Source organism: Agrococcus beijingensis (assembly GCF_030758955.1).
GTDB classification, from domain to species: Bacteria; Actinomycetota; Actinomycetes; order Actinomycetales; family Microbacteriaceae; genus Agrococcus; species Agrococcus beijingensis.
On the sequence record NZ_CP132360.1, the window covers coordinates 916,318 to 971,047 of the forward strand.

Consider the following 54,730-nt stretch of genomic DNA (forward strand, 5'->3'; position numbering starts at 1 on the left):
TGAGGTCGGGCACCCCGTCGGTGACGGTCACCTGCTCGCGGGCGTCGTCGAGCACCGAGACGGGCAGGCCCTCGAGCATCAGCAGCCGCTCGGCGAGCGAGGCGGCGAAGTCGAGCTCGCCGCGCATCGCGCGCTCGGTGACCGCGGCGACGTGGCGCTCGGCGTCGGGTCCGACAGCGCGCGCGAGCAGCTCGATGACCTCGTCGCGGATGAGCGTGGAGTCGACGTCGGTGACGACCAGCAGCGGCGTCTGGTTGACCGCAGCCGTCACTGCAGGATCTTCGAGCCCTTCGGCACCGTGACGATGCCGGAGGCCGAGATCGAGAAGCCGCGCGCGCGGTCGGCGTCGTGGTTCACGCCCACCTGCACGCCCGGGCCGAGCTCGACGTCCTTGTCGATGATCGCGCGGCGCACGACGGCGCCGGCGCCCACGTGCACGCCGTCGAAGAGGATCGCGTCGGAGACGGTCGCGCCCGCGTCGACGATGCACCAGGGCGCGACGACGCTGCGCACGATCGAGGCGCCCTGCACGACGGAGCCCGCGCCCACGATCGCCTCGTTGACGTCAGCGGCGCGGCCCCAGGCGTCGCGGGTGAACTTCGCCGGGGGAGCGTTGACGATCTGCGTGTAGATCGGCCATTCGCGGTTGTAGAGGTTGAAGATCGGCAGTGCCGAGATGAGGTCCATGTGCGCGTCGAAGAACGACTCGATCGTGCCCACGTCGCGCCAGTAGTACTTGTCGCGCTCGGTGGCGCCGGGCACGGTGTTGTGCTTGAGGTCGTACATCGCGGCCTCGCCGCGGCCCACGAACCACGGGATGATGTCGCCGCCCATGTCGTGGTCGGAGCCCTCGATCTCGGTGTCGGTGGTGACGGCCTCGATCAGCGCATCCGCGTCGAACACGTAGTTGCCCATCGATGCGAGCACCTCGCCCGGGGCCACGATGTACTCGGATGCGTCGGCGGGCTTCTCGTGGAAGGCGCGGATGAAGCCGGGCTTGTCGTCGTCCTCCTCGATCACGCCGAACTGGTCGGCGAGCTCGATGGGCTGGCGGATGCCGGCGATGGTGGCCTTCGCGCCCGAGGCGATGTGCGCCTCGATCATGTCGCGGAAGTCCATGCGGTAGACGTGGTCGGCGCCGACCACCACGACGATGTCGGGCTTCTCGTCGATGATCAGGTTGAGCGACTGGTAGATCGCGTCGGCGCTGCCTGCGAACCAGCTCTTGCCCGTGCGCTGCTGGGCGGGCACCGAGGTGACGTAGGAGTTCAGCATGTTCGACATGCGCCACACCTGCGAGATGTGCCGGTCGAGCGAGTGCGACTTGTACTGCGTGAGCACCACGATCTGGCGCAGCCGCGAGTTGATGAGGTTCGAGATGGCGAAGTCGATCAGTCGGTAGGCACCCCCGAACGGCACCGCTGGCTTGGCGCGATCTGCGGTGAGGGGCATGAGGCGCTTGCCCTCGCCGCCGGCGAGCACGATCCCGAAGACCTTCTTGTCCATGGCCTCACCCTATGGGCGCAGCATGAGCGCTGGCCAGGAATGCTCGGCTCGCCGCAGGAGTCGCTGGCCTACAGTGATGCCATGCGCGTCGATCTGCTCACGAAGGAGTACCCGCCCGAGGTCTACGGCGGTGCCGGCGTGCACGTGACCGAGCTCGTGAAGGCGCTGCGGCGCTCGATCGAGGTGCAGGTGCGGGCGTTCGGCAAGCCCAGGACAGAGGCGGATGCGTCGTCGTACGACGTGCCGGCGGAGCTCGCGGGCGCGAACGGGGCGCTGCAGACGCTGGCCGTCGACCTGCAGATCGCCGAGGCGGTCGCCGGCACCGACCTGGTGCACTCGCACACCTGGTACGCCAACGAGGCGGGCAGGCTCGCCCAGGAGCTGCACGGCGTGCCGCATGTCGTGACCGCCCACTCGCTCGAGCCGCTGCGCCCCTGGAAGGCCGAGCAGCTCGCCGGCGGCTACCGCATCTCGAGCGACATCGAGCGGCGCGCCTACGAGGCGGCCGACCGGGTGATCGCCGTCTCGAACGGCATGCGCGCCGACATCCTGCGCTCCTACCCGGCGCTCGACCCGGAGCGCGTCGTCACCATCTACAACGGCATCGACCTCGACGCGTGGTCGCCGAACCCCGACGAGGGCCGTGCCCGCGAGCTGGGCCTCGAGCCGTCGCGGCCGTCGGTCGTGTTCGTGGGGCGCATCACGCGGCAGAAGGGGCTGCCGCACCTGCTGCGCGCGGCGAGCGCCCTGCCCGACGACGTGCAGCTGATCCTGTGCGCCGGCGCGCCCGACACGCCCGAGATCCTCGCCGAGGTGCGCGGGCTCGTCGACGAGCTGCGGACGACCCGCGAGGGCGTGGTGTGGATCGACGACGTGCTGCCCCGCGACGACCTGCGGGTGCTGCTGACGCACGCCACCACCTTCGTCTGCCCGAGCGTCTACGAGCCGCTCGGCATCGTGAACCTCGAGGCGATGGCCTGCGGCGCACCGGTGGTCGGCAGCGCCACCGGCGGCATCCCCGAGGTCATCGACGACGGCGTCACCGGCTTCCTGGTGCCGATCGAGCAGGTGCAGGACGGCACGGGCACGCCCGTCGACCCCGACCGCTACGTGGCCGACCTCGCCGACGCGCTCACCCGCATGGTCGCCGACCCCGAGGCCGCGAGGCGCATGGGCGCGGCGGGTCGCGAGCGTGCCGCCGAGCACTTCGACTGGGGCAGCATCGCCGAGCAGACCGTCGGCGTCTACGAGACGGTGATCGCCGAGCGCGCCGAGCGGGCGCGGTAGCGCGGCAGGGGTCGCCGCGCTCGGTAGGCTCGCTCCTATGGCCAGCGTCCTCGAGCTCACCGACGTCTCGTTCGTCCGCAACGGCAACCGGATCCTCGATCGCGTCGACTGGACGGTCGACGAGACCGACCGATGGGTGGTCCTCGGACCGAACGGCGCCGGCAAGTCGACGATCCTGCAGCTGGCCGCGGCCAACCAGCACCCGTCGTCCGGCACGGTCGACGTGCTGGGGGAGCGGGTCGGCAAGGTCGACGTCTTCGAGCTGCGCACCCGCATCGGGCTCGCCGCGACGGGGCTCGCCCGACGCATCCCCGGTGCCGAGCGCGTCGGCGACGTCGTGCTCACCGCCGCCTATGCCGTCACCGGCCGCTGGCGCGAGCGCTACGAGTCGTTCGACCTCGACCGGGCCGCAGAGGTGATGGACGCCTGGGAGCTGTCGCACCTGTCGACGCGCACGTTCGGCACGCTCTCCGACGGCGAGCGCAAGCGCGTGCAGATCGCCCGCGCCGTGATGACCGACCCCGAGCTGATGCTGCTCGACGAGCCGGCGGGCAGCCTCGACCTGGGCGCGCGCGAGTCGCTGCTGCAGTCGCTCGAGGAGTACGCGTCGAGCCCGCTGGCGCCGGCGATCGTGATGGTGACGCACCACGTCGAGGAGATCCCGCCGGGCTTCACGCACGGCATGCTGCTGCGCAACGGCAAAGTCGTCGCCGCAGGACGGCTCACCGAGGTGCTCACCGACGCCCACCTGACCGACACCTTCGGCCTGCCGTTGCACGTCACGCACGAGGGCGGCCGCTGGTCGGCGCGCGCGACGCGCTGACGCCTGACTCGCCCACCGACCCGACCACCTGATACAATCGTCTGTCGGCCCGTCCGCTGGCCCAGACTCTTCCGCGCTCGAGCGACCAAGGAATATCCATGAAGACTGACATCCACCCCGAGTACCACGACATCGTGTTCCGCGACCTCGCCTCCGGCGAGACGTTCCTCACGCGTTCGACGGTGACGAGCCAGAAGACGATCGAGCTCGATGGCGAGACCTACCCGGTCATCGACGTCGAGATCTCGTCGGCGTCGCACCCGTTCTACACGGGCAAGCAGCGCATCATGGACTCGGCCGGCCGCGTCGAGAAGTTCAAGAACCGCTACAAGGGCTTCGGCGGCTGATCCAGGCCCCCGCCAGTCTCGGAGTGGCGGGTTGTTGCAGTTGTGGCTCGCCACGATCGCAACAACCCGCCATTCTGCATCTGTGGGTAGACCGGAAGGGCAGCCGTGCATGAGGTGGTGCTCCCGGGCGGCGACGCCAGCGGGAGCGTCGTGCGCGTCGCGTCGACCATCCGCAAGGCGTGGACGCCAGCGACCCCCTCTGTCCACGCGTTCATGGTTGCACTCGGCAATGCCGGAGTCGATGTACCCGAGCCGCTCGGACGCGACGATCGAGGCCGTCAGATCCTGGAGCTCGTGCCCGGTCGGCTTGCGCACGAAGCCGCGCCACTGACCCGCAGCGAGCTGCATCGAGTCGGGGCGATGGTGCGCCAGATCCACGACGCGAGCCAGCTGTGCGAACCATCAGCCGCCATGCGGTGGGAGGTGGCCATCGCCGCGCCGGGAGACGAGCTGATCTGCCACAACGACCTCGCGCCGTGGAACCTGGTGATCGGAGATCGGTGGGTGTTCATCGACTGGGATGGCGCTGGCCCGAGCACACGGCTGTGGGATCTGGCCTACGCGGCACAGTCGTTCACGCTCAACGACGTCACGCAGCCCCCGGAGGTCGCAGCACCCCGACTCGCTGCGTTCGCGGACGGCTACCGCGCAGACCGTGACCTCCGCGAAGGGCTGCCGAGCGCCATGACAACTCGGGTTGCGGCGATGCACGACCTGCTCGAAGCCTCACATCGAACGGGCACGCAACCGTGGGGCGCGATGTTCGCCGACGGGCACGGCGAGCAGTGGGGAGCGGTGCGCGACTACGTCGAACGGCACGAAGCGAGCTGGGCAGCGGCGCTCAGCTGACCTTAGGCTCAGCGGCGCACCGGCCACCCGCGTCCCGCGTCGAACGTCGGGTCGGTGCGCCGGCGGAACTCCTCGAACGAGGCGGCCTGCTCGTCGGCCCAGCCGGCCGTGAGCTCGTGCAGCGAGATCGGGTCGATGCGCAGCTCGGCGAACCGGCCCGCCATCGCCTGCGCCACGCGGCCGGCGGCGATCGCGTCGGCGCTCGCGTCGTGCGCGTCGAGCAGCTCGACCCCGTAGACCTCGGTCGCCACCGTGAGGGTGCGCTTGCCGCGACGGAACCGGTCGACCTGCCGATCGAGGATCATCGGGTCGATCACCGGCCGCGCCTCGTGCGGCTCGATGCCGTGCCTGCGGCACTCCGCGTCGAGCAGCGAGAAGTCGTAGGCGGCGTTGAAGGCGCACACCGCGAGGCCCTGCGCGAGGTGAGCGGCGATCGCGTCACGGATCTCTCGGACGGAGGTGGCGGCATCCGCCCCCTCTGCCTGCGCGCGCTCGGTGGTCACGCCGTGCACCGCCGTCGACGCGGCCGGGACCTCGACCCCCGGGTCGACCAGCCAGTAGCTGCCGTCGACGACGGCGCCGGTTGCGTCGATCACGCCGACGAACGCCGTGACGATGCGCGAGGAGGCCGGGTCGATGCCGGTGGTCTCGAGGTCGAAGACCACCAGTCGGTCGATCCAGCGGTTCGGGGCGTCGGGGCTCACCTCGAGGATCGGCCGGTGCAGGGTCGGCGCGGCCTGGGCCGTCGTCGCCGGAGCCGGCGACACGGGAGCCTGCGTCACCGGAGCCGGCATCGGCGTGGTCGCGATCGGCGCTTCGAGGGAGGTCTCTTGCATGGCTCCACGCTAGCCGCGGCCACCCACAGCCGCCGGTAGGCTCGGCGGGTGCCCGTGACCTCGCCCTACCGCGCCCTGCTCGCCGCGCTGCCGCAGCGGGAGCGCGTCGTGTGGGTCGGCCGGGTGCGCACCGCGGTCTTCGAGTACGGCCCCGAGGATGCGCCGCCGATCGTGTTCGTGCACGGCTTCCGCGGCGACCACCACGGCCTCGAGCCGATCGCGGCGCACCTGCCGGGCTTCCGGGTCATCGCGCCCGACCTGCCGGGCTTCGGCGACTCGGGCGCGCTCGACGAGGCGACGATCGAGGCCTACGCCGACTGGCTGCGCGCGTTCGTCGCGAGCACCGCCCCCGGCGCTGTGGTGCTCGGCCACTCCTTCGGCTCGATCGTCGTCGCGCACGCGGCCGCGCGAGGGCTCGACGCCCCGCGCATCGTGCTCATCAACCCGATCGCGAGCCCCGCGCTGGCCGGCGGCAACCGCGTCGGCTCGCTGCTGGCGCTGGGCTACTACCGCGCCGCCGCGGCGCTGCCCGAGCCCGCTGGGCTCGCGCTGCTGGGGGCGCCGCCGATCGTGCGCGGCATGAGCGTCTTCATGGCGAAGACCCGCGACCGCGACCTCAAGCGCTGGATCCACGACCAGCACGACCGCTACTTCTCGCGCTACGCGTCACGGCAGTCGGTGCTCGAGGCGTTCGACGCGTCGATCCGCCACACGGTCGGCGAGGTCGCGGGCCGGATCGACCAGCCCGTGCAGCTCATCGCCGCCGACCGCGACGACATCACGCCCATCGCCCACCAGCACCGGCTGCGCCAGCTGTTCCCGCAGGCGCACCTGGCCGTGCTGCACGGCGTCGGCCACCTGGTGCACTACGAGCAGCCGCGCGAGGCGGCCGCGATCATCCGACGCTTCCTGGGCGAGGCTGACGGCGCCGCCACCGGGCGCCACGCCGGCGCGCCGGGGGAGCGGTGAGGATCCTCGCCGACTGCCGCTATGTGCGCCTCGAGCGCCACGACGGCATCTCGCGCTTCACCGCAGAGCTGGTCGCCGAGCTGGCCGGTGAGCACGCGGTGACCATGCTCGTCAGCGACGCGCGCCAGCTGACGATGCTCCCGGCGCTGCCGCACGTGCTCGGCCCGTCGCCCACCGGCCCGCTCGAGCCGCTCACCGCCTGGCGGCTGCGCCACGTGCCGGTCGACGTGGCCTGGTCGCCCATGCAGACGATCGGCTCGACCGGCCGCGCCTGGCCGCTCGTCACCACCGTGCACGACCTCATCTACTACCGCCACCCGACGCCGCCGCGCAGCCTGCCCGCAGCCGTGCGCGCGCTCTGGCGCGCCTACCACCTCTCGTACGCGCCGCAGCGGATGCTGCTGAACGCCGTCGACGGGGTCGTCACGATCTCCGAGACGACGCGCGCGCTCATCGCCGAGCACCGGCTGACCCGCCGGCCGGTCGCGATCGTGCGGAACGCCGCGCCGCAGCTCGGCGAGCCCGTCGCGCACGACTCCCCGCCGACGAAGCGGCTGGTCTACATGGGCTCGTTCATGCCCTACAAGGACGTCGAGACGCTCGTGCGCGCCGTCGCCCTGCTGCCCGGGCACGAGCTGCACCTGTGCAGCCGCGTCGACCCCGCGACCCGGGCCCGCCTCACGGAGCTCGCGGCAGGCGCATCCGTCGTCTTCCACGACGGCGTCACCGACGCCGAGTACGCCGACCTGCTGCGCTCGGCCACGGCCTTCGTGCACGCCTCGCACGAGGAGGGCTGGGGCATCCCGGTGCTCGAGGCGATGAGCCTCGGCGTGCCCGCGGTGATCGCCGACACGACCATCTTCCGCGAGGTCGGGGGCGACGCCGCGGTGTACTTCCCGGTCGGCGATGCGGATGCGCTCGCTCGCGCCGTGCGCTCGCTCGAGGGCAGGTGGGCGGTCGTCTCGCGCGCCTCGAGGGAGCGGGCGGCGCAGTTCAGCTGGCGCGACTCGGCCCGCGAGCTGGGCAGGTTCCTGGCCGAGGTGGCTGCGGCCTCGCGCCGCTGATCGGGCGCGCCGCTGATCGGGCCGCGCCGCGGCTCGGCCGCCCCGCCCCCCGCGTCGCAGAACGCGGAGGGATCCCGTGAGCGTGACGAATCGCGGACCGATCGTCAGCGTCTCGCGATCCGTCCGCGGTTCGCGACGCTCACCGAGCCGCGGCCCCCTCAGAACGGCGCGATGAGCGCGTCGGCGATCGCTCTCAGCGACTCGCTCGTGCCGCCCTCGACGCGCACCGCCGAGCGGGAGTCCCACTTGGTCTCGCCGCGGTTGACGATCACGATGGGCACGCCGGCACGCCGCGCCACCTCGAGCAGGCGCGTGCCCGAGTTCACGACCAGCGACGTGCCGGCCACCAGCACGATCTCGCCCGCGGCGACGATGTCGCGCGCCTTCGCGAACACCTTGGGCGGCACGATCTCGCCGAAGAACACCACGTCGGGCTTCAGCATGCCCCCGCAGACCGGGCACGGCGGCACCTCGAAGCGCTGCGACGCGTCGATCTCGACGTCGCCGTCGGGCTGCAGCCGCACCTGCTCGGGCATCTGGATCCAGGGATTCAGCTGCTCGATGAGGTCGGCGATGCGGTGGCGGTCGAAGGTGGTCGAGCACTGCAGGCAGGTGACCGTGTGCAGCTGCCCGTGCACGTGCGTGACGTTCGCCGAACCTGCCCGCTCGTGCAGGTCGTCGACGTTCTGCGTGGCGATGCCGGTGACGAGCCCGGCCTCCTCGAGCAGGGCGAGCGCCCGGTGGCCGTCGTTGGGGTGCACCGAGGCGAAGCGCTGCCAGCCCAGGTGGCTGCCCGCCCAGTAGCGTCGGCGCGCATCCTCGCTGCCCAGGAACGTGTCGAAGACCATCGGCGTGCGCGCCGGCGCACCCGCTCCGCGATAGTCGGGGATGCCCGAGTCGGTCGAGATGCCCGCGCCCGTCAGCACCGCGATGCGGCGTCCGCGGAGCAGGTCGATGGCTGTGTCGAGCACCTTCGCAACCCTAGTCGCCGATAGGCTCGTTGACCGGCGGAGGAGGCGATCGGCGCGTGCAGCTCATCGAGATCGACTCGCTCGACGACCCTCGCCTCAACGACTACGTCGGCCTCACCGACGTCGCGCTGCGGCGCCGCACCGAGCCCGAGCGCGGCCTCTACATCGCCGAGTCGCAGACGGTGCTCGAGCGGGCGCTGCGCGCCGGCCACGAGCCGCGATCGGTGCTCGTCGCGCCGCGCTGGCTGCCGCAGGTGGTCGAGATCGTCGGCGACCGCGACGTGCCGGTCTTCGTCGGCGAGGAGCCGATCCTCGAGCAGCTCACCGGCTTCCACCTGCATCGCGGCGCGCTCGCCGCGATGCAGCGGCCGGTGCTGCCGGATGCGTCGGCGCTGCTCGCGCACGCCCGTCGCGTCGTCGTGCTCGACGGCCTCGTCGACCACACGAACGTGGGCGCCGCGTTCCGCTCGGTCGCGGGCATCGGCGCCGACGCGGTGCTCGTCACCAGCACGTGCGCCGACCCGCTCTACCGCCGCAGCGTGCGCGTCTCGATGGGCACGGTGCTGCAGGTGCCGTGGACTCGCATCGACTCGGTCGCCTCGGCGATCCCGGTCTTCCACGCGGCCGGCTTCGAGGTCGTCGCCATGGCGCTGCGCGACGACGCCGTCGACCTCGCCGACTACGCCGCCGCGCCCGCCGACCGCGTCGCGCTGGTGTTCGGCTCCGAGGGCCCGGGGCTCGGAGCCCGCGCCCTCGCGGCCGTCGACCGCGTCGTGCGGATCCCCATGCACCACGGCGTCGACTCGCTGAACGTGGCGGCGTCCGCCGCCGTCGCGATGTGGGCGCTGCGCGCGGCCGCGGGTGTCCGCGGTACGTCGCTGCCGCTGGAAGAGGCGGCGCGATGACCGTCACCGCCGCGACCCAGCGTCGGCGTCGACCGCATCCGCTCGTCGTGCTCCTGCGCATCGTGCTCGCGCTCGTGCTCGCGGTGCTGGTCACCGGGGGCTCCGCGGCACTGCTCGCGCCGGCGCCGGCCGTCGCGGCGACAGCGGTCGCACCGGAGGCCGCACCGTTGCCCGCCGCGACGATCGATTGGCCAACCACGCCGCGGGCAGCCGGCTACGGCGTCGTGGGCGTCGAGGGCGCGCCCGACATCTGGGCGACGACCGGCAGCGACGGCGCCCACCCGATGGCGAGCGTGACGAAGCTGGTGACGGTGCTGATCGTGCTGGAGGCGCATCCGATCACGGGCGCCGACCGCGGGGCGACCATCACCCTCGACGACGACGACCTCGCCGCGCAGGCGCGGGCGCTCAGCGAGAACGCGCCCATCGCCCCCGTCTACCGGGGCATGCAGGTGACGCAGCGCGACCTCATCGAGTGGTCGCTCGTCGACTCCGCCGGCAACGCGATCTGGTCGCTGGCGAACTGGGCGTTCGGCGACATCGACGGCTTCCTCTCGGCGGCCGAGGCATGGGCGGCCCGGCACGGGTTCTCGCAGACCGTCGTCGCCGATCCGGCAGGCCTCGATGCGGGCAGCGTCTCGAGCGCCGGCGACCTGACGCGCATCGCGCTGATGGCCGTGGAGGATCCGGTCGTGCTCTCCACGATCCAGCTCGAGTCGGTGCAGATCCCGGGCATCGGCTTCGCCCCGAACACCAACCGCATCCTGGGCGAAGCGGGGATCGACGGCGGCAAGACGGGCACGCTGAAGGTGTGGGGGCGCAACCTGTTCGTCACCGCCGTCCGCGAGGTCGACGGCGTCGAGCGTCGCGTCGTGGGCGTGGTGATGGGCACGATCGCCGCCGACGAGACCGACGCGGCGATGCTGCAGCTGCTCGAGAGCCTCTGGCCCAACTTCGGTGCGCGCACGATCCTGCCGGCGGGCACCGTCGTGGCGGAGTACCGGGCCCCGTGGGGCGCATCCGCCTCAGCCGAGACGACCGGCGACCTCGGGGCGCACGTCTTCGGCGACGCCGCTCCGGGCTGGACGGCTACCGCCGAGCCGCTCGAGGCCGGCTCGCTCGCGAGCGCCGTGGGCGAGGTGCGGCTGGAGGTGGGCGAGGCCACGGCAGCGGTGCGGACGACCGGGGCTCTGCCCGCGCCCGACGCCTGGTGGCGCCTCACCCACGCCCCGCAGGTGCTCGGCTGGTACTTCGACTAGTCGCGAGGCTCCTCGGGCAGCGGCACGTGCGGCAGCACCGGCCCGGCGGTGGGGCGCTTCGGCAGCACCGTGTCGCCCGAGGACTGGCCGCGCAGCCGGCGCACCACCCACGGCGCGAGGTGCTCGCGGGCCCACTGCAGATCCTCCATGCGCACCTGCCGCTGCGAGCGGTGGGGCAGCGGGACGGGCTCCATCGCGGTGAGCTCGTGCCGCACGCCCAGCGCGTCGAGCACGAGCATCGCGATCTCGTGGTGCCCGTAGGGCGAGAAGTGCAGGCGGTCGGGCGCCCACATCTGCGGCCGCTGCAGCTGCCTCGCCGACCACATGTCGGCGACCACCGCGCCGTGCTTGGCCGCCACGCCGTGCAGGTTGGCGTTGTAGATGCCCACCTTGCCGCGGATCGAGCGCAGCACCGGCGTCATCGCGATGTCGGGGCCGTTGAAGAGCACGACCTCGGCTCCCGTCGCGCGCATCCGCGCGACCACCTCATCGAGCTTCGCCGCCAGCAGGTCAGGGTCGCCGCCGGGTCGGATCAGGTCGTTGCCGCCGGCCGAGATGGTGAAGAGGTCGGGCTCGAGCGCGAGCGCCGGCTCGAGCTGCTCGTCGATGATCTGCTGCAGCAGGCGGCCCCGGATCGCGAGGTTGGCGTACTGGAAGTCAGGGCGCGTGCGGGCGAGCTCCTCGGCGACCCGGTCGGCCCAGCCGCGCAGCCCGTTGGGCACGTCTGGCTCCTCATCGCCCACCCCCTCGGTGAAGCTGTCGCCCAGGGCGACGTAGCGCGTGAAGGGATGCTCCATGCCGGGGTGCTGCGTGCTCGACTCCTGCATGCCTCCATCCTGCACCGTCGCGGCCGGATGTCGGCGATGCGTGGGACGATGGAGCCGTGAGCAAGCAGGACGGCTCGAACCGGCTCGTGTCGGGGCCGGAGGTCGATGATGCGACCGCGACCATCCTGCACGTCGACCTCGACGCCTTCTTCGCGTCGGCGTCGCTGCTGGCCCGGCCCGACCTGGTCGGCCTGCCCGTGGTGATCGGCCACGACTCGTCGAGGTCGGTCGTCACCGCCGCCACCTACGAGGCGCGCAAGTACGGCGTGCACTCGGCGATGCCGATGGCGCGCGCGCTGCGGCTCTGCCCGACGGCGGTGATCCTCGAGCCCGACTTCCAGCTCTACTCGCGGCTGTCGAAGCAGGTGATGGCGCTCCTCGACGACGTGTCGCCCGACGTCGAGCGACTCGGCGTCGACGAGGCGTTCGTGGGCATCGCCGGGCTGCGGCGGCTCTCGGGCGGCGCGAACCGCATCGGCCCGGCTCTGCGCGCCCGCATCCGCGCCGAGACGGGCCTGGTGGCCTCGATCGGCGCCGCCGGCACCAAGTACGTCGCGAAGCTGGCCTCCTCCCGCGCGAAGCCCGACGGCATGCTGGTGGTGCCCGACGACGAGGTGCTGGCGTTCCTCCACCCGCAACCCGTGGCGGCGCTGTGGGGCGTGGGCCCGGCGCAGCAGGAGCGACTGGCCCGCTACGGCCTGCACACGGTGGGCGAGGTGGCCGGCACGCCGCTCGAGCGGCTGCAGTCGTGGTTCGGCGAGGCGACCGGCCGCCACCTGCACGAGCTCTCCTGGGCGCGCGACCCGCGCGAGGTGCACGAGCGGCCGCACGAGAAGACCTTCGGCCACAACCACACGTTCTTCCGCGACGTCAGCGACCGCACCGAGCTGCAGAGCGAGATCCTGCGGCTCGCGACCGGCGTCGGCCGGCGGCTGCGCGACGCCGGCGTGCAGGCGCGCACAGTCACCCTCACCGTGCGGTTCCACGACTTCCGCACCATCACGCGGTCGAAGACGCTGCCCGAGGCGACCGACGTCACCCGCGTCATGGTCGAGACCGCGTGGGGCCTGCTGGATGCGCTGGGAGAGATCCCGCCCGTGCGGCTGCTGGGCGTGCGCGCCAGCTCGGTGCAGGGCGCCGCCGACCACGGGCTGCTGTGGGACGACACGGCCACCTGGGGGAGCGCGGAGCGCGCGATGGACGCCGTGCACGACCGCTTCGGCGCCGCTGCGGTCGCCCCTGCGAGCATGCTGCGGCGGGAGCGCAAGCGCGACGACACGGGCCCCTCCGGCGGTGACTGACGACGGCGTCGATCCTGCCGTGGACGGCCCGACCTCCCATGCCGGCGCGGCCGCGGTGGACGGCGCGCGCATCGACGTCGCGCTCGTGCGCGCGCTGCTGGCGGCGCAGTTCCCCGCCTGGGCCGACCTGCCGCTGCGCCCCGTCGAGCCCGGCGGCAACGACCACCGCACGTTCCGGCTCGGGCCCGCGCTGAGCGTGCGGCTCCCGAGCGCGTCGGGGTACGTGCCGCAGGTCGAGAAGGAGCAGGCGTGGCTGCCGCGGCTCGCGGCCTCCGCGCCCCTGCCGATCCCCGCCGTGCTCGGGCGTGGCCGCCCGTCGGCGCGCTTCCCGGCCCCGTGGACCGTGTGCGGCTGGATCGAGGGGGAGCCGGCGTCGACCGCCGCCGTCGACGACGTCGAGCGATTCGCGGCCGATCTCGCGCACTTCCTCGTCGGGCTGCGGGACGCGCCCACCGCAGGGGCACCGGCGCCCGGCCCGCACAGCGCGTTCCGCGGCGGCCCGCTGCGGCACTGGGACGGCGAGATGGGCGACCTGCTCGAGCGCGTGCACGGCCCGGAGCGCGACGGCGCGGCGGGCATCTGGCGGGATGCGCTCGACGCGGAGGAGCACCGCGCGCCCGCCTGGTTCCACGGCGACGTCGCCGCCGGCAACCTGCTCGTGCGGGACGGCAGGCTCGCGGCGGTGATCGACTTCGGCTGTGCGGGCGTGGGCGACACCGCGTGCGACACGGCCTTCGCCTGGACGCAGCTGGAGGGCGGCGCCCGTGCGCTCTACCGGCGCGAGCTCGCGCTCGACGACGCCGCCTGGGCGCGCGGCCGAGGCTGGGCCATCTGGAAGGCGCTGATCCTGATCGGCAACCGCCCGCCGGCGCAGGTGGCGCTCGGGCAGCGGGTGCTCAGCACGCTGCTGGCCGAGCGCTGAGGCGGCTCAGCGCCGCCCGAGCCAGCGCTCGACGGGGATCGAGCCCGACTGGTTCGGCGTGAGCACCCAGATCGCCAGGTACAGCACCCAGCCGACGACGGGCAGCAGCATGAGCAGCAGCATGGCGATGCGCACGATGAAGACATTGATGCCGGTCTTCTTCGCGATGCCACCGCCGATGCCGCCGAAGATGCGCTGGGGTCCGCGTCGGAAGCCGGTCGAGCGGATGGAGTCGAAGATGGATGCCATGCCGCAACGCTAGCCGCGCCGGCTGTGCGGCGCACTGGGGAAAACCCCGGCAGCGGGCCCGGAACCAGTCGAGGCCCGGAGCGTGAGCTCCGGGCCTCTCTTGTGCGCGAGGGGGGACTTGAACCCCCACGCCCTAATACGGGCACTAGCACCTCAAGCTAGCGCGTCTGCCATTTCCGCCACCCGCGCATGGTGTCTCCACCAGGTGTCGATCCGAACTGCAGGACCGAGAGACGACTCTAGCACGACGGCGGAGCGCCCGACGACGCCCGGCGCACGGCGCCCGCCGCACCATGCGCACACCGCACGGTGCCCGCCCCGGGGGCGGCTAGCCTGTCTGGGTGACCGACGACCTCTCTCGCACTGCGCAGATCGCCCGGGACCTCATCCGCTTCGACACCCAGAACTGGGGCGGCGGGCGCTCTTCCGGCGAGGCGGATGCGGCGGCCTACGTGACCGCGCTGCTCACCTCGATGGGCGTCGAGAGCGAGACCTTCGAGTCGGCGCCGGGCCGCACGAGCGTCATCGCCCGCATCGAGGGGGAGGACCCGTCGCTGCCGCTGCTCGTCGTGCACGGCCACCTCGACGTGGTGCCCGCCGACGCGAGCGAGTGGCAGGTCGACCCGTTCGCCGGCGAGGTGCGCGACGGCATGCTGTGGGGCCGCGGCGCGGTCGACATGAAGCAGATGGACGCGATGATCCTGACCGCGGTCGAGCGCATCCTGGCGAGCGGCCGGCGCCCGCGGCGCGGCCTGGTGCTGGCGTTCTTCGCCGACGAGGAGGCCGGCGGCGTGCACGGCTCGCAGTGGATGGTCGCGAACCACCCCGAGGTCTTCGAAGGCGCCACCGAGGCGATCAGCGAGGTCGGCGGCTACTCGATCGAGGTCGCGGGGCAGCGAGCCTACCTGCTGCAGACGGGCGAGAAGGCGCTGCAGTGGATCCTGCTGCGCGCGCGGGGCACCGCCGCCCATGGCTCGCAGCACATGCGCGACAACGCGGTGACGAAGCTCGCCGAGGCGGTCGCGAAGGTCGGCGCGCACGAGTTCCCGGTCGAGCTGACCGCCACCACCCGCGAGCTGATCGCGCGCATCGCCGCGATGCTCGGCGTCGACGACGACGACCCGGACGCGGTCGCCGCCCGCACCGGCACCGTCTCGCGCTTCCTGCGCTCGAGCCTGCGGCACACCGCCAACCCGACGATGCTCGAGGCCGGCTACAAGCACAACGTCATCCCGTCGGTGGCCGAGGCCCGCATCGACGTGCGACCGCTGCCCGGCCGCGAGCGCGAGGCGATCGACGCGATCCAGGCGCTCGTCGGCGACGAGATCGAGATCGAGCTGGTGCAGGGCGACATCGGCATGGAGCACCCCTTCGGCGGCTCGCTCGTCGAGGCGATGACCGCCTCGCTCGGCCGATTCGACCCGGACGCGCCGGTGCTGCCGTACATGCTCTCGGGCGGCACCGACAACAAGGCCCTGTCGCTGCTGGGCATCGCCGGCTACGGGTTCGCGCCGCTGCGGCTCGCCCCCGAGCTCGACTTCGCGGCGATGTTCCACGGGGTCGACGAGCGGGTGCCGCTCGACGCCCTCGACTTCGGCACCGACGTGCTCGAAGACCTGCTGCTGACCTACTGAGGAGCCCATGGACTGGCTGATCGCGATCTTCCTCGGCGCCCTCCAGGGGGCGACCGAGTTCCTGCCCATCTCGTCGAGCGCGCACCTGCGCATCGCCGGGCTCTTCCTGCCCGGGGCCGAGGATCCCGGCGCGACCTTCACAGCGATCACGCAGATCGGCACCGAGATCGCCGTCGTCGTCTTCTTCTGGCGCGACATCTGGCGCATCGTCACCAAGTGGTTCGGCTCGTTCTCGGGCAAGCACTCGAAGGACGACCCCGATGTGAAGATGGGCTGGCTGGTGATCATCGGCACGGTGCCGATCGTGCTCGCCGGCGTGCTCTTCCAGGACCTCATCCGCGACCAGTGGCGGAGCCTCTGGATCACCGCGGTCGTGCTCATCGTCTTCGGCATCATCCTGGGCCTGTGCGACATGCTCGGGCAGCGGGTGAAGACCCTCGAGACGACCACCTACCGCGACGGCATCCTCATCGGCCTCGCCCAGGTGCTCGCGCTGATCCCGGGCGTCTCGCGCTCGGGCGCCACCACCAGCATGGGCCGCGCCCTCGGCTACGAGCGCCCGGCGGCGGCGAAGTACGCGTTCTTCCTCGCCGTGCCGGCGGTCTTCGGCGCCGGCCTGTACGAGACCGCGCAGGCCATCTCGGAGCCCTCCTCGGTGGGCCTCGGCTGGGGCCCGACCATCGCCGCGACGGTCGTCGCGTTCGTGGTCGGCATCGCGGTGATCAGGTTCCTGATGGACTTCATCTCGCGCCGCAGCTTCCTGCCCTTCGTGGTCTACCGCATCGCGCTCGGCGTGGTGCTGCTCATCGCGCTGAGCGCCGGCTGGATCGAGGCGCAGTGAGGTCCTGGACCCGCCCCGCCGTGCCCTCGCTCGCCGCCCTCGGGCTCGGCGAGGGGGAGCGCCCGAGCGTGCACGACGTGCGCAGCGACGCGCGCGCCGTCGTGCCTGCCGGGCGCACCGCATCCATGTACACCTGCGGCATCACGCCGTACGACGCCACGCACCTCGGCCACGCGTTCACCTACCTCGCGTTCGACACGCTCACGCGCGTCTGGCTCGACGCCGGGCTCGACGTGCGCACCGCGATGAACTCGACCGACGTCGACGACCCGCTGCTCGAGCGGGCGGCGCGCGACGGGGTCGACTGGCGCGAGCTGGCCGAGCAGCAGCAGCGGCTCTTCCGCGCCGACATGGAGGCGCTGCGCATCCTGCCGCCCGACGCGTGGGTCGCGGTCACCGAGCGCATCCCGCAGATCGCCTACGGCGTGCGGCGGATGCTCGACACCGGTGACGCCTACACGCTGCCGGTCGAGGGCGACGAGACCGCGCACGACGTGCTGTTCGACACCACCCGGCAGCGGCGGTTCGCGGTCGGCGCGGGCAGCCGCACCGACCAGGCCGAGATGCTCGAGCTCACCCGCGAGTTCGGCGGCGAGCCCGACCGGCCGGGCAAGCGCTCGCCGCTCGATCCGCTGCTGTGGCGCGCGGAGCGGCCGGGGGAGCCCGCCTGGGACTCGCCGGTGGGCCGCGGCAGGCCCGGCTGGCACGTGGAGTGCACGGTGATCGCGATGGAGGAGCTCGGCTCGCCGTTCACGGTCGCCGCCGGCGGGCGCGACCTGCGGTTCCCGCACCAGGAGATGCAGGGCCATCACGCGATCGCGCTCGGCGCGACGCTGTTCAGCGACGCGCGGCTGAACGCGGGGCTGGTCGCCTTCGAGGGCGAGAAGATGTCGAAGTCGCTCGGCAACCTGGTGCTCGTCTCGCGGCTGCTCGAGCAGGGCGCCCGGCCCGCCGCGGTGCGGCTCGCGCTGCTCGCGCACCACTGGCGGCAGGACTTCGAGTGGCGGCCCGACGAGCTGGAGGCCGCCGAGCAGCGGCTCGACCGGTGGCTCGCCTGGGCCGAGGCGCCCGACGACGACCCGTCGCTCGCGGAGAGCGTCGTGCCGTGGCTGCGCGTGACGCTGCAGGACGACCTCAACACGCCGGCCGCCCTGCAGGCGGTCGACGCGTTCACCCGGCGCGCCCCGGCCGACGAGGGCAGCCTCGCGGCGATCGATGCGCTGCTGGGCATCGACCTGCTGGGCGTCGAGCGCCGCTAGGCCGACCGGTCACACCGGCGGCGCGTCGTCGCCCTCGTCGCGGGGCGGCTCCTGCCGCGGCCGGCCGTTCTGGTCGCGCAGGAAGCGCTCGAACTCGTGCGCGATCGCCTCGCCGGAGGCCTCGGGGCTCTCGACCGCGTCGCGCTGCTCCTCGAGCTTGCCGATGTAGGCGCGCATGTCGTCGTCGCGCTCGGTGAGCTCGTCGATGCCGCGCTCCCACTCGCCCGACTGCTCGACGAGGTCGCCGAGCGGGATGGTGACGTCGACCATCTCGGCGAGGCGGTCGAGCAGCGCGATGACGGCCTTGGGCGCGGGGGCGTTGTGCACGTAGTGGGGCACGGATGCCCACAGGGACGCGGTCTGGATGCCGGCGTCCTGCGCGGCGAGCGAGAGCACCGTCATGATGCCCGTGGGCCCCTCGTACTCGCTCTGCAGCACGCCCAGGCGCGCCTGCAGCTCGCGGCTGTCGCTCGAGATGGTGGTGCTGATCGGCCGCGTGTGCGGCACGTCGGCGAGCATCGAGCCGACGAACACGATGGCGTCGACCTCGCAGCCGCGCACGATCTCGAGGAACTCGGCGGCGTAGGTCGTCCAGTTGCGGCTCGGCTCGGCGCCCAGCATCGCGAACAGCTCGCCCTCGTTGCCGGAGCTCACGTCGAGGCCCGCGTCAGCGGCGAGCGGCTCGCGTGCCGACGGCTTGGTGGGGGCGTAGGCGACGGTCGCGGGCCACTGCAGGGCACGGGTGCCGTCCTCGAGGGTGCGCACGACCGGCCGGTGCATGGCGAAGTCGACGTACTCGTCGGGCTCGATCTCGTCGAACGCCTCGAGCTCGGCGGCCTCGACGAGCCGGCGCACGGCACCGCTCGCCGCATCGCCCGCATCGGTCCAGCCCTCGAAGGCGACGACCATGATGCGGCCCTCGATCGGTCCTCGCGCCACGCCGGGCACCTCCTCATGTCGAGCGCCCACTCTACGCTCGCCGCCGCTGATCACCGGGTCCCGCTCCGACTAGGCTTGCGCGGTGACCTCACCTGCCGCCGTACTGTTCGACATGGACGGCACGCTCGTCGACACGGAGCCGCTGTGGATGGCCGCCGAGGCCCGCCTCGCCGAGCAGCACGGCATCGCCTGGACGCGCGGCGACGCCGAGGCGCTGGTGGGCAGCGACCTCTGGGCGGGCGCGCAGTACTTCATCGACCGCGGCGTGCCGATGACCCCCGACGCGATCGTCGACCGGCTGGTCGGCGAGGTGCTCGATGGGCTCGGCGACACGCTGCCGACGCGGCCCGGCGCGCTCGAGCTGCTGGCGGCGCTGCGCGAGCAGGGCGTGCCGGTAGCGCTGGTGACCATGTCGACCCGCCTGCTGGTCGACCGGGTGGAGGCGGCCTTCGCGGTCGCGCTCGGCACCGCCCCGTTCGACGCCACGGTCGCCGGCGACGAGTGCACGCAGGGCAAGCCGCATCCCGAGCCCTACTTGCGCGGCCTCGAGCTGCTCGGCGCCGATGCGGCCGGCTCGGTGGCGATCGAGGACTCCCGCACCGGCGCGGCGAGCGCGCTCGCCGCCGGCCTCGTGACCATCGGGGTGCCGCACGCCGTCGACGTGTCGCACGTGCCCGGCATCATCCACTGGCCGACCCTGGCGGGGCGCACCCCCGCCCACCTGGCGGCCGCGATCAGAGAGGCCCGAGCATGATGGGCAGGACCGGCCCCTTCCAGTGGGGCGACGTGGTGCAGGTGACCGGCCCGAAGCAGCGCAAGAACACGATCGTGCTGACCGAGGGCAAGCAGCTGCACACCCAGCACGGGTCGAAGGCGCACGCCGACTTCATCGGCGTCGACGACGGCTCGCTCGTGCTCGTGGGCGAGGCTCCCCACCTGGCGATCCGGCCGCTGCTGCACGACTACGTGATGTCGATGCCGCGCGGCGCGGCGATCATCTACCCGAAGGACGCGGCGCACATCGTCGGCTTCGCCGACATCCATCCCGACCTCACGATCGTCGAGGCGGGCGTCGGCTCCGGCGCCCTCTCGCTGTGGCTGCTGCGCGCGCTGCACGGCACCGGCCGCCTCGTCTCGTTCGAGCGCCGCGAGGAGTTCAAGGAGGTCGCCGAGGCGAACGTCACCGGCTTCTTCGGCGAGCGGCCCCAGAACTGGCAGACGGTGCTCGGCGACCTGGTCGAGGAGCTGCCCGAGCACGTCGGCGACGGCGAGGCCGACCGCGTGCTGCTCGACATGCTGGCGCCCTGGGAGTGCATCGACGCGACCGCGCAGGCGCTGCGGCCCGGGGGTCTGGTGCTCGCCTACGTCGCGACCGTCACCCAGCTCTCCCGCACCGTCGAGGCGAGCCGCGCCGACGGCCGCTTCACGGCGCCGGCGTCGAGCGAGACGCTGGTGCGCGGCTGGCACGTCGAGGGACTCGCGGTGCGACCCGATCACCGCATGGTCGCGCACACCGGCTTCCTGATGACCGCCCGGCGGGTGGCGGACGGCGTCGACGTGCCCTCCTTCCGCCGCCGCGCGGCGAAGACGGAGTTCTCCGAGGCCGATGTCGAGGCCTGGACCCCCGGCGCCGTCGGCGACCGCACGCCGAGCGCGAAGCGGATGCGCCGCGCGGTGCGCGACGCCAAGCGGCAGTCCGACGCCATCACCGGTCAGGCGCCGGGCGCCGCGCAGGCCGCCGACGGCGCGCAGGCGCCCGACGCGCCGCAGGTAGACTGACCCCGTCACCCCGACCCCTCGAAAGGCATCGCCGTGCGCACTCGCTCCATCTCGATCGCCGCGCTGCTCGTCGCAGCCGCCGGCCTCACCGCGTGCCAGGCGCCCGCCGGCAGCCTGGACGGCTGCATGCCGCTGCTGCAGCCGGGCGACGCGACGTCGCAGGTGAGCGTCGAGACCGGCTCGGGCGCGCCGACCGCCGAGTTCGAGATCCCGCTGGTGGGCGAGGGCGACCAGGCGCAGGTGCAGGGCGGCGAGGGCGAGCGGGCCGGCAACGGCGACACCGTCGATGCCGACTACGTCGTCTACTCGGGCAAGACCGGCGACCTCATCTCGAGCTCGTACGGCGACCCGAGCCAGCCGAGCGCCGCTGCCAATCCGCTGCGCCTGAGCGTCGGCGGCGACTCCGTGCTGGCGCAGGCGATCGGCTGCGCGGCACCGGGCAGCCAGGTCGTGCTCACCACGACCATCGCCGAGCTCTTCGGCCCCAACGCCGCATCCGCCGAGATGGACATCGCGCCGGCCGACACCGCAGTCGTGGTGCTGGGCGTCAGCGACGTGCGTCCCGGCCGCGCCGAGGGCAACGCGAAGCCCGGCGTGCAGGGCATGCCCGCGATCGCGCTGGCCGAGAACGGCCAGCCGGGCGTCACCTTCCCCGGCTCGCCCGCACCGGCAGAGCTGACGGTCATGCAGAGCATCGAGGGCACCGGCGAGCCGGTCGCCGAGGGCGACACGGTGCTGCTGCACTACACCGGCATCATCTGGGAGACCGAGGAGGTCTTCGACTCGTCGTGGGAGAAGGGCAGCCCCACCGAGATGACGATCGACGACGCCAGCCTGATCCCCGGCTTCGTCGACGCGGTCGTCGGGCAGCCGATCGGCAGCCAGGTCGTGGTCTCGATCCCGCAGGAGCTCGGCTACAGCGACCCGACGACGCGACCCGCGTCGATCGGCGAGGGCCAGCACCTCCTGTTCGTGATCGACATCCTCGACCGGGTCGAGCCCGCAGCACCGTGATCGCCGCGCGCTAATGCCGAAGATCGAGGCCGAGGAGCGCCAGTTCTCGCTCCTGCTCGCGCTGGTCGACACGCGCTCGGGCTTCACCAAGCACGAGCTCTTCGCTCGCGTCGCCGGCTATCAGGGCCAGCCGATCGGCGACGCGCTCGAGCGCATGTTCGAGCGCGACAAGGAGGCGCTGCGCGACCACGGCATCGTGATCGACGTCGTGCAGCCGCCGGGCGACGACAGCAACCAGGAGGCCCGCTACCGCGTGCTCGACGGGGTGCTGGGCGATCCGACCGAGCTGCAGTTCGACGCGATCGAGCGCGACCTGCTCGACCTGGCGCTGCGCGTCTGGCACGAGGGCGGGCTCACCGAGGAGTCGCAGCGCGCGGCGCTGAAGCTGCGCGCCGACCCGGAGTTCCGCGGCGGCCTGCCGCTCGAGCGCACCCCCGGCCGCACCGCGGAGCCCGACCGGGCCCCCGCCACGGCCACGGTGCTGCAGCCGCGCCAGCGACCGCGCGAGCGCGCCTTCCAGGCGCTGAAGCGCGCGGCCGACAAGCGGCGCGAGGTCGTCTTCGAGTACCTGAAGCCGGGCGAGCGCACGCCCCGCGCCCGCACGGTGCAGCCGTGGGCGACGGTGCTGTTCCGCGGGCGCTGGCTGCTCGTGGGCCACGACCTCGGTGCAGAGGACACCCGCACCTTCCTCATGCAGCGCATCGTCTCGCCGGTGCGCGACCGTGCCGCGAAGCACCCGTTCGAGGTGCCCGAGCACGCCGCCACCGACGCGCTCGCCAAGCTCGAGGAGATCTGGCGCACCGCGACCGTCGGCGTGCTCGCGGTGCCCGGCAGCGACGCGGAGGTGCGCCTTCGCCACCGCCCCGGCACCTCCGAGGAGGACGGCCTGCTCGTCATCCACCACGCCGACCGTCACCTGATGGCCGACGAGCTCGCCGGTTTCGGCGCCGACGTCGCCGTGGTGTGGCCCGACGAGCAGCGCGCCCTGGTGCGCGCCCGGCTCGAGCGCATCCGCGATGCGCACGCCGACGCATCCGCCCCGCTCGCATCCGACGCAGAGACCTCCGCCGTCGGCGCCGCCGCCGCCTCCACCGATGGGAGCGCCGCATGACCGCCAGCCGCGTCGAGCGCGGCATCGGCCTGCTGCTCTCGCTCATCCAGTACGTCACCGCCTCCGGCTCCGTGAGCGTGCAGGACGCCGCCGAGCACTTCGGCGTCGACGAGCAGCGCATCCGCGAAGCGGTGCAGCGGCTGTTCATGGCCGGGGTGCCGGACGGCGCCGGCGACTTCATCCGCTTCGACATCGACTTCGACGCGTTCGAGCAGAGCGACCAGATCTCGGTGACCATGCGTCCCGCCTTCGACGACGAGACGGTGCGACTCTCGCCCCGCGAGGCGAGCGCGCTGATCGCCGGCCTCACGCTCGTCGCCGGCTACACCGACGCGGCGCCGGAGCGGGTCGATGCGCTGCGCGAGAAGCTGCGCCGCGCGGCCTCGCGAGGCGCCGACACCGTCGCCGTCGACCAGCTCGAGGTGCCGCAGACCGCGCAGCTCGTGCGCGATGCGATCCGAGAGCACCGCGTGCTGTCGATCGCGTACCGCAAGCCCGGCTCGGGCACCGCGCTCCGGCGCGTCGCACCGACCGGCCTGCGGGTGACCGAGGCCGCCGTGTTCGTGCTGGGCTTCGACCTCGACAAGCGCGACGGCCGCACCTTCCGACTCGACCGGATCGAGGCCGTCGAGCCCACCGACGATGCCTGGCCCGACGCGACGCCCGCGCAGGAGCGCCCCGTCTCGGGCGTCGCCCAGGTCGTCGCGACCCGCGCGGCCGCAGCGCTGCTGAGCGACTACGCGACCAGCGAGCCGGTGTCGGTCGACGGCGAGCGGGTGCGGCTCGACATCGAGCTCTGGAGCGAGGCGAGCGTGCTGCGCGCCGTCGCCTCCTGCGGCGGCGACGCCGAGATCGTCGCACCGGCGAGCCTGCGCCGGGCCATGCACCGCTTCGCCTCGGAGGCGCTGGGCGAGCCCCGGTCCGGAGACGTTCCCGCCTGAGCGCCACCCGCACGGGCGCGGTAGGATGGTCAGGCACTCACTTCAGCGGAGGACGATCATGCCCGGTTTTCTCAACAATGCCGCCTCGCATTGGTGGATCATCCTCATCATCGTCGTGCTCATCTTCGGCGCGACGAAGCTGCCCGCGCTGGCCCGCAGCATCGGCCAGTCGGTCAACATCCTGAAGAAGGAGGTCAAGCGCGACAGCACCGACGACGACGCCGCGACCTCTGAGACCGGCGACACGACCTCCACCACCGACCGGAAGTAGCCGATGGCCCGCTCCGGGCCGCCGGCGAATCCGCAGGCCCGCATGAGGCTGGCCGAGCACCTGCGCGAGTTCAAGCGCCGGTTCCTGATCTCGGGCCTCGCCTTCGTCGCCGCCGCGATCGGCGGCTTCTTCCTTGCCGCGCCGCTGCTGACGCTGCTGAGCGCGCCGCTCGAGCAGCTGCAGGCGACCGGGCTCGCCGTCGAGCTCAACATCACCAACGTCACGCAGGCCCTCGACGTGCAGATGCGCATCGCGTTCCTGCTCGGCATCATCATCTCGAGCCCCATCTGGATCTGGCAGCTGCTCGCCTTCGTCGTGCCGGCGCTGCGCACCATCGAGCGGCGCTACGTCCTCGGCTTCATCGCCTCGGCGGTGCCGCTGTTCGTCGGCGGCTGCGCCACCGGCTGGTTCATCCTGCCCCGCATCATCCGGCTCTTCGTCAGCTTCACCCCCAGCGGGTTCACGGCGTTCCTCGGCGCCTCCGACTACTGGGACTTCTCGCTCAAGCTCGTCTTCGCGGTCGGCGTCGCCTACGTGCTGCCGGTGATCGTGGTCTTCCTGAACCTCGCCGGCGTGCTCACGGGCAAGGACATCCTGAAGGGCTGGCGCTGGGCGGTGCTCGCCGCGACGCTGTTCGGCGCCTTCGTCACGCCCGCCGGCGAGGTGCTGAGCATGTTCATCATCGCCGTGCCGATGGTCGTCCTCTACTTCGCCGCAGCCGGCATCGCGCTGCTCGTCGACCGGCGCCGCGCGAAGCGCGCCAGGACCGAGGACGCGCTCGGCGACGGGGTCGCCGCATGAGCATCGCCACCGAGGCCTTCGCCCGCGCCATGCCCTTCGGCCTCGACCCGTTCCAGCGCGAGGCGTGCGAGGCGATCGAGGAGGGCTCGAGCGTGCTCGTCGCAGCGCCCACCGGCGCCGGCAAGACCGTGGTCGCCGAGTTCGCCATCCACCTGACGATGGAGGCGCCCACCGGCCGCGTCTTCTACACGACGCCGATGAAGGCGCTGTCGAACCAGAAGCACCGCGAGCTCACGGAGGTCTACGGCGCCGCATCCGTGGGCCTCCTCACGGGCGACACCAGCATCAACGGCGATGCCCGCATCGTGGTGATGACCACCGAGGTGCTGCGCAACATGCTCTACGAGGGCCGCGACCTGCGCGAGCTCGAGTACGTGGTGATGGACGAGGTGCACTACCTCGCCGACCGCTTCCGCGGACCGGTCTGGGAGGAGGTCATCATCCACCTCCCACGCCACGTGCGGCTGGTCTCGCTGTCGGCCACCGTCTCGAACGCCGAGGAGTTCGGCGCCTGGCTCGACGCGGTGCGCGGCGACACCCGCGTGATCGTCAGCGAGATCCGGCCCGTGCCGCTCGACGCGCACGTGCACATCCGCGGCCGGTTGGTCGAGCTGTTCGACTCGAAGGCGGGGGAGGAGTCGCACCGCCCGGGGCGCGAGCTCGTCGACCTGGCTCGCGGCACCGACCTCGCCGACTCCGCCACGCACGGCCACCGCGACCGCGGCGGGCACAGCCGCTACCGGTCGCGCAGGCCGCAGAAGGGCGGGCGGCGCGACGACGGCCCGCGACGCGGTGGGTTCGGCGAGCGCGTCGACCGCATCGCGCTGATCGAGCTGCTCGACCAGCACGAGATGCTGCCGGCCATCGACTTCATCTTCTCGAGGGCCGGATGCGACGCGGCCGTGCGGCAGGTCGTCTCCGGCGGGCTGCGCCTCACCACCCCGGAGGACCGCGCGGAGATCCGCGCGATCGTCGACGAGCGCACCCGCCTGCTCGACGACGCCGATCTGGGCGTGCTCGGCTACTTCGAGTGGATCGACGGGCTCGAGCGCGGCGTCGCCGCGCACCACGCGGGGCTCCTGCCGGTGTTCAAGGAGGTCGTGGAGGAGCTGTTCCGCGCCCGCCTGCTCAAGGTGGTCTTCGCCACCGAGACGCTCGCGCTCGGCATCAACATGCCTGCGCGCACGGTCGTGCTCGAGCAGCTCGAGAAGTTCAACGGCGAGGCGCGGGTGCGCATCACGCCGGGGGAGTACACGCAGCTCACCGGCCGCGCCGGTCGCCGCGGCATCGACACCGAGGGCCACGCGGTGGTCATCTGGAACGGCAAGCTGCAGCCGGTCGAGGTCGCCTCGCTCGCCTCGCGCCGCACCTACCCGCTGCACTCCAGCTTCAAGCCGACCTACAACATGGCGGTCAACCTGGTCGACCGGCTCGGCGTCGTCGGCACCCGCGAGGTGCTCGAGACCTCCTTCGCGCAGTTCCAGGCCGACCGCTCGGTGGTGCAGCTGGCGCGTCGCGTCGTCGACCAGCGCGCCAGCCTCGCCGGCTACGAGGAGTCGATGCGCTGCCACCTCGGCGACTTCAGCGAGTACGCGGCGCTGCGCCGCGAGCTCACCGAGCTCGAGCGCGACGACCAGCGGCAGGGCATCAGCCACGGCGACCACGAGCGGCTGCAGCGGCAGCTCAAGGGCGTGCGCACGCGCATGAAGGCGCACCCCTGCCACGCCTGCCCGGAGCGCGAGTCGCACGCGCGCTGGGGCGAGCGCTACTGGCGCCTGCGTCGCGACATCGAGAAGGCCGAGCGCCAGATCGACCGCCGCACGGGCCAGATCGCCGAGCAGTTCGACCGCATCACCGAGATCCTGCGCGAGCTCGGCTACCTCGAGCACCACGACGACGGCGAGCGCGTCACCGCGGCGGGCGACGTGCTGCGGCGCATCTACGGCGAGCGCGACCTGCTCACCGCCGAGAGCCTGCGGCTGGGCCTGTGGGACTCGCTCGACGCGCCCGGGCTCGCCGCGATGGCCTGCGCCCTGGTGTACGAGGGCCGCCGCGACGACGGCATGCTGCCCGAGCGGATGCTGCCCAAGGGTCCGTTCCTCGACGCGCTCGACGCGACCCAGACCCTCTGGGCGCGCCTCGACGACCTCGAGCAGTCGCACCGCCTGCCCGGCACCATCCCGCTGCAGACGGGTCTGACGCTCGCGATGCACCGCTGGGCTCGCGGCTACCCGCTCGAGGGCGTGCTGCAGGACACCGATCTGGCGGCGGGCGACTTCGTGCGCTGGACGAAGCAGACGATCGACGTGCTCGAGCAGCTGTCGCAGGTCGCGCCGAAGCGCCTGCGCCGCATCGCCGACGACGCGGTCGAGCGCATCCGCCGCGGTGTCGTGGAGGCCTCGGGGTCGGCACTGTGACGGCGACCGCCCGAGCGCCCAAGTCGGCGCCCGCTCGGCTGCGCACCCGCGCGCGCCAGCCGCTGCCGACCGCCTACGCGCTCGCCGCTGCGATCCTCGGCGGCGCGATCATGCCTTTCGCCTTCCAGCCCTTCGACCTCTGGCCCCTCATCGTGCCCGCGGTCGCGCTGTCGTTCGCGGCGCTGCGCGGCCGCACGCTCGGTGCGGCGTTCGGCATCGGGTTCCTCACGGGCGCGATCTTCTTCCTGCTGCACATCCAGTGGATCACCGTCTATCTCGGCGCCGTGCCGCTCGTCGCCCTGACCGCCTGGATGGCGGTCTGGTGGGGGCTCGGCGGCATGGCGATCGCGCTCGCGTGGCGCTGGGGCGAGCCCCGCATGCAGGGCCCGCTGGGCGCGTTCATCCTCATGCCGCTGCTGCTGGGCGGCCTCTGGACGCTGCGCGAGTCGCTCTCGTCGAGCGTGCCGTGGGGCGGCTTCGCCTGGGGCCGGCTCGCGCACTCGCAGGCGTCGAGCCCGCTCGCCGACACCACCAGCTGGGTGGGCTTCGCCGGCCTCACCTTCCTGCTCGCCGCGGTGTCGGCCCTGGTGACGCAGCTCGTGCTGCATCACCGCACGCTGCTGCGCCGCAGGCTCACGATCGGCGCCGCCGCGCTCATCGTGCTCGCCGCCATCCCCGCCTTCCCGGTCGAGACCACCGGCCAGCTGCGCGTGGGTGCCGTGCAGGGCGACAGCGAGGCCGGCCTGCTGGCGCCGCGCGTGCCCGGGCAGATCATCGATCAGCACGTCGACGCGACCCGCGAGCTCGCGGGGGAGGAGCTCGACCTGCTCGTCTGGCCCGAGAACGCGGCCGAGTTCTACGCCGACGAGACGCCCGCGACCCTCGCCGAGCTCGACCGGGTGACGACCGGCCTCGATGCGCCGCTCGTCGTCGGCACCGTGACCCGCGACGGCGACGACACCTACAACGCGCTGCTGCAGGTCGAGCCGGGCGAGGGTGCCGTGGCCGAGTACCGCAAGCGCCACCCGGTGCCCTTCGCCGAGTACCTGCCCGAGCGCGAGTTCTTCGGGCCGATCCTCGAGGCGCTCGGGCTGCTCCAGTACATCCCGCGCGACTTCTCCATCGACCCGACGAGCGCCAACGCGTTCGACGTCGCCGGGGTCTCGGCGGGCGTCGCGATCTGCTTCGACATCATCGACGACCGGCTGGCCCGCGAGATGGTGCTCGACCACGGCGCCGAGATCATCCTCGCTCCCACGAACAACGCCGACTTCGGTCGCGGCTCGGCCGAGAACGTGCAGCAGCTCGCGATCGCACAGCTGCGCGCCGCCGAGGCCGGTCGCGCCGTCGTCAACGTCTCGACCGTCGGCACGAGCGCCATGATCGGCCCCGACGGCACCGTCATCGACCGACTGCCGCAGTACGAGCCGGGCACCATGCTCGAGCAGCTGCCGCTGTCGACGACCGTGACCCCGGGCATCCGTCTGGGAGCATGGATCGACCTGGCGCTCTGCATCGGCGCCGCCCTGGCACTCGCGGGGCTCGGTGTCGCACGGTTCGCGGAGCAGAGGAGGGCGGATGCCTGACGTGATGATCGTCTTGCCGACCTACAACGAGGTCGAGGTGCTCGAGCGCACGGTCGGCAGGCTGCGCCAGTCGGTGCCCCACGCCGAGCTGGTGATCGTCGACGACGGCAGCCCCGACGGCACCGGCGACCTCGCCGATCGGCTCGCCAAGCGCGACGCCGGCACGCTCGTCGTCCACCGCACCGAGCGCGGCTACCGGTCGGCCGTGATCGAGGGCATGCGGTTCGCCATCTCGCGCGGCGCGACCCGGGTCGTCATCACCGACGCCGACGGCTCCTACGACGCCGACGACCTGCCCGAGCTGCTCGCCGTCTCGGCCGACGGCGTCGACCTGGTGATCGGCTCGCGCTTCGTCGAGGGCAGCGACGTGCGCAACATGGGCCTGCGCCGCCGACTGTCGTCGCGGCTCGGCAACGCGTACGCGCGCGGCATGCTGCAGACGGGTGTGCGCGACCTGACGAGCAGCCTGCGCGTCTACCGCACGCGGGTGCTGGAGCAGATCGACCTCGACGCGATCCAGGTCGACGCCTACGCCTTCCACATCGCCATGGCCGTGCGCGTCGCGCAGGCGGGCGGCACGATCGCCGAGGTGCCGATCCGCTTCATCGAGCGGGCCGTGGGCAGCTCGAAGATGCACCTGTCGGAAGACCTCGGCACGCTCGGCGCGGTCACGAAGTGGGCGCTGTCGGGCGTGCGCGCCCTGCCCAAGCCGCCGCGCTGACCGCGTCGGCGCCCGCGGCGCGCCTCAGCCGAGGGCGCCTCCGCCGAGGGCGCCTCCGCCGCAGAGCGCCTCCGCCGCAGAGCGCCTCAGCCGCCGACGAGCGGCAGCGCGAGGTCGCAGCGGTCGGTGACGATGCCGTCGACGCCCATGGCGAGCAGCTCGCGCATCTCGGCCTCGTCGTTGACCGTCCACACGTGCACCTCGACGCCAGCGCGCTGGAACGCCGCCACGCTGCGCTCCGTGACGATCTCGACGCCGCGGTGCCGGCGGGGCACCTGCAGCGCGGCGAACGGCTCGAGCAGGCGCGCGAGCTGCCGCTGCAGCCCGAGCCGCTGCGCCGCGATCGCGCGCACGACCACCGCCCGGGCGGGGCTCGTCGCGACCTCGGGCAGCAGCGCGAGCGCCTGCCTGCGGCGCCGCTCCGAGAACGAGGTGAGCAGCACGCGGTCGACGGCCTTGGCCTCGACGACCGCGCGCACCGCGGGGATGACCGACGCATCCGACTTCAGGTCGATGTTCCAGCGCGCGTCGGGCAGCGCGAGCAGCGCCTCCCGCAGGCCCGGCACACGGGCGCCCATGCCGAGGTCGATCTCCTGCAGGTCCTTCCAGAGCGTGCGCTCGACAGCCACGTCACGGCCGGCGACACGGTCGAGGCTCGAGTCGTGCGCGATGACCGCGACGCCGTCGGCGCTCGCGTGCACGTCGGTCTCGAGGAACCGCGCGCCGGCGTCGACGGCCGCGATGAACGCCAGCATGGTGTTCTCCGGCAGGTCGATCGCCAGCCCGCGATGCGCGAGCACGCGGGGCGGTGCCGGCGTGAGGTAGCCCGTCACCGCTGCTGCGGGTCGATCCCGTCGGATGCGTCGCCCGCGTCGGGCGCATGGGCGCCGGGCGCATCGGCGCCGGGGAGGTCGGCGGCAGCCTCGCGCGCGGCCTCGACGGCCTCGCTGTAGTCGGCGCTCGGCGTCTCGTCGGTGAGCGAGGTCGTCGACGAGATGGTGTCGGTGCGGCCGGCGTCCTTCGGGTCGATGCCGCTCGCCTGCAGCGTCTCGGCGATCGACGGCACGTCGACGTCGGAGACCGAGTCGGCCTGGAAGGTCTCGTCGAGGATCGACGGCTCCGGCGCGTCGCGGTGCTTGCCCTTGGGACGCTCGAAGGGCACCTGGGCCTTGCCCTCGAGGAAGCCGCGCCCGACGCTCTGCAGCGCCTCGGTGAGCTCCGACGGGATGATCCAGAGCTTGTTGGCGTCGCCCTCGGCGAGCTTCGGCAGCGTCTGCAGGTACTGGTAGGCCAGCAGCTTGTCGTCGGCGTCGCCGGCGTGGATGGCCGCGAACACGCGCTCGATTGCCTCCGACTCGCCCTTGGCGAGCAGCACCTGCGCCTCGGCGTCACCCTTGGCGCGGAGCACCTGGCCCTTGGCCTGGCCCTCGGCGCGCAGGATCTCGGACTGGCGCAGACCCTCGGCCTCGAGGATCTGCGACTGCTTCGAGCCCTCGGCAGTCAGGATCGCGGCGCGGCGGTCGCGCTCGGCGCGCATCTGCTTCTCCATCGAGTCCTGGATGGAGTGGGGCGGGTCGATCGCCTTGAGCTCGACGCGGCCGACGCGCAGGCCCCACTTGCCGGTCGCCTGGTCGAGCACGACGCGCAGCTGGCCGTTGATCGTGTCGCGGCTGGTCAGCGCCTCCTCGAGGTTCATGCCGCCGACCACGTTGCGCAGCGTCGTGGTCGTGAGCTGCTCGACGGCCGAGAGGTAGTCGGCGATCTCGTAGGTGGCCGCACGCGGGTCGGTGACCTGGAAGTAGACGACCGTGTCGATCGAGACCACCAGGTTGTCCTCGGTGATCACCGGCTGCGGCGGGAACGACCGCACCTGCTCGCGCATGTCGACGTGGTACGAGACCCGGTCGATGAACGGCACGAGGAAGTTGAGGCCCGGCTGCAGCACCTTGTGGAAGCGGCCGAGCCGCTCGACCACCCCGGTGAAGCCCTGCTTGATGATCCTGATCGACCGGAAGAGCGTGACGAGCACGAACAGGACGACCAGGGCGATGACGATCAGCAGGAATGCTCCGAGGATGAAGTTTCCGTCGAAGGGCATGGGACGCTCCTTGGGTTCAGCGCTGCGCGGGGACGACGATGGCCGTCGCCCCCTGGATGGCGGTGACGACGATGCGCTCGCCGACATCGGGGTCTCTGGGCTGCACGGCGGGCGAGAGGCGCGACGTCCAGATGTCGCCGTTGGCGAGGGTGACCTCGCCTGCGCCGCGCTCGAACGAGCGGGTCACCTCGCCGGCCATGCCGATCAGGGCGTCGACGCCCTGCAGGTTGACGTCTCCGGACTCGTGCAGCCGCTGCAGCAGCCTGGGCCGCACGAGGAACAGCAGCAGCAGCGCGACGCCGGCCGCGATCAGCACCTGCGCCCACCAGGGCAGGCCGGTGATGCTCGACACCAGGCCGCCGACCGACGCGAGGCCGATCATGAGGAACGTGAACTCGAGCGTCACCATCTCGATGATGAAGCAGATGAGCGCGATGACGAGCCACACGATCCACGCGTACTGGAGGAGGTCCACGCCGCCAGCATATTGAGCGGATGCTGTCGGCGGGCCAGGCGCGCGCACTCCGTCGCGCCGACGGCCGCTCCCGGGCGCCGCGCGCCGCAGCGATCGGGGGCACCCAGCGCGCAGTAGTGTCGTGACGAACGAAGGAGCAATCGTGTCGGATACCTCCCATGACCCCCTGGCGCCGGGCTCGCTGACGGGCCGGACCGCCCTCGTCACCGGCTCGAGCCGTGGCATCGGCGCCGCGACCGTCGACCTGCTGGCGCGCGCCGGGGCCGACGTGGTCGTCAACTACCGGGCGAAGGCGCCGCGCGCCGAGAAGGTCGTCGCCGCAGCCGAGGCGCAGGGCGTCGAGGCCATCGCCGTGCAGGCCGACCTCACCGACCCCGACAGCGTCGCGGCACTGTTCGCGAGCGCGCAGGAGCGCTTCGGCGGCGTCGACATCCTGGTGATGAACGCCTCCGGCGGCATGGAGAGCGGCATGGGCGAGGACTACGCGATGCGCCTCAACCGCGACGCGCAGGTGGCGCTGCTCGATGCCGCCGTGCCAGCGCTCAACCCCGGTGCCCGCGTGGTGTTCGTCACCAGCCACCAGGCCCACTTCATCCGCACGACGCCGACGCTGCCCGAGTACGAGGCCGTCGCGCTGTCGAAGCGCGCCGGCGAGGACGCCCTGCGCGAGCGCATCCCGCAGCTCGCCGAGCGGGGCGTCGAGCTCGTCGTCGTCTCGGGCGACATGATCGAGGGCACCATCACCGCCACGCTGCTCGAGCGCGCGAGCCCGGGCGCCCTCTCGAGCCGCCGCGAGTCGGCCGGCCGCCTCTACAACGTCGAGGAGTTCGCCCTCGAGGTCGCGCTGGCCGCTGTGGAGCCGGTGCCCGCCGACAGCACGCGGCTGGTGGGCGACGTCTCGGGCTTCGTCGCAGGCACCGCCGCCGGGGCCGACGCCTGATGCGCGCCGAGGACATCGAGCACCTCGTCGCGCTCTCCCGCCCCGCGGTGCACCCGAGCGGCGAGTTCGCGATCGTCGCCACCAGCCGCCCGAGCCTGCGCGCGAACCGCAACGTCGGCCAGCTCTGGCGCGTGTCGCTCAGCGACGGCTCGCGCCGCCGCCTCACCGGTGGCGTCGCCGACCGCAGCCCCAGGCTCACGCCCGACGGCCAGACGGTGCTGTTCCTGCGTGCCGACGAATCCGACAAGGCACAGGTCTGGGCGATGCGCGTCGACGGGGGCGAGCCGGTGCAGGCCACCGCGCAGCCCGGCGGCGTGCTCGAGTTCGCGGTCTCCCCGCAGGGCGACCGCATCGCCTTCACGGCTCCGGTCGTCGAGCCCGGCCGCTACGGCAGCGTCGAGGGCGTCAGCGCCGCGCAGGAGCCGGCCAGGCTGATCACGCGCAACCGCAGCCTCGCCAACGGCGTCGGCAGCCTGGTCGGCCGCCGCAGCCACCTCTTCGTCGCCGACCTGCCGGGCCTCGACGACGAGCCCCGCTACGACCGCGCCGCCCACCCGCACGACGGCAAGAGCACCGTCGACGACGCCCTCCACGCGCCGGAGGCGATCAAGCTGAGCCACGGCGAGTTCGACCACGGCTCGCCCGTGTTCTCGGTCGACGGCGAGCGCGTGCTCTGCATCACCGCGCGCCACGACACCCGCGACGACGACCTGCTGAACGCGGTGGTCGAGTTCGACGCGGCGGTCGCCGAGGGCGAGCCGCACACGATCCTCTCCTCGCGCGCCGGCCTGTCGGTCGGCGAGGTGCAGCCCACGCCCGACGGCGGCTTCGTGCTGCTCGCCCAGCAGATGGGGGAGACGGGGCGCGACTTCGTCGGCCGCAGCGTGCAGCTGTTCGTGCTCGAGCAGCCCGGCGCGCACCCCGAGGAGGTGACCGACGGCGGCTCGGTCGACCTCGGCGAGCCCACCAGCCACACCACCGTCGTCGACGACGGGGTGCTCGTGCAGGAGCGCCTGCGGGGTCGCAACCGCCTCGTGCACCTCACCGGCGGCGGCTCCCGCGAGCTCATCGGCGGCGACCTCGAGGTGCTCGGCCACGGGGTCGGCGCCGGCGTCACCGTCGCGACCGTCTCGACGCCCACGTCGGCGGGCGAGGTCGCGGTGCTCGACGACCGCGGCGTCACCGTGCTGACCGACTTCGGCTCGGCGCTCGCCGAGGCGGGCGTCGTCGCCCCGACCGAGCACGAGTTCAGCGTGCGCGACGGCGCGAAGGTGCACGGCTGGGTCTGGCTGCCGGAGGGCCCCGGCCCGCACCCCGTGCTCCTCAACATCCACGGCGGCCCGTTCGCGCAGTACGGCGTGGGCGTGTTCGACGAGGCGCAGGTCGCCGTCGACGCCGGCTACGCCGTCGTGCAGTGCAACCCGCGCGGCTCGGCGGGCTACGGCCGCGAGCACGGCGTCGCCATCAAGGAGGCGATGGGCACGGTCGACATGCACGACGTGCTCGACTTCCTCGACGCATCCCTCGACGCGCACGACGAGCTCGATCGCGAGCGGCTGGGCATCATGGGCGGCTCCTACGGCGGCTACCTCACGGCGTGGACGATCGCCCACGAGCATCGCTTCGCCGCGGCGGTCGTCGAGCGCGGCTTCCTCGACCCGGTCTCGTTCGTCGGCACCAGCGACATCGGCTGGTTCTTCACCGACGGCTACACGGGCACCGACCCGGATGCGGTGCGTCGCCAGAGCCCGATGGCGGTCGTCGGGCAGGTCACGACCCCGACGCTCGTGGTGCACTCCGAGGAGGACTGGCGGTGCCCGCCCGAGCAGGCGCAGCGCTACTTCGCCGCGCTCAAGCGGCAGGGCGTCGAGACGGCGCTGCTGCTGTTCCCCGGCGAGAACCACGAGCTGACGCGCTCGGGCCAGCCCCGCCACCGCGTGGAGCGGTTCGAGCACATCCTGCGCTGGTGGGCGAAGCACCTGCCGACCGCGCAGAACCACGGGCGCTGGCCGTGATCGGCGGCAGCCCGCTCGTGCAGGTCGCGCAGCGCGCGGTCGACCTCGAGCGGGCCGCCGCCTTCTACCGCGACCTCCTCGACATCCCGGTCGCCGCGACCTTCGATCCGCCCGGGCTGGCGTTCCTGGTGCTGGGCGACACGCGGCTGCTGCTCGACCGGGGCGCTCCGTCGGCGCTGCTCTACTTCGCCGTCGACGGACTGGACGCGCGGGTGGAGGCGCTGCGCGCATCCGGTGTGGAGATCATCGCCGAGCCGCGCACGATCTTCGAGCACGACGACGACTCGCTCGGTCCTGGCCGCACCGCAGAGCGGATGGCCTTCCTGCGCGACAGCGAGGGCAACACGGTGGCGCTCGTCGAGCACGTGACGCTCGACGAGCGGCGCGGCTGAGCCGGCTCAGGTCATCCAGGCGCTCGCGTCGTTGACGGCCATCAGCACGCGATCGCGCGCGGCGGCGTCGATCAGCTCGAGGCGGTGCGCGATGCGGGCGGCCTCGTCGTAGCCCTCGAAGAAGCGGATGCCGTCGGCCTCGAGCGCCGCCCGGACCTCGCCGGTGACGGCGACCACCTCGTGGATGAGCACGGCGACGCCATGCGCGCCGCCGATGCGCAGCATCTCGGCGCCCACCTGCGGGTCGGCCTGGCCGCTGTCGCCGATGAAGATGAAGCGGCACTCGGGGAACAGCGCGCGCTCGCGCACGAAGTTCTGCAGCTTGCGCTCCTTGATCGACCGCTTCGTGAACAGGTTCAGGAACGACCCGCCGAGCACCGAGTGCGGCGGCAGGCCGAGGTCGGCGAGCCCGTCGCGGGTGTACTGCTCGATGAGCCCTCGCGGCCCCTCGGGTCGCGCGGTGACGAAGGTGAGGTCGCCGGGGCGCGAGGGCTGCGCCGCGTGCCCCTGGTCGAGCTCGACGAGCAGCTCGACGACGCCCGGGTAGATCGAGCCGCGCGGGAACCGCGTCTCGTGCAGCATCGCCCGCACGGTGTCGTCGATGTCGCAGAGGATCCGCAGGTCGTGCTGCGGCGTCTGCTCCGCCTCGGCGGCGATGTGCGCGAGCACGACCTCGCGGTCGTCGTCGGTGAGCCGCTCGTAGACGACGTGCTCGAGGTCGTGCCGGTCGCCGGAGGCGTTCAGCAGGTACTTCATGTCGCGGAACGGCTCGCCGGTGAGCGACACGAGCAGCGAGCGGATGCCCTCGGAGAGCACCGGGTTCGGCGGCAGCCGCCGGAGCGCGTGCACGACGTCGGCGCGCGTCCTCGGGGAGAGCTCATCGGCGCGATCGATGCACAGCAGCGTGACGAGCTCGCGACGCTCGTCGTCGCGGAACAGGCCGGTGAGCGCGTTGCCGGCGATCGCCTTCACGGTGCGCTCGAGGTCGATCTGCTGCAGGACCGCATCGAGCGAGCCCTCCGGGGTCGCTCGCAGGCGGGCAAGGGCTTCAGCAGGGTTCACAGGTCTGATCCTCGCACTCGCACGCTGAGCGCGCCTCTGTCGATCCGCGCGTCGAGCCGACCGACCCGGCCGACCGCGTCGCCGTCGATCTGCGCGGGCAGCGGCCCGTCGACGGCGCCGAGCGTGATCCGCAGCGCGGTGCGATGACGCAGCACGCCCTCGGCGCGGGCGATGCCGGCGCCCGCTGCCGCGATGCGGCCCCAGTGGGCGAGGTGGCGGGGGCTCACGGTGGCGACGTGCAGCAGGCCGTCGTCGAGGCGCGTGCCGGGCAGCACCTGCAGGCCTGCGGGGATGCGGGCGGCGTTGTGCACGAGCACGCTCCACGCCCGCGCCGACTCGATCGCGCCGCCGTCGAAGCGGCCCCGCACGGCGAAGCTGGGATGGCCGAGCCTGCGCAGCCCGGCGTCGACGTAGGAGGCCCAGCCGAGGCGCCGCTTGGCGCGCAGCGAAGCGGCCTCGACGGCAAGGGCGTCGTTGCCGACGCCGACGACCACCAGGAACGGCACCTCCGGCTCATGGTCGCCGTGGTCGCGCGTGAGCACCACCATGCCCAGGTCGATCGGCCGAGCGACTCCGGCCACCGCGGTGCGGGCGGCCGCACCGGCATCGCGCAGCGGCAGCTCGAGGTTGCGGGCGAACAGGTTGGCGGTGCCCGCGGGCATGATGCCGAGCGGCATGCCCGTGTGCGCCAGCGCGGCCGCGATCTCGCGGACCGTGCCGTCGCCGCCCACCGCGACCACCGCATCCGCCCCCGTCTGCAGCGCTTCGCGAGCCTGCGGGGCGCCCGTGGCCGCCGGCGTGGTCGGCAGCACCCGCGCGTCGGAGCCCCGCTGGGCCGCCTCGCGCAGCACCGCGTCGACGCTCGCGCCGAAGCCCCGCGCGGTGGGGTTGCCGATGACGGCGATCGAGGGCACGCGGTCAGCGTAGCCGCGGGTCGGGGCAGACGCGGGTCAGCCGCGGGGCAGGGCGGGCGCGGGTCAGGGCATCGACGGGCGCAGCCGCAGGAAGCCCGCGAGCCGGGCGATCTCGTCGTGCACGGCGTCGCGCAGCCTCGCGCTCGGCTCGTCGTCCCAGTGGATGCGGTGCACCAGCAGGGCGCCCGCGTCGCGGTCTGCCTTGGCATCGACCTTGCCGACCAGCCGGTCGCCGTCGAGGATCGGCAGGGCGAACGCGCCCCAGCGACGCTTCGCGGCCGGCGTGTACTGCTCGAGCGCGTACTCGAAGCCCCACAGCTGCGCCATGCGGCGCCGGTCGGCGATCAGCCGGTCGAGCGGCGAGAGCAGCACCACGCGCTCAGCGAAGCCCTCTGCGCTCGCCCCGGGGTCGAGGCGCCACGTGCCGCTCACGCCCCGGATGCGCACCGGCTCGCCCTCGTCGCCCAGGTGCGTCGCGCGGGCGATGCCGCAGGCGCGCAGCCAGCGGCGCCGCCAGGTGCGCTCCGCCTGCTCGACCGCCAGCGGCTCGACGGGCGGGAGCACGCGCTCCGCGAGATCCCAGACGCGGGCGGCGCCGTGCCGCTCGGCGACCACGACCTCCCCGCGGATCTGCAGCAGCTCGAGCATCATCGCCACGTTGCGGTCGGTGTTCCAGCCGCTCGACACGTAGGGCACGTCGGCGGCGTCGTCGATCTCGGCCCGGGGGAGCGGGCCGTCCTCGCGCAGCTGCTGCACCACGCGCTCCCGGAAGCCCGCGTTGGCGTCGAGCCAGCGCCGCGACGACGCGTGCAGCGCGTCGGGGGCGCGGCCGATCGCGGTCAGCCACGGCAGGTCGCCCGTGGCGCGCAGCGCGATCGCCCATGCCTCCATCGGGTGCCGGTGCGGCCCGAGGTGGTCGACGAGGCTGAGCTCGACCTCGGCGGCGCGGCGCACGTCGTCGTAGGCGAGCCCGGGGATGCGCGAGTGCGCGATCTGCTCGGCCGAGGGGCAGACGATGTCGGTGGGATTCAGCGGCAGCAGCGTCAGCTGCGCGACCACCTCGGGCAGGTCGCCGGCATCGCGAGCCGTCGACGGCTCGTCGAGCAGCTGCGCGCGCACCGCGATGCGGCGGGCCTCCTCGACGGAGATCGTGCGGGCCTCGCTGGTCGGCATGCCGCGATGCTACGGGCAGGCGGCGACACGGGTATCGTCGCGGTGCCAGGATGAGTGCATGTCTGACACGCCCCGCCGTCTCGAGACCGTCACCGTGAGCGCCGGCCGTCCGCCGCACCTGCCGGGCGCGCCCATGAACGAGCCGGTGACCTTCGCCAGCTCGTTCGTCGCCGGCGGCGAGCTCGAGTACGCCCGCTACGGCAACCCGAGCTGGACGGCGCTCGAGGAGGCGCTCGGCGCGCTCGAGGGCGGCGACTGCATCTCGTTCGCGAGCGGCATGGCCGCCGTCTCCGCCGTCATCAACCTGGTGCCCGCCGGCGGCGCGGTCGTGGTCGCCCGCCACTCCTACCAGCACACGCTCGCGCTGCTCGACGACGGCGCGGCGAGCGCCCGCTACGAGGTGCGGCGCGTCGACGTCGCCGATCCCGACGCGGTCGAGGCCGCGCTGCCCGGCGCCGCGATGGTGTGGCTCGAGTCGCCCACGAATCCCGCGCTGGAGCTGGTCGACATCGAGCGGCTCGCGCGCGCCGCCCGGGCGGCCGGCGTGCTGAGCGTGGTCGACAACACGTTCGCGTCCCCGCTGCTGCAGCGGCCCCTCGAGCTGGGCGCCGACATCGTCGTGCACTCGGCGACCAAGCTGATCGCCGGCCACAGCGACGTCGTGCTGGGAGCGGTCGTGACGGGCGCGCCCGAGCTGGCGGAGCGCATCCGGTTCCACCGCGGCCTGCACGGCGCGATCCCGGGCCCGATGGAGGCGTTCCTGGCGCTGCGCGGGCTGCGCACGCTCTCGGTGCGGCTCGAGCGGGCCGAGCGCAACGCGCGCGAGCTCACCCGGCGGCTCGCAGGGGCCGCGGGCGTGCTCGAGGTGCGCGACCCCGGCTTCGGCACGATCCTGGCAGTGGTGCTCGCCGACGCGGCGGCCGCCGACCGCGTGGTGGAGCGCGTGGGGCTCTGGATCCCGGCGACGAGCCTCGGCGGCGTGGAGTCGACGCTCGAGCGGCGGCGCCGCTGGGCGACCGAGGCGCCGACGATCCCCGAGGGCCTCATCCGCCTCTCGGTCGGCATCGAGCACATCGATGACCTCGCCGACGACCTGCTGCGGGCGCTGGGGGAGTAGCGGTGCAGGTTCGGCGGCGCCGGCGAGCGGCGCTCCGCGCCCGTAGGCTCGCACGGTGACCGACCGAACCCTCTCCGATGGCGCGCTGCTGCGCGCGGCCCGCACCGGCGATGAGCCGGGCATCCTCGCCCTGATCCACGCGCTCGCCGTCTACGAGCGCGAGCCCGACGCGGTGGAGAACACCGAGGCGATGCTCACCGCCACGCTGTTCGGCGACGAGCCGCGGGCGTTCGCGCACGTCGTCGAGCGCGACGGCGCGATCGTCGGGATCGCGCTGTGGTTCCTCACGTACTCGACCTGGACGGGCACGCACGGCATCTGGCTCGAGGATCTCTACGTCGACGAGGCCCAGCGCGGGCGGGGCTATGGCCGTGCGCTGATGGCCGCGCTGGCGGCGGAGTGCGTCGCACGCGGCTACCGCCGCTTCGAGTGGACCGTGCTCGACTGGAACGAGCCGTCGATCGGGTTCTACCGCGCGATCGGCGCGGAGCCGCTGTCGGAGTGGACGACCCAGCGGCTCACGGGTGATCGCCTCGAGCAGCTCGCGCGAGCCTGAGCTGCCGTGCGGCGCGCGCGGGCGGTTGCCGCGGTCGCGTCCGGGGAAGTGGGGCGGGGGGAGTGGTGCCGAGGAGTGAGGATGCGGTCAGCGAGTGCGCAGCGCCCTGACCGTCAGCACCGGTGCGTCGGTGTCGCTCCAGCGCCGGGCCGACGTGCCTGACGGGGTGTGCGCGCTCACCACCGCGCGCTGCGCGGAGGCGAGGTCTGCGTGCCTGCCCATGGAGGCGCCACCGCCGTCGACGGCGATGTAGTCGTCGAGGCTGCGCTCGACGAAGCCGAGGAGCTGCACGCTCGCGAAGCCACCCAGAGGTCGGCGCCCGGTGACGCCCAGGTCGTCCTGGCGGCGTGCAAGCGATCGAAGGCGGATGCGGTGCCCGGCACCAGGGTCATCGACATGTCGCGCTCCTCCGGTCGTTAGTTCGGTGATCGAAATGTACCACCTTGGAACGGTAGGGTGGCGACGAAGCGCAGAAGAGGGGTGCACATGCGCAGCGAGAACGGTTCGGGCGACGTCGCCTCGTCCGGTTACTGGTACGCCGAGGATGGTCAGGCCTCGGGCGTCGACGTGCTGAACCTGCTGCGGCGCTACCGGGCCGCAGAGGGCGCGATGCGTGCCCGCACACGCTCGTCGATGGGCATGGGCGAGACCGATCTGCTGGCGCTGCGGCTGCTGCTGCAGGCGGAACGGCGCGGTGTGCTCGTGCGGCAGCGCGACCTCGGCGCCGAGCTGGGGCTCGCCGCCGCATCGGTGACTGCGCTCGTCGATCGGCTGGTCAAGAGCGGCCATGTGCAGCGCGAGCCGCACCCCGAGGATCGGCGGGCGACGATCGTCGTCCCGACGACCGACACCGACGACGAGGTGCGCGCGACGCTCGGCGCGATGCATCGGCGCATGATCGACGTCGTCGACACGATGGACGACGGCGAGCGCAGCGCAGTGGCCCGGTTCCTCGCGCGCATGGCGCTGGCCATCGACCAGGTCGACGAGCACGCCGAGCCGCAGGCGACACGCGTCATCGCCGGCTGAGCGGCCCCTCGCCGAGCTCGCTCCACAGATGGGCGAGCGTCGCAGCCCCGGCTCGGAGCATCGCGAGCGAGGCGCTCTCGTCGCTGTCGTGCCAGTTGTCCTCCACGAGCCCGGTGCCGAAGAAGACCACCGGCGCGTCGAGCCGCGTCGCGAGCAGGTCGGCCGGGCCGCCGCCGGCGTTGCCCATCCGGCCGACGTCGCGCACCCCGAAGCCGCGCGCCATGGCGCGGTCGAGCGCATCGACGAGCGGCGTCGCGGGCGTGCGATAGCTCTCCTGCGCGATCGACTCGTCGATCCTCAGCAGATGGTCGTAGCCTGCGGCGACCTGCTCGTCGAACCACTGCCGCATCTGATCGGCCACTGTGGCGATGCGCTGCCCCGCCACGGTGCGGATGCTGAGGTCTGCCGCCGCCATCGACGGCACGGCCGATCGCTTCACGTCCTCGACGTCGCCCGCCGCCAGGCCGATCACCTCGAGCGACGGTCGCTCCCAGAGCCGCTCGAGCACGGTGAAGCCGGCCTCGCCCGTGATGCTGCGCGTGTGCGAGCGCGCGAGCCAGTCGCCCGCGTCGAACGGCAGCGCGGCGAGCTCGGCGCGGCGCGCGTCGGTGATCGGCCGCACGTCGTCGTAGAAGCCAGGGAACGCGATGCGGCCGTCCGTGTCGTACAGGCCGCCGAGCAGCCGACCCAGCTCGATCGCCGGGTTGGGGGCAGGGCCGGAGACCGCCCCGCTGTGGATGTCGGTGCGCGGGCCGTAGACCTCCACTCGAGCCGTGAGCGTGCCACGGATGCTGGTGCACAGCGCCGGATGGCGGGCGTGCCAGAGCAGCGTGTCGGAGAAGAGCACCGCGTCGGCGTCGAGGCGGTCGCGATGCTCGTCGAGCATCGCCGCGAGGCTGGGGGAGCCGGCCTCCTCCTCGCCCTCCACGAGCAGCTTGAGGTTGACGGCCGGGGCCCGGCGCCCCGTCGCCCGGAGGTGCGCCCGGATCGCCCAGAGGTGGGCGACCACCTGGCCCTTGGCGTCCGAGCTCCCTCTGCCGTAGAGGCGCCCGTCGCGCTGCACCGGGTCGAACGGCGACGTCTCGTCCCAGTTGTCCGCCTTGACGGCGCGCACGTCGTGATGGCTGTACACCAGCACCGTCGGCGCGCCCGGCGCTTCGCACCACTCGGCGAACACGGCCGGCCCGGTGTCGCCGCTCCAGATCTCGGTGCTCGGGAAGCCGATGTCCCGCAGAGTGCCGGCGAGCCACGACGCCGAGTGCCGCAGGTGCTGCACATGCTCCGGCATGCCGGCGATCGACGGGATGCGCACCCATGCGGCGAGCTCGTCGGCAATGGCGTCGTCGTGCGCGTCGATGAACGCCCGGATGTCGTCATGAGCCTGATGCATCGGATGCTCCGTCCTCGCGCCCGCGAGCCCTGAGGCGTCGCGGATGTGCGCACGTACGGTGAGGCTAGACCCGCGCGGATCGTGAGGCCACGGGCCGCTTTCCAGACTCGCATCTACCGCCGATAATGCACATTATGTCGGGTAGCGTCGATGTCTTGTCGCTCCGCTCGCCCGCTGCGGCATCGGCGTCAGCGCGACCCCGCTTCGTCGAGCTGCACCCGGAGAGCCGTTCGGGCTCGCGCCAGTCGACTGCGGACGGTCGCGGCCGGTCTGCCCACGATGGCCGCCACCTCCTGCTGCGAGAACCCTTCCCAGTACACGACGGTCATCATTTCCTGGTCGAGCGCGGGCAGCTGACTGCCAGGAACGTCTCGCTGACCAAGTCGGCAGCATCTTCTCGGGCGTCGACCCGACGAATGAAGTCGCCCATGTTCGGTTGAGCCATCGCCCTCTCCCCTGCTCTCTGGCGAAGACACCTTCTCCGCCACTCAGGTAATGGCCAGCATCGCGCCTTCTGTTGCATCGCCTCTCCCACGGTCCGAGATGTGCGTCATGTCGTCGAGCGCCGACCGGGGCGTCGAGCCCGGCCCCAGCGCCGCGGCCCGGCTGGCATCTGTTCAGCAACGACTGTATGATCGGGGCATGATCACGATCGCCACTCGCGTCGACGTCATGCAGCGCCTGGGGCGCGCCATGGCCGATGAGGCGCGCACCCGCATACTCCTGTCGCTCCTCGACGCCCCGGGCTATCCGGCCGAGCTCGCCGAGGAGCTCGACCTCACCCGCTCGAACGTGTCCAACCATCTCGCGTGCCTGCGTGGTTGCGGCATCGTCGCGACGACGCACGAAGGGCGCCGTACCCGCTACGAGATCGCCGATCCGCACGTCGCGAAGGCCATCCAGCTGCTCTTGGACGCGGTCGTGACGGTGGACGACGACGCGCAGTGCCAGGACGAGGGCTGCACCCTCGGCTGCTGCGCAGGTCGCGCCCAGTTGGTGCAGGCATGAGCGCCGAGTGCTGCGGCGACGACGTTCGGCCGGCAGCTCCGAAGCGTGCCGCGGCCGAGGCGATCCCGAACGTCGAGCGCACCGCCGCCCCGGAGTCCGCGACGCCGGCCAGCCTGATGGTCGCCGACGGCGACGCATGCTGCGATCCGAAGCCTCGCGCGAGCAGTGACGGCGACGAGGAGCAGCGCGCTGACCGGTGGTGGCAGGACCGTGCCCTGCTGCCATCGATCGGCGCCGGCGTGCTCGTCGCGGCGGGGCTCGTCCTCGGCTGGTCCGGACTCGAGGTGGCCGCGACGGTCGCCAACGTCCTCGGACTCATCCTCGGCGCATGGACGTTCGTCCCCGGGGCGATCAAGCGCCTGCTGCGCGGGCGCCTCGGCGTCGGCCTCCTGATGACGATCGCCGCCGCCGGCGCCGTCGCACTCGGACACGTCGGCGAGGCCGCAGCGCTCGCATTCCTCTTCTCGCTCGCCGAGGCGCTCGAGGACCGAGCCATGGACAAGGCCAAGGACGGCCTGCGGGCACTGCTGGACCTCATCCCCCGGACCGCGCGAGTGGAGACCGGCGGCGTCGCCCGAGACGTTCCCGCACGCGACCTGGTCATCGGCGACGTCCTCCTCGTCGGCGCGGGCGAGCTGGTGTCGACCGACGGCGTCGTGATCGCCGGGCGATCCAGCATCGACACGGCCGCCGTGACCGGTGAGTCGATCCCCGTCGAGGTCGCCGTCGGCGACATCGTTCCGGCCGGATCCATGAACGGGTCCGGCACGCTCCGCGTTCGCGCAACCGCCGACGGCCACGACAACTCCCTCACGCAGATCGTGGCGCTCGTCGAGCAGGCGCACGCCCGCAAGGGCGAGCGAGCCAGGCTGGCCGATCGGATCGCGAAGCCGCTGGTGCCCACGGTGCTCGTGGTCGCCGCCCTCGTGGCCGCGTTCGGGTTCGTCGTCGGCGATCCCATGACCTGGATCGAGCGGGCGCTCGTCGTGCTCGTCGCGGCATCCCCGTGCGCACTGGCGATCGCCGTGCCCGTCACGGTGATCAGCGCGATCGGCTCCGCGTCCCGCTTCGGCGTGGTCATCAAGTCGGGCGAGGCATTCGAGCAGCTGGGCACGATTCGCGCCGTCGCTGTCGACAAGACCGGCACGCTGACGCGCAACGCGCCGCAGGTCGTGGAGGTCGCCACGATCGACGGCGTCGACGAAGGCTCCGTGCTCGACGTGGCGGCCGCTCTCGAGGCCACGAGCTCGCACCCCCTGGCCACGGCGATCGTCGCCGCAGCCAGCGACGCGCCGAACGCGGTCGATGTGGACGAGCAGCCCGGCGCCGGCATCTCCGGAACCGTCGGTGGCGCGCCCGCCCGCATCGGCAGCACCCGGTGGCTCGACCCCGGCGTCCTGACCGCCTCCGCCGATCGGATGGCGGCCGCCGGCATGACGGTCGTCGTCGTCGAGATCGCCGGGGCAATCCAGGGCGTGATCGGCGTGCGCGACGAGCTGCGCGACAGCGCTTCCGAGGCAGTGCGCATGCTGCAGGACGACGGCATCGACGTCGTGATGCTCACGGGCGACGATCGGCGCACCGCAGCCGCCCTGGCGGCCGAGGTCGGCATCGGCACCGTGCACGCGCAGCAGCTGCCACGCGACAAGGCCGACTTCATCGCCACGTCGGCGGAGAGGCGACCCACGGCGATGATCGGCGACGGCATCAACGATGCTCCCGCGCTGGCCGCGGCGACGGTCGGCATCGCGATGGGTGCTACCGGCTCGGCTGCAGCGATCGAGTCCGCAGACGTCGCCTTCACCGGCCACGACCTTCGGCTCATCCCGGTCGCGCTGCGCCATGCCCGGCGAGGCCGACGCATCATGCTCGCCAACATCGTGCTCGCCCTGCTCATCATCGTCGTGCTGTTCCCTCTGGCACTCTTCGGCGTGCTCGGGCTCGCGGGAGTGGTCCTCGTGCACGAGGTCGCCGAGGTCATCGTCATCCTGAACGGCGTTCGCGCCGCTCGGCGACCGCGCGCACTGCCTGCACCCGCAACGAGCGAGCGAGCGCTCGCCCACGTGTGACCGCAGCTCGACCGTTCCAGCATCGGAGGGGGCAGGGAGAGGAACCGCGCCGAAGGCGGCCGGACGGACCGTGAGGAGGAGCATCCGCCCGGCCTCGATGAGCGGTGAGCGTGGCCCATAGGCTGATGTCAGACATCTTGACGGCCACCGCGCGCGTCTCCTCTCCTCTCCCTCACCCCTACCGCGGAGATCCGTGATCGCTGCACGCACCCCCGAGCGCCCTGCGGACGCTCGGCCGAACGCCTTCTCCCTCGGCGTCGCCGCATCGCTCGGCGCCTCGGTGCTCTTCGGCGCGCTCTTCCTCATCCCGCCGATGCTGCAGCCGCTCGACGGCCTCGAGATCGTGGCGTGGCGCATCCTCGCCACCGTGCCCGTGCTCGTGCTGCTCGTCGGGCTCACCGGAGGGCTCCGCGATGTCGGTGCCGTGCTGGCGCGCATCCGCCGCAGGCCGGCGCTCGCGATCGTGCTCGTCGTCGACGCGGCGCTGCTCGGCGTGCAGCTGTGGCTCTTCGGCTGGGCGCCGATCAGCGGCCACGGCCTCGACACGGCGACGGGGTACCTGCTGCTCCCCCTCGCGCTGGTGGTGGTCGGCACCGTGCTGCACGGCGAGCGGCTCTCGCGCATCCGCAGCGCGGCGGTCGTCGCTGCCGCAGTGGGCGTGCTCGCCGCGCTGCTGCTCGGCGGCGCCGTGGGCATCGCGACGCTCATCGTCGCGCTCGGCTACCCCGTCTACTTCGACCTGCGGCGCCGCTTCCGACTCGACTCCCCCGGTGCCACCGTGCTCGAGCAAGCGGTGCTGCTGCCGGCCGCCATCGCCCTGCTCGCCGTCCGCGGCGCGGAGGGCACCATCGCGGCCACGTGGAGCCACGCGCCCGTGATCATGCTGCTCGGCGCGGTCAGCGGCCTCGCCCTGTGGCTCTACCTCTCGGCGAGCAGGGTGCTGCCGCTCGGCCTCTTCGGCCTGCTCAGCTACCTCGAGCCGGTGCTGCTCGTCGCCGTTTCAGCGCTGCTGCTCGACGAGCAGCTCGGCCTTGCCGACGCGCTCGTCTACGGTCCGATCGCGTGCGCACTGCTGCTGCTCGCGATCGAGACCGCCCGCCGGCGCCCCGCAGGGCGCCGGGTCGACGATGCGCCTCAGTCGGCCATCCGCTCGCCTGCCGGCGAGAGCACCCACCAGACCTCGTTCACGGCCTGACCGTTCACGTCGCCCGCAGCCTCATCGCCGATGAAGTAGTAGAGCGGCCAGCCGTTCAGCGTCACCTGCGTGGCGCCGTCGACGCCGGTGATCGTGGCCACCTCACCGGTGACCCCTTCGACCTCCGGGGCGTCGTCGCCCTCGACGGTCACCGCCGGCCAGTTGGTGGCGCACTGTCCCTCGCAGGTGCTGGCACCGGCGCCCTGGGTGTCGTTGTCGAACATGTAGACGGTCATGCCCTCGCCGTCGACCACGATCTCGCCGAGCGACGATTCGGCGACCATCAGGCTGAGATCCTCCGAGCCGGCCTCGGCCGAGCCCGACGGCTCAGCCGAGCCCGAGGGCTCGGCCGAGGCCGACGGCTCCGCAGCCTCGGAGGAGGTCGTGGCTGGCGGAGAGGTGGATTCAGGAGTCGTGCTCGCACAGCCGGCGAGCGCGACGACGAGCAGTCCGGCGGCCAGTGCCGCCGAGGTGATCCTCGAAGTCATCAGAGCGTCCCTTCGTGAAAGGCCGCGGATGCGGTCACTGGGTACACGATGTCGACGCGCCCAGGGTTCACTCGGCGTCGAGGTCGGCGCGCATCAGCACGCTGTCGTCCTCCTGCAGCCGGATCTCGATGGCGGCGATGTCGTCGACGTCGAGCGACGTCCCGGCGCTCAGGCGCGCCGTCGCTCCAGGCAGGGCGCGCCAGCTCGAGACCTCGCTCGCATTGCCGTCGTGGTCGAGGACGACCAGCGTGTACGGCACGCCCTCAGCGGCATCCGCTCCCCCGTCGCCGTCGTAGCGGCACTCGACCTGGATGCGGGTGCCCCAGCGCACCGCGTCGAGCTCGGCGGACGCCGTCAGGGGCGCATCTTCGACCGCCGCCAGCGCGAACGCGCGGTCGGCGGTCGGCAGCGACGCGATCACGCCCCCGATCGCGACCACGAGCGCCACGACCAGCGCGGCTGCCGCCGCCAGCCCGCCGATCCACCACGACCGTCGACGACGTGCCTCCCGGGCGGCGCGCGCAAGCAGCTGCGCCCTCGCGCCGTCGTCGACCAGCGGGCTGTCATCGACGGCCGTCGCCGTCTGCAGCGAGCGCGCCCGCACCGGGTCGACCCGGGCCAGCAGGCCCATCGTCGGTGCGATCTCGGCCAGGGCGCGTGCACACCGCGCGCACGAGTCGAGGTGCGCCTCGTACGCCCGCCGATCGGCGGTGCTGAGGGCGCCGAGCAGGTAGGCCGCATCCCACTCCGCGAAGTGCGCGTGATCGTGGTTCACCGTGTCACCCCCTGCTCCTGGAGCGCGAGCCGCATCGCCCGCAGCCCGTAGTGGAGGCGTGACTTCACGGTGCCCTCCGGGATGCCGAGATCCGCGGCGATCACGGCGCACGACAGACCGCGGTAGTAGGCGCGGATGATCACCGCGCGATGCTCGATGCTCAATTGGGCCAGGGCCGCCTCGATGAGCATCGCCTCGAACAGCGCCTCGGTGGCGTCGGGCGCCTCGCCCTCGGGCGCATCGGGCAGCAGCACCTCGTGCCGCCGCCGGGCGCTGCGCGACTCGTCGATGACGAGGTGGCGTGCGACGGTCATGAGCCATGCCCTGGCCGTCGCGGGATCCTCCAGGATCCTGGGGTTGCGCCAGGCGCGCAGCAGCGTCTCCTGCACGACGTCGTCGGCGCCGGCGCGATCACCGGTGAGGTGGACCACGTAGCGCCACACGGGCGCCGCGTGCGCGTCATACAGCTCCCCCAGCAGCCGCTCGTCGTCCGGTGGCACCGCATCCACCCCCTCATGGATGACACGAGAGCAAGCGCCCGGAAGTTCACCGTTGAACCAGCGACCGCCGCATCTCGTGTCTCGAGTATGGACCCGCTTCGCGCCGTCGGCGCCTTCGAGATCACCGGCCTCCCGATGCATCCGCTCCTCGTCCATGCCGTGGTCATCCTGGTGCCGCTCACCGCGCTCGCGCTGGTGCTCGGCAGCGTCTGGCCCGCCGCACGACGCCGGCTCGGCATCGTCACGCCGCTCGCGGCGCTGCTGATGGTGGCGCTCGTGCCGCTGACGGTCGCCGCCGGGCTCGCGCTGAAGGAGCTCGTCGGCGCGATCCCGGCCGTCGAGACCCATGAGGGCTACGGGCGGATGCTGCTGCCGTGGGTGATCGGGATGTTCGTCGTCGCCGCGGCGCAGTGGGCGTGGTTCCGCTGGGGCATGCCGGCGAGGACGGAGACTCGCCCGCCGAGGGCGCGCATCATCACGATCGTGCTGGCCGTGCTGGCCGTCGCGACGGCCGCCGGCAGCGTCGTGATCGTCGCTCTGGCGGGCGACTCCGGTGCCCGCGCGGTGTGGGGTGGACTCGTCGGCTGACGTGCGAGCCGCCCGCCGGACGCGGCGCGACCGGACCGATACTGGTGGGGTGGCCACGACACTGCTGCTGCTGAGCGACACCCACCTGCCCGTGCGCGCGAAGGCGCTGCAGCCGCAGGTGTGGCGGCTCGTCGAGGAGGCCGACGTGGTGATCCATGCCGGCGACTGGGTGGAGGTCGCGCTGCTCGACGAGCTCGAGGCGCGAGCCGCGCGCGTCGTGGGCGTCGCGGGCAACAACGACGGGCCCGAGCTGCACCGGCGGCTCGGCGAGGTCGCGCACGTCGAGGTCGAGGGCGTGCGGATCGCGGTCGTCCACGAGACGGGCGCCGCCGCCGGCCGCGAGCGACGCGTCGACGAGCGGTTCGGCGCCGCCTCGAGCGCGCCCCGCGACGTGCTGGTCTTCGGCCACTCCCACATCCCCTGGGACTCGGTCACACCGGGCGGTCTGCGGCTGCTGAACCCCGGCTCCCCCACCGACCGGCGACGCCAGCCGGTCGGCACCGTGATGACGGCCCTCGCCGACGCCGGGGCGCTGCGCCAGGTGACTTTGGAGCCGACTCCCCGCTGACGCCGGTACCCTTTGGGGGACAAGTCGGAGGACGCCATGCAGCAAGCAGATCCGCTCCCCACGGGCAGCGTGGTCGCCGGCAGGTACCGCCTCGGCGCCCTGCTGGGCACGGGCGGCATGTCCTCCGTGCACCGCGCCGACGACGAGGTGCTCGGGCGCCAGGTCGCCATGAAGATCGTGGCTCGAGGCGCCCCGGACGCCGCCGAGAGCGAGCGGATCCGCGCCGAGATCGACCTGCTCGCATCGCTCCAGCACCGCGCACTGGTGACGCTGTTCGACGCGGGCACCGCCGTGGTCGACGGCCGCCCCGTCACCTACCTCGCGATGGAGCTCGTCGAGGGGCCGACGCTGGGCCAGCGCGCTGCAGCTGCGCCCATCCCGGTCGAGGAGGTCACGCGCATGGCGCAGGATCTCGCGGAGGCATTGGTCGTCGTGCACGCGCGGGGCGTGGTGCATCGCGACATCAAGCCTGCGAACATCCTGCTCGCACCGGCGCTGGTGCCCGGCCGGGAGTTCGACGCGAAGCTCGCCGACTTCGGCATCGCCTCCCTGGTCGACGGCGCCCGTCTCACCGCGACGGGCACCGTGCTCGGCACCGCCGGCTACCTGAGCCCCGAGCAGGCGACCGGCAGCCGCGTCGCGGCATCGTCGGACATCTACTCGCTCGGGCTCGTGCTGCTCGAGGCGCTCACCGGCCGCCGCGAGTTCCCCGGCACGATGCTCGAGTCGGTGAGCGCCCGGCTGGCGCGCGATCCGGTCGTGCCGGGCGAGCTGGGCTACGAGTGGAAGTCGCTGCTCTCGGCGATGACTGCTCGAGACCCCGAGGCGCGGCCCGCCGCGACGGCCGTGCTCGAGCGCGTGACGGCGTGGTCGGCAGCGGCAGCGCCGGGCGGCGCCGAGCCGACCGGCGCCGAGCCGACCGGCGCGATGATCGCGCTCGCCGGCACCGCACTGCTCGCCGCGCAGCCCGACCCGACCGCTGCCGCACCGATCGCGACCGCGCCCGTCACCGCCGCTCCGAGCACGTCCGAACAGGACACCGTCGAGCAGCCCGCGCCCGCGCGCGGCTCGAGGCGTCGGAGGTGGCCCGCCGTCGCGACCCTCGTCGCCGCGGTCGCCGCACTCGTCGTCGCCGCGCCGCTCGCCACCCTCCAATGGTCGGCACCGACACCCACGGCCGATCCCGCGGTCGCCGAGACCATGCCGAAGGCGCCCACCGCACCCATCGCCGAGGCTCCCGCGCCCACCTCGGTGGAGCCGGCGGCTCCCGCACCGGCGCCCGCGCCCGTGCCTGCGGTCGTCCCGGCCACCGAAACGGCTGACGGCAACGGCAACGGCAACGGCAACGGGAACGGGAGCGGCAGCAACAGCGGCAGCGGCAGCGGCAGCGACGCCAACAGCGGCAATGGCAACGACAACGGCAACGGCAACGGCGGCAGCGGCAACGGCGGCAGCGGCAACGGCAACGGCGGCAACGGCAACGGCAACGGCCCCTGATCTTGGGGCATGGTCAGATCGCTGCAGGGCGTTCTACACTCGACCATCCTCAGGAGGTCGTCATGACACGAAGCAGCTCCACCATGTTCGCCGTGCTCGCCGCAGCAGCCCTCGCACTCGCGGGATGCGCCAGCACGAGTCCAGAACCGGCCAGCAGCGGGCCCGCCGTCGAGAGCGAGCCTGCGGTCGAGAGCGAGTCGGCGACGGCCGCGCCCACGAGCGCGGCCCCCGACGAGTCGGCCGCGGCAGGCTCGACGACGCTCATCGGCACCGTCGGCACCGACGCCGACCCGGAGGCGTTCGTGATCGCGCTGACCGATGAGACCGGCGCGCCGGTCACCACGCTGCCCGCGGGCGATTACACGATCACGATCATGGACCCCGCGGTCATGCACAACTTCCACCTCATGGGCGAGGGCGTCGACGTCGCGAGCGAGGTCGCGGCAGTCGAGGAGATCGAGTTCGAGATCACCCTCGTCCCCGGCACCTACGAGTACGTCTGCGACCCGCACGTCGCCAACATGCGCGGGTCGATCGAGGTCACCAGCTGACTCACACCACGCTGCTGACCGGCGCCTCCGACGGCATCGGCGCCGCTGCCGCGCGGCAGCTCGCCGCCCGCGGGCATCGGCTGCTGCTCGTCGGCCGCTCCCCTGAGCGGACGGCGGCGGTGGCCCGTGAGACCGGCGCTGCGCACTTCGTGGCCGACTTCTCCCGTCTCGACGACGTGCGCCGTCTCGCCGACGAGGTGCACGCATCCACCGACCGCCTCGACGTGCTCGCGAACAACGCCGGCGGCATCCTCGGCGCGCGCAGGGTCACCGTCGACGGCAACGAGCAGACCTTCCAGGTGAACCACCTCGCGCCGTTCCTGCTGACGCAGCTGCTGCTGCCGCTGCTGGAAGCGGGCGACGGGATGGTGGTGAACACGGCCAGCTCCGCCGCGCGGCGGCTGGCGAGGTTCGACATCGACGACCTGAACGCCGAGCGCGGCCACTCGCCCGAGCACGCCTACGGCAACGCCAAGCTCGCCAACATCCTGCACGCTCGCGGGCTGCTGGCCCGCTACGGCGACCGGGGCATCCGGGCGGTCGCCTTCGATCCCGGCAACGTGCGCACGAGCTTCGCCGCCGGCTCCGGCAGCTTCCTGCGGCTGGTCTACCGCACGCCGCTGTCGCGGCTGCTGCTGATCAGCGCCGAGCGGGGCGGCGAGAACCTGGTCTTCTTCGTCGACGGCACACCGGGCGAGACCTGGCAGCCGGGCGTCTTCCACACCCAGCAGCGGCCCGCGTCGGCGGCAGAGACCAGTCCGCTGGTGCACGCCGACCTCTTCGTCGACCTGCTGTGGGAGCGCAGCGAGGCGCTCGTCGCCCCCTGGCTGCGCTGAGCGCCGGTTCACGCCGCCACCACCGCGGAGCGCATCCGCGTCGGCGCGCATCCTCCGGCGGTGCGGCCGTCGGTGCAGGATGAGGTCAGCCACCGATCGCTGACTCAGGAGCCCCATGACCATCGACGTGCCCGCGCTCCGCGCGCAGTTCCCCTCGCTCGCCTCCGGCATCGCCCACTTCGACGGGCCGGGCGGCACGCAGACGCCGCGGGCGGTGGGCGAGGCGATCGCCGCGACGCTCACGCAGCCGCTCTCGAACCGCGGCAGCCTGGTCGTGAGCGAGCGGAACGCCGACGCGGCGGTCGTCGCGTTCCGCAGCGCCATGGCCGATCTGCTCGGCGCCGACCCGCGCGGCATCGTCTACGGCCGCAGCGCCACGCAGCTCGTCTACGACTTCTCGCGCCACCTCGCCAAGCGCTGGGGCGCGGGCGACGAGGTGGTCGTCTCGCGGCTCGACCACGACGCGAACGTGCGCCCCTGGCTGCAGGCGGCGGCCCGCGCCGGCGCGACCGTGCGCTGGCTCGAGCTCGACCCCACGACCGCCGACCTCGACCTCGACGCGCTCGACGCGGTGATCACCGACCGCACCCGCCTCGTCGCCGTCACGGCCGCATCCAACCTCCTAGGCACGAAGCCTGACCTCGCGCGCATCGCGGCGCGCGCGCACGAGGTCGGGGCACTGGTCTTCGTCGACGGCGTGCACTACGCCGCCCACGCGGCGGTCGACGTGCGGGCGCTCGGCGCCGACCTCTTCGTCTGCTCGCCCTACAAGTTCTTCGGCCCCCACTGCGGCGTGCTCGCGGCCGATCCGGCGCTGCTCGAGACGATCGAGCCCGACAAGCTGCTGCCCTCGACGAACGCCGTGCCCGAGCGGTTCGAGCTCGGCACGCTGCCGTACGAGCTGATGGCCGGCGCGACCGCCGCCGTCGACGTGATCGCGAGCCTCGCCCCCGTCGACGGCACGCGGCGCGAGCGGCTGCTCGCCGCGCACCACGCGATCGAGCAGCACGAGCTGCGGCTCCGAACCCGCCTCGAGGAGGGCATCCGCGCGCTCGACGGCATCGCGCTGCACTCGGTCGCCGCCGACCGCACGCCGACGCTGTTCCTCACCTTCGCGGGCCGCGATGCGGCGGATGCGTCGCGGTCGTTCGCGTCGGAGGGCATCCATGCGCCGGCGGGCACGTTCTACGCCCACGAGCCGTTCCAGGCGCTCGGGCTCGACGTCGAGCACGGCCTGCGCGTCGGCCTCGCGCCGTACAGCGACGACGCCGACGTCGACCGGCTGCTCGCAGCGCTCTCAGCCTTCGTGCGCTGAGGCCCGCCCGGTCGCGTGCGCGAGGATCGCGTCGGCGACCGCGCGGGGCGCCGCGTGCTGCGCGACGTGATGGCTGTGCGGGATGTGCACGAGCGCCCCGACGGGTGCGCGGTCGCGCAGCTCGCGGCTCCAGCGCACGCCCGCGATCGGGTCGCGGTCGCCGCGCACCACCAGCAGCGGCACCGGCAGCGCCGCGACCCGCTCCTCGAGCGGGTGGGCGAGCATGTGCCGCAGCTGCGCGAGGTACCACGGGATGCCGCAGCGCGCGTAGTCGGTGAAGACGATCTGGTTGATCCACGGCGCCTCGCCGAGCGAGTCGACGGCGAGCGCGCGGGCCTGCGCGAGCATCGAGCGGTGGCGGCGGTCGGCGACCGGCCCGATCGCGACGACGCGCTCGACGAGCTCGGGCCGCTGGATCGCGAGCTCGACCGACCACTGCGCGCCCATCGAATGGCCGACGAGCACGACCGGGCCGAGCCGGAGCGCCGTCAGCAGCTCGCCGATCGCGCCGGCCATGGCGGCGACGTCGAGGTCGCGGCCGGGCTTCGGCACGCCGCCGAACCCGGGCAGGTCGAGCGACACGACCCGGGTGCGCTCGGCCAGCGCCCGGTGCAGCGGCAGGAAGTAGCGGTGCGAGACGCCGATGCCGTGCACGAGCACGACGGTCGGATGCCCTCGGTCGCGACCCGAGGCATCCGTCAGCACGCGGAAGGCGAGGTCGCCGACCGCGACGACGCGACCGCTCGGGCG

Annotated in this window: 57 protein-coding genes, 1 tRNA gene and 1 pseudogene (2 of these 59 running past the window's edge); 38 read left to right on the forward strand and 21 right to left on the reverse strand. The window is 73.0% G+C overall.

Annotated elements, in window-relative coordinates:
* A protein-coding gene (gene serB / locus Q9250_RS04310; protein ID WP_306233361.1) for a phosphoserine phosphatase SerB crosses the window boundary here: on the reverse strand, positions 1 to 271 show its start. Its footprint begins 386 nt before the window's first position; the window shows 271 of its 657 coding nt (coding positions 1–271); its start codon is at positions 269 to 271; its stop codon lies beyond the left edge, outside the window.
* The gene (gene glgC / locus Q9250_RS04315; RefSeq protein ID WP_306233362.1) at positions 268 to 1,506 is read right to left on the reverse strand and encodes a glucose-1-phosphate adenylyltransferase; all 1,239 of its coding nucleotides are present in this window, start codon (positions 1,504 to 1,506) and stop codon (positions 268 to 270) included. The genes serB and glgC overlap by 4 nt, the downstream gene beginning before the upstream one ends.
* An 81-nt stretch (positions 1,507 to 1,587) precedes the next feature.
* Here glgC and glgA point away from each other — a divergent pair, with 81 nt between their 5' ends.
* From glgA to Q9250_RS04335, 4 genes are all read left to right on the forward strand, one after another.
* A complete protein-coding gene (gene glgA / locus Q9250_RS04320; protein WP_306233363.1) occupies positions 1,588 to 2,793 on the forward strand; it encodes a glycogen synthase in 1,206 nt (401 codons plus the stop codon).
* A gap of 37 nt (positions 2,794 to 2,830) precedes the next feature.
* The gene (locus Q9250_RS04325; protein ID WP_306233364.1) at positions 2,831 to 3,616 is read left to right on the forward strand and encodes an ABC transporter ATP-binding protein; all 786 of its coding nucleotides are present in this window, start codon (positions 2,831 to 2,833) and stop codon (positions 3,614 to 3,616) included.
* Positions 3,617 to 3,714: 98 nt separating this feature from the next.
* On the forward strand, positions 3,715 to 3,963 hold the full coding sequence (locus tag Q9250_RS04330) for a type B 50S ribosomal protein L31 (RefSeq protein ID WP_306233365.1): 249 nt from the start codon (positions 3,715 to 3,717) through the stop codon (positions 3,961 to 3,963).
* Positions 3,964 to 4,068: 105 nt separating this feature from the next.
* Positions 4,069 to 4,812: a phosphotransferase gene (locus Q9250_RS04335; protein WP_306233366.1), complete on the forward strand. Its 744-nt coding sequence runs from the start codon at positions 4,069 to 4,071 to the stop codon at positions 4,810 to 4,812.
* An 8-nt stretch (positions 4,813 to 4,820) separates the two neighbouring features.
* Here Q9250_RS04335 and Q9250_RS04340 read toward each other — a convergent pair whose 3' ends face one another.
* The gene (locus Q9250_RS04340) at positions 4,821 to 5,648 is read right to left on the reverse strand and encodes an exonuclease domain-containing protein (protein WP_306233367.1); all 828 of its coding nucleotides are present in this window, start codon (positions 5,646 to 5,648) and stop codon (positions 4,821 to 4,823) included.
* 48 nt (positions 5,649 to 5,696) lie between these two features.
* On the opposite strand from Q9250_RS04340, the gene Q9250_RS04345 reads away from it, so the two are divergent.
* Both Q9250_RS04345 and Q9250_RS04350 read left to right on the forward strand, forming a co-directional pair.
* A complete protein-coding gene (locus Q9250_RS04345; RefSeq protein ID WP_306233368.1) occupies positions 5,697 to 6,617 on the forward strand; it encodes an alpha/beta fold hydrolase in 921 nt (306 codons plus the stop codon).
* Positions 6,614 to 7,681 carry a glycosyltransferase family 4 protein gene (locus Q9250_RS04350; protein WP_306233369.1) on the forward strand — a complete coding sequence of 356 codons (1,068 nt, stop codon included), beginning with the start codon at positions 6,614 to 6,616 and terminating at the stop codon, positions 7,679 to 7,681. The genes Q9250_RS04345 and Q9250_RS04350 overlap by 4 nt, the downstream gene beginning before the upstream one ends.
* Before the next feature lie 158 nt (positions 7,682 to 7,839).
* On the opposite strand, the gene Q9250_RS04355 is transcribed toward Q9250_RS04350, so the two are convergent.
* Entirely contained in the window at positions 7,840 to 8,652 is an 813-nt protein-coding gene (locus Q9250_RS04355) for a Sir2 family NAD-dependent protein deacetylase (RefSeq protein WP_306233370.1), read from the reverse strand.
* Between the two features lie 56 nt (positions 8,653 to 8,708).
* On the opposite strand from Q9250_RS04355, the gene Q9250_RS04360 reads away from it, so the two are divergent.
* Both Q9250_RS04360 and Q9250_RS04365 read left to right on the forward strand, forming a co-directional pair.
* Entirely contained in the window at positions 8,709 to 9,557 is an 849-nt protein-coding gene (locus Q9250_RS04360) for a TrmH family RNA methyltransferase (protein WP_306233371.1), read from the forward strand.
* Entirely contained in the window at positions 9,554 to 10,816 is a 1,263-nt protein-coding gene (locus tag Q9250_RS04365; protein ID WP_306233372.1) for a D-alanyl-D-alanine carboxypeptidase family protein, read from the forward strand. Before Q9250_RS04360 ends, Q9250_RS04365 begins: the two co-directional genes overlap by 4 nt.
* Here the strand turns inward: Q9250_RS04365 and Q9250_RS04370 are convergent.
* Positions 10,813 to 11,643, reverse strand: coding sequence for an SGNH/GDSL hydrolase family protein (locus tag Q9250_RS04370; protein ID WP_306233373.1), 831 nt, complete (start codon positions 11,641 to 11,643; stop codon positions 10,813 to 10,815). The two genes, Q9250_RS04365 and Q9250_RS04370, sit on opposite strands and share 4 nt — an antisense overlap.
* Before the next feature lie 56 nt (positions 11,644 to 11,699).
* On the opposite strand from Q9250_RS04370, the gene dinB reads away from it, so the two are divergent.
* Together dinB and Q9250_RS04380 are read left to right on the forward strand one after the other, a co-directional pair.
* Entirely contained in the window at positions 11,700 to 12,944 is a 1,245-nt protein-coding gene (dinB, locus tag Q9250_RS04375; RefSeq protein WP_306233374.1) for a DNA polymerase IV, read from the forward strand.
* Positions 12,937 to 13,866 carry an aminoglycoside phosphotransferase family protein gene (locus Q9250_RS04380; RefSeq protein WP_306233375.1) on the forward strand — a complete coding sequence of 310 codons (930 nt, stop codon included), beginning with the start codon at positions 12,937 to 12,939 and terminating at the stop codon, positions 13,864 to 13,866. Before dinB ends, Q9250_RS04380 begins: the two co-directional genes overlap by 8 nt.
* 6 nt (positions 13,867 to 13,872) lie before the next feature.
* Here the strand turns inward: Q9250_RS04380 and Q9250_RS04385 are convergent, their stop codons facing one another.
* Both Q9250_RS04385 and Q9250_RS04390 read right to left on the reverse strand, forming a co-directional pair.
* Positions 13,873 to 14,115 (reverse strand): PspC domain-containing protein, encoded by a 243-nt coding sequence (locus Q9250_RS04385; RefSeq protein ID WP_306233376.1) that lies wholly within the window; start codon positions 14,113 to 14,115, stop codon positions 13,873 to 13,875.
* A 103-nt stretch (positions 14,116 to 14,218) separates the two neighbouring features.
* Positions 14,219 to 14,304 (reverse strand) — tRNA-Leu (locus Q9250_RS04390).
* A 152-nt stretch (positions 14,305 to 14,456) separates the two neighbouring features.
* Between Q9250_RS04390 and Q9250_RS04395 the strand changes: the two genes are divergently transcribed.
* From Q9250_RS04395 to Q9250_RS04405, 3 genes are read left to right on the forward strand one after another with little or no spacing between them, the layout of a single operon-like run.
* Positions 14,457 to 15,749, forward strand: coding sequence for a M20/M25/M40 family metallo-hydrolase (locus tag Q9250_RS04395; protein ID WP_306233377.1), 1,293 nt, complete (start codon positions 14,457 to 14,459; stop codon positions 15,747 to 15,749).
* 7 nt (positions 15,750 to 15,756) lie between these two features.
* Positions 15,757 to 16,590: an undecaprenyl-diphosphate phosphatase gene (locus Q9250_RS04400; RefSeq protein WP_306233378.1), complete on the forward strand. Its 834-nt coding sequence runs from the start codon at positions 15,757 to 15,759 to the stop codon at positions 16,588 to 16,590.
* Positions 16,587 to 17,849: a cysteine--1-D-myo-inosityl 2-amino-2-deoxy-alpha-D-glucopyranoside ligase gene (locus Q9250_RS04405; RefSeq protein WP_306233379.1), complete on the forward strand. Its 1,263-nt coding sequence runs from the start codon at positions 16,587 to 16,589 to the stop codon at positions 17,847 to 17,849. The genes Q9250_RS04400 and Q9250_RS04405 overlap by 4 nt, the downstream gene beginning before the upstream one ends.
* Before the next feature lie 9 nt (positions 17,850 to 17,858).
* Here the strand turns inward: Q9250_RS04405 and Q9250_RS04410 are convergent, their stop codons facing one another.
* Positions 17,859 to 18,788 (reverse strand): PAC2 family protein, encoded by a 930-nt coding sequence (locus Q9250_RS04410; protein ID WP_306233380.1) that lies wholly within the window; start codon positions 18,786 to 18,788, stop codon positions 17,859 to 17,861.
* Between the two features lie 82 nt (positions 18,789 to 18,870).
* Between Q9250_RS04410 and Q9250_RS04415 the strand changes: the two genes are divergently transcribed.
* The 10 genes from Q9250_RS04415 to Q9250_RS04460 are packed head-to-tail and all read left to right on the forward strand — an operon-like array spanning position 18,871 to position 29,429.
* Positions 18,871 to 19,542: an HAD family hydrolase gene (locus Q9250_RS04415; protein ID WP_306233381.1), complete on the forward strand. Its 672-nt coding sequence runs from the start codon at positions 18,871 to 18,873 to the stop codon at positions 19,540 to 19,542.
* On the forward strand, positions 19,539 to 20,567 hold the full coding sequence (locus Q9250_RS04420) for a tRNA (adenine-N1)-methyltransferase (RefSeq protein WP_422665075.1): 1,029 nt from the start codon (positions 19,539 to 19,541) through the stop codon (positions 20,565 to 20,567). Before Q9250_RS04415 ends, Q9250_RS04420 begins: the two co-directional genes overlap by 4 nt.
* Positions 20,568 to 20,600: 33 nt before the next feature.
* Positions 20,601 to 21,581 (forward strand): FKBP-type peptidyl-prolyl cis-trans isomerase, encoded by a 981-nt coding sequence (locus Q9250_RS04425; RefSeq protein ID WP_306233382.1) that lies wholly within the window; start codon positions 20,601 to 20,603, stop codon positions 21,579 to 21,581.
* A 13-nt stretch (positions 21,582 to 21,594) separates the two neighbouring features.
* Positions 21,595 to 22,692, forward strand: coding sequence for a helix-turn-helix transcriptional regulator (locus tag Q9250_RS04430; RefSeq protein WP_306233383.1), 1,098 nt, complete (start codon positions 21,595 to 21,597; stop codon positions 22,690 to 22,692).
* Positions 22,689 to 23,633 (forward strand): helix-turn-helix transcriptional regulator, encoded by a 945-nt coding sequence (locus tag Q9250_RS04435; protein ID WP_306233384.1) that lies wholly within the window; start codon positions 22,689 to 22,691, stop codon positions 23,631 to 23,633. Before Q9250_RS04430 ends, Q9250_RS04435 begins: the two co-directional genes overlap by 4 nt.
* Before the next feature lie 58 nt (positions 23,634 to 23,691).
* Positions 23,692 to 23,904 carry a twin-arginine translocase TatA/TatE family subunit gene (gene tatA / locus Q9250_RS04440; protein ID WP_306233385.1) on the forward strand — a complete coding sequence of 71 codons (213 nt, stop codon included), beginning with the start codon at positions 23,692 to 23,694 and terminating at the stop codon, positions 23,902 to 23,904.
* A gap of 42 nt (positions 23,905 to 23,946) precedes the next feature.
* On the forward strand, positions 23,947 to 24,705 hold the full coding sequence (gene tatC / locus Q9250_RS04445; RefSeq protein WP_306233386.1) for a twin-arginine translocase subunit TatC: 759 nt from the start codon (positions 23,947 to 23,949) through the stop codon (positions 24,703 to 24,705).
* Positions 24,702 to 27,122 carry a DEAD/DEAH box helicase gene (locus Q9250_RS04450; protein ID WP_306233387.1) on the forward strand — a complete coding sequence of 807 codons (2,421 nt, stop codon included), beginning with the start codon at positions 24,702 to 24,704 and terminating at the stop codon, positions 27,120 to 27,122. Before tatC ends, Q9250_RS04450 begins: the two co-directional genes overlap by 4 nt.
* Entirely contained in the window at positions 27,119 to 28,708 is a 1,590-nt protein-coding gene (lnt, locus tag Q9250_RS04455) for an apolipoprotein N-acyltransferase (protein WP_306233388.1), read from the forward strand. The genes Q9250_RS04450 and lnt overlap by 4 nt, the downstream gene beginning before the upstream one ends.
* On the forward strand, positions 28,701 to 29,429 hold the full coding sequence (locus Q9250_RS04460; protein ID WP_306233389.1) for a polyprenol monophosphomannose synthase: 729 nt from the start codon (positions 28,701 to 28,703) through the stop codon (positions 29,427 to 29,429). The genes lnt and Q9250_RS04460 overlap by 8 nt, the downstream gene beginning before the upstream one ends.
* 86 nt (positions 29,430 to 29,515) lie before the next feature.
* Here Q9250_RS04460 and Q9250_RS04465 read toward each other — a convergent pair whose 3' ends face one another.
* From Q9250_RS04465 to Q9250_RS04475, 3 genes and pseudogenes are all read right to left on the reverse strand, one after another.
* On the reverse strand, positions 29,516 to 30,262 hold the full coding sequence (locus Q9250_RS04465) for a glycerophosphodiester phosphodiesterase family protein (RefSeq protein WP_306233390.1): 747 nt from the start codon (positions 30,260 to 30,262) through the stop codon (positions 29,516 to 29,518).
* Between the two features lie 326 nt (positions 30,263 to 30,588).
* Positions 30,589 to 31,527 (reverse strand): annotated as a pseudogene (locus Q9250_RS04470) (SPFH domain-containing protein); the annotation flags it as partial.
* Between the two features lie 16 nt (positions 31,528 to 31,543).
* Positions 31,544 to 32,002 (reverse strand): NfeD family protein, encoded by a 459-nt coding sequence (locus Q9250_RS04475; RefSeq protein ID WP_306233392.1) that lies wholly within the window; start codon positions 32,000 to 32,002, stop codon positions 31,544 to 31,546.
* A gap of 142 nt (positions 32,003 to 32,144) precedes the next feature.
* On the opposite strand from Q9250_RS04475, the gene Q9250_RS04480 reads away from it, so the two are divergent.
* From Q9250_RS04480 to Q9250_RS04490, 3 genes are read left to right on the forward strand one after another with little or no spacing between them, the layout of a single operon-like run.
* Positions 32,145 to 32,942, forward strand: coding sequence for an SDR family oxidoreductase (locus Q9250_RS04480; protein ID WP_306233393.1), 798 nt, complete (start codon positions 32,145 to 32,147; stop codon positions 32,940 to 32,942).
* The gene (locus Q9250_RS04485; RefSeq protein ID WP_306233394.1) at positions 32,942 to 34,957 is read left to right on the forward strand and encodes a S9 family peptidase; all 2,016 of its coding nucleotides are present in this window, start codon (positions 32,942 to 32,944) and stop codon (positions 34,955 to 34,957) included. Before Q9250_RS04480 ends, Q9250_RS04485 begins: the two co-directional genes overlap by 1 nt.
* Positions 34,909 to 35,349 carry a VOC family protein gene (locus Q9250_RS04490; RefSeq protein ID WP_306233395.1) on the forward strand — a complete coding sequence of 147 codons (441 nt, stop codon included), beginning with the start codon at positions 34,909 to 34,911 and terminating at the stop codon, positions 35,347 to 35,349. The genes Q9250_RS04485 and Q9250_RS04490 overlap by 49 nt, the downstream gene beginning before the upstream one ends.
* Before the next feature lie 6 nt (positions 35,350 to 35,355).
* Here the strand turns inward: Q9250_RS04490 and Q9250_RS04495 are convergent, their stop codons facing one another.
* The 3 genes from Q9250_RS04495 to Q9250_RS04505 form a co-directional block, all read right to left on the reverse strand.
* A complete protein-coding gene (locus tag Q9250_RS04495; protein WP_306233396.1) occupies positions 35,356 to 36,411 on the reverse strand; it encodes a phosphatase domain-containing protein in 1,056 nt (351 codons plus the stop codon).
* Positions 36,408 to 37,325 carry a diacylglycerol/lipid kinase family protein gene (locus Q9250_RS04500; RefSeq protein ID WP_306233397.1) on the reverse strand — a complete coding sequence of 306 codons (918 nt, stop codon included), beginning with the start codon at positions 37,323 to 37,325 and terminating at the stop codon, positions 36,408 to 36,410. The genes Q9250_RS04495 and Q9250_RS04500 overlap by 4 nt, the downstream gene beginning before the upstream one ends.
* Before the next feature lie 63 nt (positions 37,326 to 37,388).
* On the reverse strand, positions 37,389 to 38,498 hold the full coding sequence (locus Q9250_RS04505) for a DNA glycosylase AlkZ-like family protein (RefSeq protein ID WP_306233398.1): 1,110 nt from the start codon (positions 38,496 to 38,498) through the stop codon (positions 37,389 to 37,391).
* A gap of 58 nt (positions 38,499 to 38,556) precedes the next feature.
* On the opposite strand from Q9250_RS04505, the gene Q9250_RS04510 reads away from it, so the two are divergent.
* Complete coding sequence (locus tag Q9250_RS04510; RefSeq protein ID WP_306233399.1) at positions 38,557 to 39,615, forward strand: trans-sulfuration enzyme family protein; 1,059 nt, start codon at positions 38,557 to 38,559, stop codon at positions 39,613 to 39,615.
* A gap of 55 nt (positions 39,616 to 39,670) precedes the next feature.
* Positions 39,671 to 40,171, forward strand: coding sequence for a GNAT family N-acetyltransferase (locus tag Q9250_RS04515; RefSeq protein WP_306233400.1), 501 nt, complete (start codon positions 39,671 to 39,673; stop codon positions 40,169 to 40,171).
* Between the two features lie 87 nt (positions 40,172 to 40,258).
* Here the strand turns inward: Q9250_RS04515 and Q9250_RS04520 are convergent, their stop codons facing one another.
* Entirely contained in the window at positions 40,259 to 40,462 is a 204-nt protein-coding gene (locus Q9250_RS04520; RefSeq protein ID WP_306233401.1) for a hypothetical protein, read from the reverse strand.
* A gap of 195 nt (positions 40,463 to 40,657) precedes the next feature.
* Between Q9250_RS04520 and Q9250_RS04525 the strand changes: the two genes are divergently transcribed.
* Positions 40,658 to 41,200, forward strand: a complete 543-nt coding sequence (locus Q9250_RS04525) for a MarR family winged helix-turn-helix transcriptional regulator (protein WP_306233402.1) — start codon at positions 40,658 to 40,660, stop codon at positions 41,198 to 41,200.
* Here Q9250_RS04525 and Q9250_RS04530 read toward each other — a convergent pair.
* Both Q9250_RS04530 and Q9250_RS14165 read right to left on the reverse strand, forming a co-directional pair.
* Positions 41,187 to 42,590 carry a M20/M25/M40 family metallo-hydrolase gene (locus Q9250_RS04530; protein WP_306233403.1) on the reverse strand — a complete coding sequence of 468 codons (1,404 nt, stop codon included), beginning with the start codon at positions 42,588 to 42,590 and terminating at the stop codon, positions 41,187 to 41,189. The genes Q9250_RS04525 and Q9250_RS04530 overlap by 14 nt on opposite strands.
* Positions 42,591 to 42,778: 188 nt before the next feature.
* Positions 42,779 to 43,078: an RNA polymerase sigma factor gene (locus tag Q9250_RS14165; protein WP_422665076.1), complete on the reverse strand. Its 300-nt coding sequence runs from the start codon at positions 43,076 to 43,078 to the stop codon at positions 42,779 to 42,781.
* A 154-nt stretch (positions 43,079 to 43,232) separates the two neighbouring features.
* Here Q9250_RS14165 and cmtR point away from each other — a divergent pair, with 154 nt between their 5' ends.
* From cmtR to rarD, 3 genes are all read left to right on the forward strand, one after another.
* Positions 43,233 to 43,598: a Cd(II)/Pb(II)-sensing metalloregulatory transcriptional regulator CmtR gene (gene cmtR / locus Q9250_RS04535; RefSeq protein WP_306233404.1), complete on the forward strand. Its 366-nt coding sequence runs from the start codon at positions 43,233 to 43,235 to the stop codon at positions 43,596 to 43,598.
* On the forward strand, positions 43,595 to 45,667 hold the full coding sequence (locus Q9250_RS04540) for a heavy metal translocating P-type ATPase (protein ID WP_306233405.1): 2,073 nt from the start codon (positions 43,595 to 43,597) through the stop codon (positions 45,665 to 45,667). The genes cmtR and Q9250_RS04540 overlap by 4 nt, the downstream gene beginning before the upstream one ends.
* Positions 45,668 to 45,860: 193 nt before the next feature.
* On the forward strand, positions 45,861 to 46,862 hold the full coding sequence (rarD, locus tag Q9250_RS04545; protein WP_306233406.1) for an EamA family transporter RarD: 1,002 nt from the start codon (positions 45,861 to 45,863) through the stop codon (positions 46,860 to 46,862).
* On the opposite strand, the gene Q9250_RS04550 is transcribed toward rarD, so the two are convergent.
* From Q9250_RS04550 to Q9250_RS04560, 3 genes are all read right to left on the reverse strand, one after another.
* Entirely contained in the window at positions 46,802 to 47,350 is a 549-nt protein-coding gene (locus Q9250_RS04550) for a COG4315 family predicted lipoprotein (RefSeq protein ID WP_306233407.1), read from the reverse strand. The genes rarD and Q9250_RS04550 overlap by 61 nt on opposite strands.
* A gap of 67 nt (positions 47,351 to 47,417) precedes the next feature.
* Positions 47,418 to 48,125 (reverse strand): anti-sigma factor family protein, encoded by a 708-nt coding sequence (locus Q9250_RS04555; protein ID WP_306233408.1) that lies wholly within the window; start codon positions 48,123 to 48,125, stop codon positions 47,418 to 47,420.
* Positions 48,122 to 48,625, reverse strand: a complete 504-nt coding sequence (locus Q9250_RS04560) for a sigma-70 family RNA polymerase sigma factor (protein ID WP_422665089.1) — start codon at positions 48,623 to 48,625, stop codon at positions 48,122 to 48,124. The genes Q9250_RS04555 and Q9250_RS04560 overlap by 4 nt, the downstream gene beginning before the upstream one ends.
* Before the next feature lie 135 nt (positions 48,626 to 48,760).
* Between Q9250_RS04560 and Q9250_RS04565 the strand changes: the two genes are divergently transcribed.
* The 6 genes from Q9250_RS04565 to Q9250_RS04590 all read left to right on the forward strand — a co-directional run bounded on the left by Q9250_RS04565 (position 48,761) and on the right by Q9250_RS04590 (position 53,980).
* Entirely contained in the window at positions 48,761 to 49,213 is a 453-nt protein-coding gene (locus Q9250_RS04565; RefSeq protein WP_306233410.1) for a DUF2231 domain-containing protein, read from the forward strand.
* A 49-nt stretch (positions 49,214 to 49,262) separates the two neighbouring features.
* A complete protein-coding gene (locus tag Q9250_RS04570) occupies positions 49,263 to 49,781 on the forward strand; it encodes a metallophosphoesterase family protein (protein WP_306233411.1) in 519 nt (172 codons plus the stop codon).
* 36 nt (positions 49,782 to 49,817) lie between these two features.
* Complete coding sequence (locus tag Q9250_RS04575) at positions 49,818 to 51,278, forward strand: serine/threonine-protein kinase (RefSeq protein WP_306233412.1); 1,461 nt, start codon at positions 49,818 to 49,820, stop codon at positions 51,276 to 51,278.
* A 62-nt stretch (positions 51,279 to 51,340) separates the two neighbouring features.
* Positions 51,341 to 51,829, forward strand: a complete 489-nt coding sequence (locus tag Q9250_RS04580; RefSeq protein WP_306233413.1) for a cupredoxin domain-containing protein — start codon at positions 51,341 to 51,343, stop codon at positions 51,827 to 51,829.
* 14 nt (positions 51,830 to 51,843) lie between these two features.
* The gene (locus tag Q9250_RS04585; protein WP_306233905.1) at positions 51,844 to 52,665 is read left to right on the forward strand and encodes an SDR family NAD(P)-dependent oxidoreductase; all 822 of its coding nucleotides are present in this window, start codon (positions 51,844 to 51,846) and stop codon (positions 52,663 to 52,665) included.
* 115 nt (positions 52,666 to 52,780) lie between these two features.
* A complete protein-coding gene (locus Q9250_RS04590) occupies positions 52,781 to 53,980 on the forward strand; it encodes a cysteine desulfurase-like protein (RefSeq protein ID WP_306233414.1) in 1,200 nt (399 codons plus the stop codon).
* On the opposite strand, the gene Q9250_RS04595 is transcribed toward Q9250_RS04590, so the two are convergent.
* On the reverse strand, positions 53,963 to 54,730 hold the 3' portion of the coding sequence (locus tag Q9250_RS04595) for an alpha/beta fold hydrolase (RefSeq protein ID WP_306233415.1). It continues 9 nt past the right edge of the window; the window shows 768 of its 777 coding nt (coding positions 10–777); its start codon lies off the right edge, out of view; its stop codon occupies positions 53,963 to 53,965. The genes Q9250_RS04590 and Q9250_RS04595 overlap by 18 nt on opposite strands.

Bases quoted from the DNA above. Each gene is read 5' to 3' on its own strand.
- Q9250_RS04510 (WP_306233399.1), top strand. From the start codon at position 38,557: ATGTCTGACACGCCCCGCCGTCTCGAGACCGTCACCGTGAGCGCCGGC.
- Q9250_RS04580 (WP_306233413.1), top strand. From the start codon at position 51,341: ATGACACGAAGCAGCTCCACCATGTTCGCCGTGCTCGCCGCAGCAGCC.
- Q9250_RS04525 (WP_306233402.1), top strand. From the start codon at position 40,658: ATGCGCAGCGAGAACGGTTCGGGCGACGTCGCCTCGTCCGGTTACTGG.
- Q9250_RS04430 (WP_306233383.1), top strand. From the start codon at position 21,595: ATGCCGAAGATCGAGGCCGAGGAGCGCCAGTTCTCGCTCCTGCTCGCG.
- Q9250_RS04330 (WP_306233365.1), top strand. From the start codon at position 3,715: ATGAAGACTGACATCCACCCCGAGTACCACGACATCGTGTTCCGCGAC.
- Q9250_RS04485 (WP_306233394.1), top strand. From the start codon at position 32,942: ATGCGCGCCGAGGACATCGAGCACCTCGTCGCGCTCTCCCGCCCCGCG.
- Q9250_RS04575 (WP_306233412.1), top strand. From the start codon at position 49,818: ATGCAGCAAGCAGATCCGCTCCCCACGGGCAGCGTGGTCGCCGGCAGG.
- Q9250_RS04590 (WP_306233414.1), top strand. From the start codon at position 52,781: ATGACCATCGACGTGCCCGCGCTCCGCGCGCAGTTCCCCTCGCTCGCC.
- tatC (WP_306233386.1), top strand. From the start codon at position 23,947: ATGAGGCTGGCCGAGCACCTGCGCGAGTTCAAGCGCCGGTTCCTGATC.
- Q9250_RS04450 (WP_306233387.1), top strand. From the start codon at position 24,702: ATGAGCATCGCCACCGAGGCCTTCGCCCGCGCCATGCCCTTCGGCCTC.
- Q9250_RS04565 (WP_306233410.1), top strand. From the start codon at position 48,761: ATGCATCCGCTCCTCGTCCATGCCGTGGTCATCCTGGTGCCGCTCACC.
- cmtR (WP_306233404.1), top strand. From the start codon at position 43,233: ATGATCACGATCGCCACTCGCGTCGACGTCATGCAGCGCCTGGGGCGC.
- Q9250_RS04370 (WP_306233373.1), bottom strand. From the start codon at position 11,643: ATGCAGGAGTCGAGCACGCAGCACCCCGGCATGGAGCATCCCTTCACG.
- Q9250_RS04420 (WP_422665075.1), top strand. From the start codon at position 19,539: ATGATGGGCAGGACCGGCCCCTTCCAGTGGGGCGACGTGGTGCAGGTG.
- Q9250_RS04325 (WP_306233364.1), top strand. From the start codon at position 2,831: ATGGCCAGCGTCCTCGAGCTCACCGACGTCTCGTTCGTCCGCAACGGC.
- Q9250_RS04505 (WP_306233398.1), bottom strand. From the start codon at position 38,498: ATGCCGACCAGCGAGGCCCGCACGATCTCCGTCGAGGAGGCCCGCCGC.
- Q9250_RS04385 (WP_306233376.1), bottom strand. From the start codon at position 14,115: ATGGCATCCATCTTCGACTCCATCCGCTCGACCGGCTTCCGACGCGGA.
- Q9250_RS04435 (WP_306233384.1), top strand. From the start codon at position 22,689: ATGACCGCCAGCCGCGTCGAGCGCGGCATCGGCCTGCTGCTCTCGCTC.
- Q9250_RS04550 (WP_306233407.1), bottom strand. From the start codon at position 47,350: ATGACTTCGAGGATCACCTCGGCGGCACTGGCCGCCGGACTGCTCGTC.
- Q9250_RS04530 (WP_306233403.1), bottom strand. From the start codon at position 42,590: ATGCATCAGGCTCATGACGACATCCGGGCGTTCATCGACGCGCACGAC.
- glgA (WP_306233363.1), top strand. From the start codon at position 1,588: ATGCGCGTCGATCTGCTCACGAAGGAGTACCCGCCCGAGGTCTACGGC.
- glgC (WP_306233362.1), bottom strand. From the start codon at position 1,506: ATGGACAAGAAGGTCTTCGGGATCGTGCTCGCCGGCGGCGAGGGCAAG.
- tatA (WP_306233385.1), top strand. From the start codon at position 23,692: ATGCCCGGTTTTCTCAACAATGCCGCCTCGCATTGGTGGATCATCCTC.
- Q9250_RS04365 (WP_306233372.1), top strand. From the start codon at position 9,554: ATGACCGTCACCGCCGCGACCCAGCGTCGGCGTCGACCGCATCCGCTC.
- Q9250_RS04460 (WP_306233389.1), top strand. From the start codon at position 28,701: ATGCCTGACGTGATGATCGTCTTGCCGACCTACAACGAGGTCGAGGTG.
- Q9250_RS04540 (WP_306233405.1), top strand. From the start codon at position 43,595: ATGAGCGCCGAGTGCTGCGGCGACGACGTTCGGCCGGCAGCTCCGAAG.
- Q9250_RS04340 (WP_306233367.1), bottom strand. From the start codon at position 5,648: ATGCAAGAGACCTCCCTCGAAGCGCCGATCGCGACCACGCCGATGCCG.
- Q9250_RS04400 (WP_306233378.1), top strand. From the start codon at position 15,757: ATGGACTGGCTGATCGCGATCTTCCTCGGCGCCCTCCAGGGGGCGACC.